This window comes from Amycolatopsis sp. WAC 01375 (assembly GCF_003947325.1).
Classification (GTDB): Bacteria; Actinomycetota; Actinomycetes; order Mycobacteriales; family Pseudonocardiaceae; genus Amycolatopsis.
In genome coordinates this window covers 1-57,671 of sequence record NZ_QHHW01000014.1, presented here as the reverse complement: position 1 = coordinate 57,671, position 57,671 = coordinate 1, and the positions used below count along the sequence as shown (strand labels likewise).

At 69.4% G+C, this 57,671-nt stretch carries 43 protein-coding genes (1 of these 43 running past the window's edge); 19 read left to right on the top strand and 24 right to left on the bottom strand.

The annotated features are described in order from the left end of the window. From murJ to DL991_RS05250, 3 genes are all read right to left on the bottom strand, one after another. Positions 1-1,237: the 5' portion of a murein biosynthesis integral membrane protein MurJ gene (murJ, locus tag DL991_RS05265; RefSeq protein ID WP_233598685.1), read on the bottom strand. It extends 500 nt beyond the left edge of the window; the window shows 1,237 of its 1,737 coding nt (coding positions 1-1,237); it begins with the start codon at positions 1,235-1,237; its stop codon lies beyond the left edge, outside the window. A 662-nt stretch (positions 1,238-1,899) separates the two neighbouring features. Then, complete coding sequence (locus tag DL991_RS05255; protein ID WP_125781515.1) at positions 1,900-4,047, bottom strand: DUF6049 family protein; 2,148 nt, start codon at positions 4,045-4,047, stop codon at positions 1,900-1,902. After that, a complete protein-coding gene (locus tag DL991_RS05250; protein WP_125781513.1) occupies positions 4,044-4,568 on the bottom strand; it encodes an NUDIX hydrolase in 525 nt (174 codons plus the stop codon). The genes DL991_RS05255 and DL991_RS05250 overlap by 4 nt, the downstream gene beginning before the upstream one ends. Before the next feature lie 148 nt (positions 4,569-4,716). Between DL991_RS05250 and DL991_RS05245 the strand changes: the two genes are divergently transcribed. From DL991_RS05245 to DL991_RS05235, 3 genes are all read left to right on the top strand, one after another. Then, positions 4,717-6,135, top strand: a complete 1,419-nt coding sequence (locus tag DL991_RS05245) for a CCA tRNA nucleotidyltransferase (protein WP_125781806.1) — start codon at positions 4,717-4,719, stop codon at positions 6,133-6,135. A 79-nt stretch (positions 6,136-6,214) separates the two neighbouring features. Continuing rightward, positions 6,215-7,522, top strand: coding sequence for a sensor histidine kinase (locus tag DL991_RS05240; RefSeq protein WP_125781511.1), 1,308 nt, complete (start codon positions 6,215-6,217; stop codon positions 7,520-7,522). A gap of 16 nt (positions 7,523-7,538) precedes the next feature. Continuing rightward, on the top strand, positions 7,539-8,390 hold the full coding sequence (locus DL991_RS05235) for a class I SAM-dependent methyltransferase (RefSeq protein ID WP_125781509.1): 852 nt from the start codon (positions 7,539-7,541) through the stop codon (positions 8,388-8,390). Positions 8,391-8,603: 213 nt separating this feature from the next. Here the strand turns inward: DL991_RS05235 and DL991_RS05230 are convergent, their stop codons facing one another. The 10 genes from DL991_RS05230 to DL991_RS05185 all read right to left on the bottom strand — a co-directional run bounded on the left by DL991_RS05230 (position 8,604) and on the right by DL991_RS05185 (position 27,430). Beyond that, entirely contained in the window at positions 8,604-10,532 is a 1,929-nt protein-coding gene (locus tag DL991_RS05230) for a TNT domain-containing protein (protein ID WP_125781507.1), read from the bottom strand. 40 nt (positions 10,533-10,572) lie between these two features. Then, positions 10,573-11,661 carry an ADP-ribosylglycohydrolase family protein gene (locus DL991_RS05225; protein WP_125781505.1) on the bottom strand — a complete coding sequence of 363 codons (1,089 nt, stop codon included), beginning with the start codon at positions 11,659-11,661 and terminating at the stop codon, positions 10,573-10,575. Positions 11,662-11,665: 4 nt separating this feature from the next. After that, positions 11,666-13,693, bottom strand: coding sequence for a YrhB domain-containing protein (locus tag DL991_RS05220; protein WP_233598678.1), 2,028 nt, complete (start codon positions 13,691-13,693; stop codon positions 11,666-11,668). 5 nt (positions 13,694-13,698) lie between these two features. Then, positions 13,699-15,945 (bottom strand): ADP-ribosylglycohydrolase family protein, encoded by a 2,247-nt coding sequence (locus DL991_RS05215; protein WP_125781503.1) that lies wholly within the window; start codon positions 15,943-15,945, stop codon positions 13,699-13,701. After that, a complete protein-coding gene (locus DL991_RS05210) occupies positions 15,946-17,415 on the bottom strand; it encodes a TNT domain-containing protein (protein WP_125781501.1) in 1,470 nt (489 codons plus the stop codon). Between the two features lie 37 nt (positions 17,416-17,452). Beyond that, complete coding sequence (locus tag DL991_RS05205; protein ID WP_125781499.1) at positions 17,453-17,920, bottom strand: hypothetical protein; 468 nt, start codon at positions 17,918-17,920, stop codon at positions 17,453-17,455. Next, the gene (locus DL991_RS05200) at positions 17,917-25,122 is read right to left on the bottom strand and encodes a toxin glutamine deamidase domain-containing protein (RefSeq protein ID WP_125781802.1); all 7,206 of its coding nucleotides are present in this window, start codon (positions 25,120-25,122) and stop codon (positions 17,917-17,919) included. The genes DL991_RS05205 and DL991_RS05200 overlap by 4 nt, the downstream gene beginning before the upstream one ends. A gap of 10 nt (positions 25,123-25,132) precedes the next feature. Continuing rightward, positions 25,133-25,450 carry a WXG100 family type VII secretion target gene (locus tag DL991_RS05195; RefSeq protein ID WP_125781497.1) on the bottom strand — a complete coding sequence of 106 codons (318 nt, stop codon included), beginning with the start codon at positions 25,448-25,450 and terminating at the stop codon, positions 25,133-25,135. Further along, entirely contained in the window at positions 25,450-26,061 is a 612-nt protein-coding gene (locus DL991_RS05190; protein ID WP_233598677.1) for a YbaB/EbfC family nucleoid-associated protein, read from the bottom strand. Before DL991_RS05190 ends, DL991_RS05195 begins: the two co-directional genes overlap by 1 nt. Positions 26,062-26,116: 55 nt before the next feature. Beyond that, the gene (locus tag DL991_RS05185; RefSeq protein ID WP_125781495.1) at positions 26,117-27,430 is read right to left on the bottom strand and encodes an MFS transporter; all 1,314 of its coding nucleotides are present in this window, start codon (positions 27,428-27,430) and stop codon (positions 26,117-26,119) included. Between the two features lie 272 nt (positions 27,431-27,702). Here DL991_RS05185 and DL991_RS05180 point away from each other — a divergent pair, with 272 nt between their 5' ends. After that, positions 27,703-28,284: a YqgE/AlgH family protein gene (locus tag DL991_RS05180; RefSeq protein ID WP_199746193.1), complete on the top strand. Its 582-nt coding sequence runs from the start codon at positions 27,703-27,705 to the stop codon at positions 28,282-28,284. Here DL991_RS05180 and DL991_RS05175 read toward each other — a convergent pair. Continuing rightward, on the bottom strand, positions 28,281-28,703 hold the full coding sequence (locus DL991_RS05175; protein ID WP_125781493.1) for an SdpI family protein: 423 nt from the start codon (positions 28,701-28,703) through the stop codon (positions 28,281-28,283). The two genes, DL991_RS05180 and DL991_RS05175, sit on opposite strands and share 4 nt — an antisense overlap. A 65-nt stretch (positions 28,704-28,768) precedes the next feature. On the opposite strand from DL991_RS05175, the gene DL991_RS05170 reads away from it, so the two are divergent. From DL991_RS05170 to DL991_RS05160, 3 genes are all read left to right on the top strand, one after another. Next, positions 28,769-29,920 carry an esterase-like activity of phytase family protein gene (locus DL991_RS05170; protein WP_125781491.1) on the top strand — a complete coding sequence of 384 codons (1,152 nt, stop codon included), beginning with the start codon at positions 28,769-28,771 and terminating at the stop codon, positions 29,918-29,920. 170 nt (positions 29,921-30,090) lie between these two features. Next, the gene (leuS, locus tag DL991_RS05165; RefSeq protein WP_125781490.1) at positions 30,091-32,937 is read left to right on the top strand and encodes a leucine--tRNA ligase; all 2,847 of its coding nucleotides are present in this window, start codon (positions 30,091-30,093) and stop codon (positions 32,935-32,937) included. 89 nt (positions 32,938-33,026) lie between these two features. Next, on the top strand, positions 33,027-33,764 hold the full coding sequence (locus tag DL991_RS05160) for a 3-oxoacyl-ACP reductase family protein (RefSeq protein ID WP_125781488.1): 738 nt from the start codon (positions 33,027-33,029) through the stop codon (positions 33,762-33,764). Between the two features lies 1 nt (position 33,765). Here the strand turns inward: DL991_RS05160 and DL991_RS05155 are convergent, their stop codons facing one another. Further along, complete coding sequence (locus DL991_RS05155; protein WP_125781486.1) at positions 33,766-34,482, bottom strand: TetR/AcrR family transcriptional regulator; 717 nt, start codon at positions 34,480-34,482, stop codon at positions 33,766-33,768. Between the two features lie 97 nt (positions 34,483-34,579). Here DL991_RS05155 and DL991_RS05150 point away from each other — a divergent pair, with 97 nt between their 5' ends. Next, the gene (locus DL991_RS05150) at positions 34,580-35,212 is read left to right on the top strand and encodes a hypothetical protein (RefSeq protein ID WP_125781484.1); all 633 of its coding nucleotides are present in this window, start codon (positions 34,580-34,582) and stop codon (positions 35,210-35,212) included. Here the strand turns inward: DL991_RS05150 and DL991_RS05145 are convergent. From DL991_RS05145 to DL991_RS05125, 5 genes are all read right to left on the bottom strand, one after another. Next, the gene (locus tag DL991_RS05145; RefSeq protein ID WP_233598676.1) at positions 35,196-35,837 is read right to left on the bottom strand and encodes a DUF3558 domain-containing protein; all 642 of its coding nucleotides are present in this window, start codon (positions 35,835-35,837) and stop codon (positions 35,196-35,198) included. The two genes, DL991_RS05150 and DL991_RS05145, sit on opposite strands and share 17 nt — an antisense overlap. Beyond that, the gene (locus tag DL991_RS05140) at positions 35,834-36,232 is read right to left on the bottom strand and encodes a hypothetical protein (protein ID WP_125781482.1); all 399 of its coding nucleotides are present in this window, start codon (positions 36,230-36,232) and stop codon (positions 35,834-35,836) included. Before DL991_RS05140 ends, DL991_RS05145 begins: the two co-directional genes overlap by 4 nt. Before the next feature lie 14 nt (positions 36,233-36,246). Beyond that, on the bottom strand, positions 36,247-37,002 hold the full coding sequence (locus DL991_RS05135; protein WP_125781480.1) for an ESX secretion-associated protein EspG: 756 nt from the start codon (positions 37,000-37,002) through the stop codon (positions 36,247-36,249). Positions 37,003-37,004: 2 nt separating this feature from the next. Then, on the bottom strand, positions 37,005-38,384 hold the full coding sequence (locus tag DL991_RS05130) for a hypothetical protein (protein ID WP_125781478.1): 1,380 nt from the start codon (positions 38,382-38,384) through the stop codon (positions 37,005-37,007). A 78-nt stretch (positions 38,385-38,462) separates the two neighbouring features. After that, entirely contained in the window at positions 38,463-38,834 is a 372-nt protein-coding gene (locus DL991_RS05125; protein WP_125781476.1) for a hypothetical protein, read from the bottom strand. A 191-nt stretch (positions 38,835-39,025) separates the two neighbouring features. Here DL991_RS05125 and DL991_RS05120 point away from each other — a divergent pair, with 191 nt between their 5' ends. The 8 genes from DL991_RS05120 (at position 39,026) to DL991_RS05085 (ending at position 47,684) form a co-directional block, all read left to right on the top strand. Next, positions 39,026-39,574 (top strand): YbaB/EbfC family nucleoid-associated protein, encoded by a 549-nt coding sequence (locus DL991_RS05120; protein WP_125781474.1) that lies wholly within the window; start codon positions 39,026-39,028, stop codon positions 39,572-39,574. A 23-nt stretch (positions 39,575-39,597) separates the two neighbouring features. Further along, positions 39,598-39,939 (top strand): hypothetical protein, encoded by a 342-nt coding sequence (locus DL991_RS05115; RefSeq protein ID WP_125781472.1) that lies wholly within the window; start codon positions 39,598-39,600, stop codon positions 39,937-39,939. Beyond that, positions 39,932-41,008: a WXG100 family type VII secretion target gene (locus DL991_RS05110; protein ID WP_125781470.1), complete on the top strand. Its 1,077-nt coding sequence runs from the start codon at positions 39,932-39,934 to the stop codon at positions 41,006-41,008. The genes DL991_RS05115 and DL991_RS05110 overlap by 8 nt, the downstream gene beginning before the upstream one ends. A 38-nt stretch (positions 41,009-41,046) precedes the next feature. Then, complete coding sequence (locus DL991_RS05105) at positions 41,047-42,705, top strand: DUF6346 domain-containing protein (protein WP_125781468.1); 1,659 nt, start codon at positions 41,047-41,049, stop codon at positions 42,703-42,705. Positions 42,706-43,024: 319 nt separating this feature from the next. Continuing rightward, positions 43,025-43,885 carry a ribokinase gene (locus DL991_RS05100; RefSeq protein ID WP_125781466.1) on the top strand — a complete coding sequence of 287 codons (861 nt, stop codon included), beginning with the start codon at positions 43,025-43,027 and terminating at the stop codon, positions 43,883-43,885. 68 nt (positions 43,886-43,953) lie between these two features. Next, on the top strand, positions 43,954-45,588 hold the full coding sequence (gene ptsP / locus DL991_RS05095) for a phosphoenolpyruvate--protein phosphotransferase (RefSeq protein ID WP_125781464.1): 1,635 nt from the start codon (positions 43,954-43,956) through the stop codon (positions 45,586-45,588). Positions 45,589-45,612: 24 nt separating this feature from the next. Continuing rightward, on the top strand, positions 45,613-46,182 hold the full coding sequence (locus DL991_RS05090) for a cadmium resistance transporter (RefSeq protein WP_199753838.1): 570 nt from the start codon (positions 45,613-45,615) through the stop codon (positions 46,180-46,182). An 83-nt stretch (positions 46,183-46,265) separates the two neighbouring features. Beyond that, on the top strand, positions 46,266-47,684 hold the full coding sequence (locus DL991_RS05085; RefSeq protein ID WP_125781459.1) for an MFS transporter: 1,419 nt from the start codon (positions 46,266-46,268) through the stop codon (positions 47,682-47,684). A gap of 19 nt (positions 47,685-47,703) precedes the next feature. Here DL991_RS05085 and DL991_RS05080 read toward each other — a convergent pair whose 3' ends face one another. After that, positions 47,704-48,366 carry a DUF1707 domain-containing protein gene (locus DL991_RS05080; RefSeq protein WP_125781457.1) on the bottom strand — a complete coding sequence of 221 codons (663 nt, stop codon included), beginning with the start codon at positions 48,364-48,366 and terminating at the stop codon, positions 47,704-47,706. Positions 48,367-48,555: 189 nt separating this feature from the next. Here DL991_RS05080 and DL991_RS05075 point away from each other — a divergent pair, with 189 nt between their 5' ends. After that, positions 48,556-49,482: a hypothetical protein gene (locus DL991_RS05075; RefSeq protein WP_125781456.1), complete on the top strand. Its 927-nt coding sequence runs from the start codon at positions 48,556-48,558 to the stop codon at positions 49,480-49,482. A 42-nt stretch (positions 49,483-49,524) separates the two neighbouring features. Here DL991_RS05075 and DL991_RS05070 read toward each other — a convergent pair whose 3' ends face one another. From DL991_RS05070 to DL991_RS05060, 3 genes are read right to left on the bottom strand one after another with little or no spacing between them, the layout of a single operon-like run. Then, complete coding sequence (locus DL991_RS05070; RefSeq protein WP_125781454.1) at positions 49,525-50,184, bottom strand: response regulator transcription factor; 660 nt, start codon at positions 50,182-50,184, stop codon at positions 49,525-49,527. Further along, a complete protein-coding gene (macS, locus tag DL991_RS05065; RefSeq protein ID WP_125781452.1) occupies positions 50,181-51,347 on the bottom strand; it encodes a MacS family sensor histidine kinase in 1,167 nt (388 codons plus the stop codon). The genes DL991_RS05070 and macS overlap by 4 nt, the downstream gene beginning before the upstream one ends. Beyond that, complete coding sequence (locus DL991_RS05060) at positions 51,344-52,540, bottom strand: AI-2E family transporter (protein ID WP_125781450.1); 1,197 nt, start codon at positions 52,538-52,540, stop codon at positions 51,344-51,346. The genes macS and DL991_RS05060 overlap by 4 nt, the downstream gene beginning before the upstream one ends. A gap of 272 nt (positions 52,541-52,812) precedes the next feature. Between DL991_RS05060 and DL991_RS05055 the strand changes: the two genes are divergently transcribed. After that, positions 52,813-53,829, top strand: coding sequence for a hypothetical protein (locus DL991_RS05055; protein WP_125781448.1), 1,017 nt, complete (start codon positions 52,813-52,815; stop codon positions 53,827-53,829). Between the two features lie 192 nt (positions 53,830-54,021). Then, entirely contained in the window at positions 54,022-57,306 is a 3,285-nt protein-coding gene (locus tag DL991_RS05050) for a PE-PGRS family protein (RefSeq protein ID WP_125781446.1), read from the top strand. The last annotated feature ends 365 nt before the right edge of the window (positions 57,307-57,671 follow it).

Below are 57,671 nucleotides of genomic sequence, written 5' to 3'. Positions count from 1 at the left end.
TGGCCAGTGCCTCGCCCAGTCGCGTCGCATCCTCGACCTTGCCCTTGCCCAAGGTGAACAGGGCGATACCGACCGAACCGCCCACCACGGTCATCACGGCGGAAATCGGCAGGAGCGTCACCGTCGAGATGCGGGAGGCGTAGGAGAGGTCGCCGATCAGCTTCTTGTGGTCGCCGTCGGCCGCCGCGCGGCTCATCCTCGGCATGATCGCGGTCAGCAGCGACACCCCGATGACGCCGTAGGGCAGCTGGAAGAGCAGCCACGCGTTGGCGTACGCGGTCACGCCGCCTTGCGAACCGCTGGTCAGCACGCGGGTCGTGATCGTGTAGCCGACCTGGCTGACGGCGACGTAGCCGACGGTCCACAGTGCGAGCCCGCCGAACTCCTTCATGCGCTTGTCGATGCCCCAGCGCCACTTGAACTTGAACCCCGACCGCAACAGCGGCGGGATCAGCAGCACCGACTGCGCCACGATGCCCGCGGTCACGCCGAGGCCCAGCGTCAGCACCTTCGGGTCGGTGATCGACACCGGATTGGTCGAGATGTCCCCCGGCATGACCCACACCACGAGGATCGTGAAGATGACGACCAGGTTGTTGATCACCGGCGCCCACGCCGTCGGACCGAAGATGTGCTTCGCGTTCAGAATCGCCGAGAGCAGGGCGAACACGCCGTAGAAGAAGATCTGCGGCAGCAGCAGATACGCGAACGCGGTGACCAGCGCCGGATTGGCGTCACCGTTGTCATCGACGTAGAGCTTGGTGATCAGTGGCGCCGCGAAGACCGCGATGGCCGTCCCGACGACGAGCAGCGTGCCCGCCACCGTGACCAGCCGCTGCGTGTACGCCTCGCCGCCGTCCTTGTCGTCCTGCGACCGCACGAGCAGCGGGACCACGAGGCTGGACAGCACCCCGCCCATCAGCAGCTCGAAGATGATGTTCGGCATCGTGTTGGCGACGTTGAACGAGTCGTTCTCGACCAGGGCGCCGATGGCCGCGACCAGCAGCAGCTTCCACGCGAAACCGGTGATCCGGCTGATCAGCGAGGCGATCGCCATCCGGCCGCTGGATTTCGCGAGTGACGGCGTCTTCGCGGGGGCGGCGACATCCTGCTCGCCTGTCTGCCCCGGCCGCGGTTTGACCAGCGGCGCGTCCTTGATCGCCGGCATGACCTGCGTGGCGAGCTGGTCGTACGGGCGGAGGACGTCGGGGTCGGCGACCGGCCAGCGCGATCCCATCGGGACGCCGGGGGTGCGCGGGATGAACCGCGTCGCGTCGGGCTCGTCGCGCCGGTCGACCTGCCACGGGCGGACCGGTGGCGGCTGGCGGCGCCCGCGATGCGGCGGGGGCGGTGTCTGGTTGAGCGCCTGCGGCGCCGTCGTCGGACGGCGCGGCGGCGGCTTCGGTGCCGACGGGGCAGGCTGCGGCAGCGGCGGCCCCTGCGGCGGCGGAACCGGCTGACGCCGGGTCGGCGGAGGCGGTGTCCCCTGCGCGGGGGGCACCTTCCGCGGCGGCACCTGCGCCGGCGGCGGGTTCTGGGGTGGCCTCAGCCGCCGTGTCTCGTCGTCGGGGCGGCCCGCGACCCGCTGACGCCTGCCGTCGGGCGGTGGCTGCTGGGGAGGGGGCGGCTGCTGCTGGGGAGGCGGCGGCACCGCCCGCCGCGGGCGCTCACCGCGTTCGGGCGGGAGCTGCTGCGGGGGCGGTGGACGACGTTCGGGACGTCGTGCCGGACCATCGGTGCGGCGGGGCGGGGGCGGAGTACCTTCGCGCCGGGGACGGCCTGCACGCTCGGGCGGTACACCCGGCTCTCTTTCCAACGCGTGCCCAATCCTCGGTGCTCGACTACCTGATGCCCGGTGGCATCGTTCGACCCAGGGTAATCGGCAACGCCCTGAAACACTTAAACCTGTGCGTCCTCGGTCACACGAGGGGTGGTTTCTCCGGCCGGATCGGCTCGCGAGTCCTTGATCCTCCGGTAGATCCGGCGGGACGAGAGCAGCAGCAACGCGCCGGCCGCGGTGATCGTGATGATGATGGTGATCGCGCCGTACTCCGTGGAGGTCAGCTCGAACCGCGCGTCGGTGCCGAGCCTGGTCCCGTCGGGCGTGGTCAGGGACACGTCGACGCTGAACCGGCCTGCCCGGAGCGCCTCGACCGGGAGCAGCTGGTTGACGGCGCCGTTGGCCGGGACGGTCCGCTCCGGGACCGCCTCGGTGGGACGCAGGCCGACGTTGTTCTTCAGCACGGTGCGGACGTTGACGCCGACCGGCAGGCCGTTGGTGATGTACGCGGGCAGCGGCGACGCGCCGGAAGCCAGCGCGATCGTCTGCTTCGGCCGCTCCACGGTGACCTGGCCGCGGATCGCGTCGAGATCACCGCGGGCGTTGCCGGTGACGGTCGCGGCGTCCGCGCCACGCCACGACGTCGAGGCTGCCCGGATGAGGGCGAGCCGGACCGGGGCGATCACGTCGGCCGGCTTCACCCGTTTGGTGGCATCCATCGTCATCGCCGACGACAGGCCCAGCGTCTCGTTGTCGATCTGGGACATCTTCGCGGTGACGTCGCCGCTGGTGGCGGCCGTCAGATCCTGCGGGTCGTAGTTGACCGACGCCGTCCCGGACGGGCTCTCGCCGAGCAGGTCGGGCAGTGGCGACGACTTGATGAGGCCCGCGGCGTAGAAGTCGCCCATCCGCTCCAGGAACGTGGTGAGTTCGGGGCCGGTCGCGGTCCAGTGCCGCGGCGGCGCGATCAGCAGCTGCGATCGCTCCTGCCCGGTCTGCCCGCCGAGCCCGGCACGGAAGGCGATGGCGCCGAGCCCGTTCTGGGTGGACTCCGAGCCGTTCAGCGCGGACGTGATCAGCGCGTCGATCGGCTGCGCGCGCAGGTCCGTGCCTTCGAGGGCGACAATGCCCGAAAGGGGTGAATCGGACTGGAGCTTGCCCGAATCGGTCAGCACGGTTTTGACACCGGCCTTGCCGATCGCTTCGACGGTCTGCGCGTCGAGTGCGCCGCCTGGCCAGAGCACGCCGTCCTGCGGCTGGATGCCGAGCAGGTTCTTGATCGCCGCCGCGCCGCCGACCGCACTGGCCAGGAGCGCGGTGTCGGTGGCGTCGCCGGCCCGGACCTTCGTCAGCGCGGTGAGGTCGGCGTCGGCGAACGGGAGGGTGACCACGCAGCGGCCCGCGACCAGCGCCTTCAGCTGGCCGAGCCAGTTCTTCGCGGTGTCGACGCCCTTGCCGGGGACGGGTCCGCCGCCGGTGGCGACCTGGTAGCCGCGGGTCATCCCGTCCACGGTCGCGACCAGGTCGGGGTCGATGGCCAGGCACAGCGACGACGAGACCTTCGTGTCCGCCTCGGCCGCGCGTGCCGCCGCGACCAGTGCGTCCAGCCGTCCGCCCGGGGCCAGTTCGTCCGCGAGCCGCTCGTCCGCCACGGTCAGCGGGCCGCCGAGCGGGGACGAGACGACGTGCACGGTGCTGTTCGCGATCGGCCACAGCAGGCTCGCCGACGGCGCCGAAAGCGGACGCGACGCGGGTGCCTTGCCGGGGATGCCGAGCACCGGCATCAGCAGGGTGACCGCCGCCAGCCGTTCCGGTCCGCCGAAATCGGGGGTGCCGTTGACGTTGACCAGCAGCGGGTACACGCCGGTCTTCGGGAACTGGAGCTTCGAGGACTGGCCGAGCGGGACGGCGAGGTTCAGCGCGGCGCTCTGGCCAGGCTCCAGAGTGTCCGGCACGAGGTCGACGAACTCCGTCGTCGCGAGGTCCTTGAACTTGTCGCCCGCGAGGACGTCACCGATCTGCTGCTCGGTCTGCAACCGGGTGCCGAGTTGCAGCCGGACGCCCAGCTTGCTGATCTTCCGGTCGCCGACGTTGGTGACGCGGCCGGTGACGGTGAGCGAAGTCGAGGTCGTGGAGACCACGCGGGGGTTCAACTCGTCGAGGTCCACACGCAGCCGGGGCTGTTCCTGGGCCTGCGCGACCGTGACGGGCAGCGCCGAGAAGGCCAGGAACAGGATCGACAGGACAGTGGCGGCAAGCCGCTTCACTCAGGTGCTCCCTCGGCGGTGTGCTGTTGCTGCGCGAAGAGTTCTTTGGCCTTCCGGACCAGCTTGCGCTCGTCGGAGTAGGCGAGTTTGGTTTCCAGCTCGGCGAGCGGCACCCAGGCGACTTCGGTCACCTCGACATCCTCGTCCGAAAGTTCGCCGCCGGTGGCTTCCAGGATGAAATGGTGCACTGTCTTGTGCACCCGCCGACGCTCGGCCACGAACCAGTAGTCGATGGTGCCGAGCGGCTGGAGGACCTGCGCGGAGATGCCGGTCTCCTCCTTCACCTCGCGCACAGCTGTCTGCTCCACCGTCTCACCGTCCTCGATGTGGCCCTTCGGCAGCGACCACAGCAGTCTGCCGTGCCGGTCGAGCCGCCCGATCAGCGCGGCGTTCGCCCGTTCGGCGTCGACGACGAGTCCGCCGGCCGAGGTTTCGTCGACCGTCGTCAGCCGCCTTCCCCGCCTGCGCCTCCGCCGGCGGCCCGGCTTCGAAGCGCCGGAGCGGCCGGCTGATCCAGACATGCTGCGATGCTAGAGCAAACGGCGGTACGGGTACGCTGGCTCACCGTGCCCGTGTTGGGCCCGGCCGTAGTAAGTACATCCAAATCGTGGTGGGATTGTCGTGAACAAGGTGGTCGCCGGGCAGGCGATTGCGGGGAAGAGCACTGCGATGCAGAACGCCGTGACCGAGCTGATGCGCATCTCCCCGTTGGCGGACGAGCTCGCGAAGCTCTTCGCGAAGGCGGGGCACAGCCTGTACCTCGTCGGCGGCAGCGTCCGCGACATGATGCTCCGCAGGCTGTCGAACGACCTCGACTTCACCACCGACGCCCGGCCGGACCAGGTGCTCAAGATCGTCAGCGCCTGGGGCGACGCGGTCTGGGACGTCGGTATCGCGTTCGGCACGGTCGGCGTGACCAAACAGGGCATGACGCTGGAGATCACCACGTTCCGCGCCGACAGCTACGACCGCGTCGGCCGCAACCCCGAGGTCACCTTCGGCGACAGCATCGAGGGAGATTTGCTTCGCCGTGACTTCACGGTCAACGCGATGGCGATCGACCTGGCGAGCAAGACCTTCGTCGACCCGTACGACGGGCTCCAGGCGCTCCAGGACCAGGTGCTCGACACGCCGGCGACCCCGCAGGAGTCCTTCGCCGACGACCCGCTGCGCATGCTGCGGGCCGCGCGGTTCGCCGCGCAGCTCGGGTTCACCGCGGCGCCGCGCGTGATCGACGCGATGACGTCGATGGCCGACGAGATCGACCGGATCACCGCCGAACGCGTCCAAGCCGAGCTGTCGAAGCTGCTGCTGGCGGACGACCCCCGGCCCGGAATCGAGCTGCTGGTCGACACCCGCCTCGCCGACCGGGTGCTGCCCGAGGTGCCCGGCATGCGGCTGGCGATCGACGAGCACCACCAGCACAAGGACGTCTACCAGCACTCGCTGACCGTGCTCGCGCAGGCGATCGACCTGGAGAAGACCCACGAGCCGACGTCGGAGCCGGATCTCATCCTGCGGCTCGCGGCGCTCCTGCACGACGTCGGCAAGCCCGCGACGCGCGAGTTCCAGCCCGGCGGCGGAGTGAGCTTCCACCATCACGAGGTCGTCGGCGCGAAGATGGCCCGCAAACGTTTGCGTGCCCTGAAGTTCTCGAAGGAGATCGTCCAGGACGTCAGCCAGCTCGTGTTCCTGCACCTGCGGTTCCACGGCTACGGCAAGGGCGAATGGACCGATTCGGCGGTGCGGCGCTACGTCACCGACGCCGGCGACCTGCTGCCCCGGCTGCACAAGCTGGTGCGCGCCGACTGCACCACGCGCAACCGCAAGAAGGCGGCCGCGTTGCAGGCGACCTACGACGACCTCGAGCGGCGGATCGAAACGATCCAGGCGCAGGAAGACCTCGACCGGGTCCGGCCGGACCTCAACGGCGAGGAGATCATGCGGATCCTCGGGCTCAAGCCGGGGCCGGACGTCGGCAAGGCGTGGAAGCACCTGAAGGAACTGCGGCTCGACCGCGGCCCGCTGGAGCACGACGAAGCGGTCGCCGAGTTGAAGAAATGGGCCGCCGAGAACGGCATCGGCTGAGATGACCCCCGTTGGCCTCTGGATCCGTCCGGCGTAAACGGAGATACTCCTGCCGGTGCTCCGGGCAGGGGGAAAATCCATGGCGAAGCGGCCGCCCAGTTTTCTGGTGACGTTGCTGCGTCGCGGCGCGCCCGCGCTGGCCACGGCGACGAGCGAGCTGTCCGACGAGGTCGGCGACCCGACACCGATGCGCGCGCTCCGGCGGATCCAGCAGATGTCCGGTCCGATCGACACGGCTCATCGCGACAACCTCTTGCTCAGGGCCGCCCGGTATGTCGCCCTCGTCCCGCTGGTCTACCGGCTCTTCGCGGTGCCCGGCGCGTTCGGCGTCTACGTCTCCACGCACGGCATGATCGGGATCGGCCCGGTCGGGCTGGTGGCACTCGGGTCGGCAGCGCTGTCGCTGTACGGGATCCGGTGGATGCTGCGCTCGGCGCCGTTCCGCCCGCAGCACGCCGTCCGCCTGCTGGCGCTCGACCTCGTGTTCACGCTGCTCGCGCCGCTCGCGGTGGGGGCACTGGTGCCGGCTTCGGTCTTCACCGAGGCGATGGCGGTGCCCGGCAAACACCTGCTCGGTGAGGTCGCGTTGCTGGCGCTGGCGCTGGGGATGCCCGCCGCCGTGGCACTCGCCCTCGTCAGCTTCCCGGTGCGGATGCTCGCGTCCCTGTTCGGCACCGGCCGCGCCGCGCCAGGCGACGCGATGGCCACCTTCCCGTCGATCCTCGGCGTGCTCTTCACCGCGAGCGGCGCCCTCGTCCTGATCGGGCTCGGCACCCGGCTCGCTCTCGCGTACGGCATCCGCAACGGCCGGATCGCCGAACGCGCCCGCCAGCACCGGATGCTGCACGACTCGGTGCTGCAGACCCTCGAAGCGATCGCGCTGGTCAACAAGGGCGACGCGGCCGCGCGGCTCGCGGAGGTGCAGCGGCTGGCGCGGGCGCAGTCGATGGAGCTGCGGCGGACGATCGAGAACGAGGCTTCGCAACGTTCGGAGGCCGGGTCGCGGCCGCTGGGCGAGAAGCTCGCGTCGCTGGCGGCGGAGATGGCGCGCGACGGCTTGCGCGCCCAGCTCGTGATCGCCGAACTCGACGACGACACGCTTTCGGAGGTCCGGCAGATCGCCATCCGCGACGCCGTCCGCGAGTCCCTGCGCAACACGCTCAAACACGCCGGGACGGACAAGGTCGTCGTGCGCGTCGAGGAGCGGGAAGGCGGCGTCACCGTGATCACCCGCGATCACGGTGCCGGGTTCAGCATCGACTCCCGGCCCGCCGGATTCGGGATCAGCGAGTCCATCACCGCCCGGCTGAACGAGGTCGGCGGGACCGCGAGGGTGGAGTCGGCTCCGGGCAATGGCACCAGAGTCACCCTTTGGGTGCCGTTCTGACGGTAAACAGGAGAACATGAAGAAAACGGACGTCCTGGCCGAAGCGCTCACCGCGTACCGCGACGGTGACCGGGCCAAGGCAGCGGACCTCGCCGAGCGCGCCGGATCCACGCTCGGCCGCGAACTGCACCGGTACCTGACCGAGGGCGGCGGCGGAGATGTGTACGACCAGCCCGCCGCGTTCACGGCGTTCATCCGCGGCGGCGGGAACGTCAAGCTCTACCGCGTGCTCAGCGCCATGCTCGCCCGGCGGTACGGCACCGTCGGCTCCCTGCTCGACCTCGGCTGCGGCGACGGGCTCGCCGTCGTCCCCGCCCTCGAACAGGCGGACCGGCAGCCGGGCCGCATCGACCTGGTCGAGCCGTCGAGCGCGTTGCTCGCGGAAACGCGCAAGCACCTCGGCGGCACCCATGGCCTGCACACCTGGGACGTCACCGCGCAGGAGTTCCTCGCCCGCGACGACGACAGGCACTGGCAGCTGACGCAGTCGACGTTCGCACTCCAGTCGATCCCGACCGCCGAGCGCACCGAGGTCCTCCGCGCGCTCCGGCCGCGCACCGGCTGCCTGGTGCTCGCCGAATTCGACGTGCCCGAGTACGACGAAGACTCCGCCGAGTACCTGCTCTCCCTGGTCGTCCGCTACGAACGGGGGATCTCGGAGTACGGCAAGGCCGCGTCGCTGGTGGCGCAGGGGTTCCTGCTGCCGATCCTGCTCGGCCTGGTCAAACCGGGGGCGGACCGCACGAACTGGGAGCAGCCCGCCACCGACTGGGCTTCGCAGCTGAAGGAAGCGGGCTTCACCGGCATCCGGATCGAGCCGCTGGCGGACTACTGGTGGTCGCCCGCGGTGCTCATCACCGCTTCCTGAACCGAATCACGCGAGTTACGCCTCCAGACACGCGAGTTACGCCTCCAAGCACGTGAGTTACGCCTCCAGTCACGTGTTCAGACGGACGGCTCGCCGTGGAACCCCGCCACCACGCGTGAGCGGAGCCGTAACTCGCGTGATCGAAGGCGTAACTCGCGTGATCGAAGCCGTAACTCGCGTGCCTGGGCGCGCGAGTCCGGGACCTCGGCGCGGCTACTGGACGCGGGAGAGCACGCCGGTTTCGAGATGCTGGGCGAGCGGCCGCGGCAGGACGTAGGCCACGGCTCCGCCCGGCGTCCCGTTCCACGGCGCGGTGATGCCGGTGACCACGCGCAGCGGCCGCAGGATGCGGTACAGGCGGCGCTCGCGTTCACGGTCCGCGGCCAGTGACGTCTCGATGAACCGCGCCGCTTCGGCGTGCACGAGGTTGCCGGTCTCGTTCCCGAACCGCTGCACCGTGGTGCCCGCCGGCAGGACGACGATCCGCTTGCGGCGGAAGAAGTTCAGCGGCGGTTCGCCGCGCAGCGGCAGGATCGGCCAGTCGGCCGGGTTGTCGGCCTCCTCGTTCGCGCCCACCGTTGCCCGTGCCGGGTACAGCAGCAGGGTGCCGAGGAAGAACCGCGCCGCCTCTTCGAGTTTGGCGAACGCCACCGGCTCGTCCGTCGGCGGACGTGAGACCTCCCAGCCGCTCTCGGTGCGGCGCAACGTCCACAGGCCCGGCTCCGGGACCGCGTTCGCACCGATCCGGTACGACGTCGGCGTGACGCCGTGTTCGGCCAGGCGCTGGTACAGGACGTCCAGCACCTCGACGGCCCTGATGTCGCGGGCGGGTTCGCCGTCGCGTTCGACGCGGGTTCGGATGCTCTCGTCCGGCAGGTCCGCGGCGGTCTGCGGCGGCCGCGGCTTGCCGACGATCTCCGCTTCGGCGGTCGCCCGCACCAGCTCGCCGACCAGCGGCGGCCGGAATCCGGCGGCCCGGATGTGCTCGACCAGCTCCGGCTCGGGCGGCACGCCGTACTTGCGCAGGTAGTGCGGCACGGCCGCGGGCCAGATCCAGACGCCGTCGGTGTGGAAGGCGTTCGGCACGTCCGGCGGGCCGTTCGGGGTGAAGATGTCCGGCTGCGGACCCGGCCGGGTCAGCGCCACCGGCGAGCGGAAGAGGTAGTCCAGTACGCCGCGCATCATTTCCGGCGGCACCGGCGGCCGGTTGACGACCGGCCGTTCGCCCTCGTTGTGCGCGTCGACGACCTTCGCGTGCCGGAACACCACGTCCAGCGGCAGGCCCGCCTTGGCGGAGAGCCAGGCCGGGACGTGGTTCTTGTCGCGCGGGAAGATCGCGAGTTCGGTCGCGTACGCGCGCGGCGACGGCTTGCCGCCCTCGTTCGGCGCCAGCCGCCACGTGGGTTCCTGCTCGGCGTCGAAGTCGAAGTCGAAATGCGATTCCGAGTCCAGCGTGAAGGTGCCCTGGAACCAGGTGCCGGTCTCGGGCTGGTTCATCGCCGCGCGCAACCGCGCGAACAGCGAACCGAGCTCCGGCGGGGCCGCGATCGACACCGACACCGGGCCGTTGCCCTCGTCGCCGACCGAGCGGACCTCGAGTTCGGAGTAGTCGCCGACCTGCCGGAACTGGGCGCCGACCCGCTGCCAGCCCGGCGGCAGCACCCGCAGCAGGGTCCGGCCGATGGCACGCAGCAGTGCGGCCTGATCACCCGTTCCGGGCTCCGGCCGGGCCTCCGGCGTCTCGACGAAGTCGTGCCTGGTCTGCCACAACGCCGTCAGCCGCGACGGCGCGGCCGTGGTCGAGAAGTCCGTCAGCCCCAGTTCGGCGGCGCGGGCAGCGTCCTCGCCCGCCCAGCGCAAGGTCAGGTCGCCGCCGCCGGTGTTCGGCGCGATCTGGAAGTGCTCGTCGTCGAACCGGCCGTACGACTGGAGACTGAAGGTCGAGCCTGCCTCGCCGTTCAGCACCACGCGGGCGGGCCGCCCGTTCCAGTCGCGATCGAACCCCTCCGGCGCCGCTTCCCCCGGCGGCGCGATGAGCAGCAGTGTGCCGTCTTCGGTCGACCGCTGAGCCGCGAAGACGGTGTCCCCCCAGACGGCGTACAGGCCATCCGGCCGCTCCGCCGCTTGTACCCGGTAACGCACGATGTGTCCCCTCCCCAAGTTCCCCAAACCGGAGGTAAATCTAGTGGGCCGGATAGCGGGCGTACCACCGGTCGTCACCCGGCGCGTTCCCACCGAACTCCGCGAGCGCGTCGTCCGCTAGCCCTCCGATCACTTCGCTCAGCTCCAGCTCCACGAGCCAGCTCGTCTCCAGCTCTTCCTCGCCGTACATCGCGCCGACGAGGTTCCCGCAGACCGATCCCGTCGAGTCGCTGTCACCGCTGTGGTTCACCGACGCGAGCAGCGCGACGTTCGGGTCCGTGGTGGTCAGCGCGACGTAGACCGACATGGAGAGCGCGGTTTCGCCGACGTTCCCCTGCCCGAGCGTCTCGAGCTTCTCCGGCGTCGGGGCCCCTTCCTTGGAAAGGGCGAGAGCCTGGTCCAGCGCGACGCTCTGCTCCTCGTGCCCCGGGTACTTCTCCAGTTCGGCACGGGCGGTCGCGAGGGCGTCGAGCAGCGGTTTCCCGCGCAGCAGTTCGTGCACGATCACCGCGAAAGCACCCGACGAGAGATACCCGCTCGGGTGACCGTGGGTCAGCGCCGCGCTTTCGGCACCGAGCCGGAACACCTCGGCGAGGTCGTCCGACCACAGCGCGACCGGGGCCGCGCGCATGATGCCGCCGCAGCCCTTCGAGTTGTTCACCGGCTTGGCCATACCGGCGCGCACTCCGGTCTTCCCGTACGCCTCCAGCTCGCTGAAGCAGGTGAGGCCGGGCGCGCGACGGCTGAACAGCTCGCGGTTCGTGATCAGCCAGCCGTCCGGTTCCGGGCTCGTGTTCTCCGGGCCGCGCGCCCGCTCCCACGAGACGCCCTGGGTGTGCAGCCAGCGCTGGTAGGCCAGCTGGAGCGACTGCTCGACCGGTTCGGTGCCGTGGTGGGCCCTGATCAGGCCTTCCAGGGTGAACAGCGTCATCTGGGTGTCGTCGGTGATCCGCCCGAGGCCGCCGTACGCGGGGATGAGGCCGGTGATGCCGGCCGGTCCGGCGATCTCCCGGATGCGGTCGATCGAGTCGAACTCGGTCTTCGCGCCGAGCGCGTCGCCGAGCGCCCCCGCGTACAGGCTGCCGCGCAGCCGCGACCTGGTCGCCGGATCTTGAAGCCACTCGCGCATGTCTCTACTGATCTCCTCGTGGGTACCGGTTCGCGTCCCAGCGCCGCCGCTCTTCGGGTTCGCGGGGCAGGCCGAAGCGGTTGAAGTAGTAATAGGCGTCGCCCGCCATGGCGTCGACGACGCCGAGGCCGGGATACGCGGCGAGCCAGGCCCCCGGCAGACCGGGCACGGTGAGCCTGGCGCCCACCATCGCCCCGGTCAGCGCGCCGGTCACCGTGCCGCCGCGAGCGGCCAGCGCGAGCGCCGCCTCGGGGTCGTGGCCCCGTTTGGCGGCGGCGAACAACGCCCTGCCGAGCACCGAAAGCGGCGTCCGGCCGTCTCCGATGCTGTCGAACTGCTCGACGTCATCGCCGTCGATGTCGTTCCGGAGGTCGAGCACGGTCTTGACCAGGTCGCCGACCTCGCCGCCGTACTCGTCGAAGCCTTCGAGGAAGTTCGCGACCGCCGGTTGGCCGTCGCGGGCCGCGAGCTGGGCGCGAAACAGGTTGACCAGCAGTTCGGCACCGTGGACGACTTCGTGGCCCGCCGCGGAACCGACCAGCTCACGGACCACCTTCATCGCGTAGAACGCATTGTCGGCGGGACCCTGCACGCCGCCGGTCACCGTCGCGGCGAGCGCGGTCGCCAGCATCGCCGAGAACTCGGCGGGGGGCGGGCCCGCGCCTTCGGTGGCCTTGGCGACCCAGCCGTCCGGCCGTCCACCCGCGGGCAGCGACGCCGGGATCTCGGGCTTGTCCGGAGTCGGGTCCAGGCCGCGGATCACCGATTCGGTGTGGAACAGCAGCTGCCGGGTCAGCCCACCGAGTGGCAGGCCGTCGGCGGGGTCCGCGCCCGAGCCGAGCGCGTCTCCGAGCGCGAAGCCGACGTACGCGCCGAGAAGCCGGGGGTACGCGAAGCTGCCGACGGGAAGCGTCGGGTTGTAGAACTTCCCGAACATCCACGCGGTCGGGCGAGGTTCGCCGTTGTCGTAGAAGTGCGTCACCAGGCCGTTGGCGAAGAGGTCTTCGGGCAGTTCCGGCAGCGGACGGCCGTCGTGCTTCGCCCGGGAGCGCTCGAACGACAGCGTCGCGGCCCGCGTGTAGCGGTCGAGCTCTTCGTTGCTCAAGGTGTAGCCGTTGTCGCGAGCCTGGTCGACGAGACTCCGGAGGTTCGCGACGGCGGCGCCGTCGTACTCCCCGCTGAAGTAGGCGGGGCGCCCGACCGACTCGGGGCGCTCGGTTCCCGCCGGGAGTTCGAGGTCGGCGACCTGCCGCAGCGTCTCCGGATAGACGTTGAACGTCTCCGGCCGCCCCGGGTTGACCAGCAGGCCGACGCCGGGGTTGTCCTTGGCCCGCCGCAGCAGTACGCGGGGCTGGACTCGCTGCCACATCGTGTACTCCGACGGCACCTGCGCCTCGGAGGTGTAGACGACGAACCGCACGCCGGCGTCGCCGAAATCGCGGACCTGCAGGTGGCCGTCCTTCGCCGGGGCCAGTACGTCCAGGTCGAGCATCCAGTGGACGAACTCCTCCGGCGTGATCCACTCGACGCGCAGATAGCCGAGGAGCGTCTCCACGGGGCTTTCCGGTGCCGGGCGGCCGGAGAACCGCGGCCCCGGCCGGTGATCCGGGTTCGCGCGGACCGCGCCGGTCGGCTCGCCGTAGAGCGTGTGCTGCTCCCAGCGCAGGATCGCCGCCTTCGGCACGGGCAGACCGGGGACCGCGTCCGGGTCGAATTCGGGATCGGCGACCTCGGCCCACCGGGTGAAGGCGTCGCTGTCGTCACCGCCTGCCGCCGAAACCGCCATCAGCTCCAGGTCGAGCCGGATCTCACCGCCGTCGTCCGGCACGAACGCGACCGGGCTGGGAAAGAGGCCCGTGCCGGGATCGGTGCCGTCGAGCCAGCCGACGGTGTTGTAGGTGACGTTCCAGCCGTCGGTCGCGCGCACGACGTAGTCGCGGCGCACCCGCAACGCGCCGGTGCCCTCCCCGCCGCGGCCCGCCAGCCATTCCTCGACCCGGCTGACGGCTTCCTCTTCGTTCATCGTCCCCATTTCGTTCACCAGCGGGGATACCGCTCGGCCCAGCCGTCGACCTCGTGCAGCGCCGAATGGCGGTCGAAATGCCAGAACACGTCGGTGGCGATGTTCTCCACCAGGTAGCGCAGCTCCAGCTGATCGACCCACTTCTGCGGCAGACCGGGGATGCCGGTGCGGGCGCCGAGCAGCGCACCGGCGATGGCGCCGGTCATCGCGCTGCGGCCCGAGTGGTTGACCGCCCGCAGCAGCGCCTGCTCCGGGTAGTTCTCGAAGCCGGACAGCGCCGCGAACGCGCGTCCCAGCACCGAAAGCGTGCCCTTGCCGTCGCCGATCAGCTCCGGGATCCGCAGATCGGGCAGACCGTGCTTGCCGAAGAACGGCACCGATTCCGCGACCATCGCCTTCAGATCCGTCCAGACCGGCCCCCGCTGGTGCGGGTTCTGGTCGCTGAACATCTCGCGGGAGATGTTCCAGACCGGGTAGCTGAACGCCTCCGAGGTCAGCGCGGGTTCGAACAGCCACGTCAGGTAGGTCGCCGCTTCGACGTCGACCTCACCCGGATGAGTGACCGAAACGAGGTCGCGCACCGCCTGGCGGACGCCGCCGCTCATGGCGGTCCCCGGTCCTGCCGCGGTCATCGCCGCCGGTAGCGCCGCGACCAGCGCGTCCGGCCCGCTCATCGGCATCGCTGTCGGGGAAATGGTCGCGAGCGCGTGGTAGGCGTTCAGTTCGGCGTCGTCGGGGGTGCGGCGGACGCGCAGTTCCGGCACCTTCACCAGCCAGCCGTCGGCGTTTTCCAGCGGCGCGCCCTGGGTGTGCAGCCAGCGCATCAGCGAGTTGCGGGCGACCGTCCCGAGCGCCTGTTCGGCGGAGCGGTTCTCCGGCTGCTCGCGATGCGGGCTGCGGATGACGGCCTCGGTGTAGAACAGCAGCCGCTGGGTGAGCGGCCCGATCCGGCCGGGCAGGTCGAACGCGACCGGCAGATCGGTGACGCCGTCCGGGCCGTAGGTGTTGTGGATCTCGTCGAGCCGCATCCGGTCGACTGCCGCCCCGAGCGCCTCGCCGAGCGCGAAGCCCACGTACGCGCCCGTGACGCGCTGCCAGCCGTAGCGCGAACTGGAGCGGTCTCGGTCGAAGTACTTCCCGAAGGTGTCCAGACGCGGCTGGATCTGCCCCTCGTTGTCGTAACCCGGCGCCAGCCCGTTCGCCCGCAGGTCGTTCGGGCGGGCGCGCGGCGGCTCCGGCTGCTTGAGCCGTGCCAGCCACGACTGGCCGAGGACGGTCTTCTGGCCTTCCTCGGCGCTCAGTTCGAACCCGCGGCGTCTCGCCCGTTCGGCGGCGGCCAGCGGCGGCTTCACCGGTTCGGACAGGCCCATCTTCGCCGCGGTCTCGGCGGCGAAGGTCTCCAGTTCCGGATCCGCTTCCGGGCAGCGCTCGTAGACGTCGACGCCCGGGCCCCGGCGCGGGAACCGCTGGGCGGTCTCGGCGAGTTCGGCGCCGCTGACGTCCTCGAACGTCGCCGGGCCGCCGTTGATCACGAGGTTCGGCGGGCTTTCGTACCCGGCGAGCGTGGCGATGTCGACCTTCCAATACCCGTGTTCGCGGGACGGGAGGTTCCTGGTCGAGCTGAACACCCGCAGCTCGGCGCGTTCTTCGTTGAAGTAGAACCGCTCCGTCTTGCCCGACGCCAGGTCCACCGGGACGTAGACCTCGCAGCGCAGCAGCCCGATGAGCAGCTGTTCCCTGGTCAGCCAGCCGACGCTGGCGAACGACAGCAGCGTTTCGAGCCTGTTCTCCGGCTTCGGGTAGCCGCGGCGGATCGGACCGGCCTTGTACTCGGGGTTCTCCCGCTCCTGCCCGGTCTGGACGCCGTCCGCGCCGACCTGGACCCAGCCCGCGACGACCGCGAGCGGAACGCCGAGGTCACCGAGTCCGGCCTTGGCGTACTCGGGGTCGACGACCTCGCGCCACGCCTCCTGGCCGGGGAACGCGACCGGGACGCTGAGCCCGCCGGGCTGCGGATGCGCCTGACGCAGTTCGCCGTCCGGTTCGCGGACGATCACCGACGGCGGCGGGAAGATCTCCTTCTCGGCATGACCCTCGTCGAGGAAGGCGATCGTGTTGTAGGGGACCGACCAGCCCTCGGGGATGCGCAGGACCTTCTCGTGGTTCACGCGCAGGCCGGCCCCGCCCGGTTCGGACACGTCCGGACCGTGGACCGCGCGCAGCCACTCTTCGACCTTGGCTACCGCTTCCGCCGATTCCACCTACTCGATCCTCTCCAGGCTGCCGTCGGACACGTGCTCGGCGATGGTCCTCGGGAGCACGTAGGCCACCGCCCCGCCGGGCATGTTCGCCCAAGGGACGGTGACACCGATGATCACGTGGAGCGGGCGTCGCAGCCGGTAGGTCCCACCGACACGCTCCCGTTCCAGCGGCAGGGACGTCGTGGCGAACCGTACCCCTCCGTGGTGAACCAGATTGCCGGTTTCCTCGCCGAACCGCAGTACGACCGTACCGGCGACCATCCGGCTGACGCGCTTGTTACGGAGCAAGGTGAGGGGAGGCTCACCCGGCGCCGCCTGCACCGGCCAATCGGCGAGTTCCTTCGCCGTCTCCAGAGGCGTCTCGTGGCCGGCGGTCATCCTCGCCGGATGCAGCAGGAGGGCGCCGAGAAGCTGGTGAGCCGCGTCTTCGAGCTTGTCGAAGTACTTCGGCGACACCGGGTCGCCGCCCGAGTAGGCCGCGACCTCCCAGCCCTTCTCGGTGAAGTTGAGGCACCAGGCGCCGTCCGCGCGGTCGCCGATGCGGTACGCCTCCGGCCAGACGCCGTGCTCGCCGAGCCTGCTGACCAGCACGACCAGGAGCTCTTCGTCGGTCAGGGCCGGGTTCGGCGACGTCTCCAGCTCCGCGGCGATGTCGCCTTCGGTCTTCTTGACGTCGGAGCGGCCCGGTTTCGGCCTCGGTTTGCCGAGCAGATCCGCTTCCGCGGTCCGCCGCACGAGGTGTTCGACGTACGGCGGCTGGAACCGCTGGCCGCGAATGTGCCTGACCAGCTCCTGCTCCGGCGGGATCCCGTATTTCCGCAGGTAGTGCGGCACGGACGCGTGCCAGATCCAGGTGCCGTCGGTGTGGTAACTCTCGGGGACGTCGCCGTCGGCTTCCGGATCGAAGATGTCCTTGCCGAGACCGCTGCCGGAGAGGATCGCCGGTTCACGTTCGAGGTACCGCGCGACCAGCGGCGCTTCGGATTCGTCGAGCTCCGGTCTGTCCACCACCGGTGGCTCGCCCTCGGTGTACGCGTCGACGATCCGGGCGTGCCGGAACTCGACGCGCAACGGCAGCTGCGCGCGCAACCGCCACCAGTCCGGGACGTGCTCGTCCTCGCGTGGGAACGCGGCCAGCTCGTCCGGGTACGCCGAAGTGGGCGGAGTCCTGGTCCACGCCGGTTCGTCGTCGAGGCTGAAGTCGAAGTCGAACGTGCCGTCGGGGTTGAGCGTGAACCGCGATTGGAGCCAGGCCCCGCGGCCGGTGGTGTACATGCCGGTGCGAAGCCTGCCGAAGAGGTCGTTCAGCTCGGGGGCGGGCACGACGTTGTGGCCCTCGAGTTCGGTGTGCTCCCCGGCCTGCCGGAAATCGGTGGCCGCCGGCCGCGCCGCGTCGGTGACACCTGCCCGGATGAGCTTGCCGATCTCGACCAGCAGCCCGCGTTGTTGTTCGGAAGTCAGTTGTTCCACGTGAATCATCGCGCCCGGTCCGGCCGGTGGAAGGAGATCACTGGCTGTCCCCTTCCTCCGGTGGTTTGTATTCGGGGAACCGTGGTTCCGCCCGGAACGTCGGCGGCTCCCCGGCGGCGCGGCGGGCCAGCTCGTCCTCCCACATCTTGAAGGTGCGCTTGCGCAGCGACCGGATCAACGCCGATTCCTGCGGTTCCACGCGCCGGTTTTCGCGCCTGGCCTGCTGGTAGAGCCCGTCGATGGTCTCGTACAGCGCGAAGACCGGACCACTGCCCTTGAGGTACCGCTCGCGGGCGCGCTCGGTTTCCTGGACGAACTTCTCTTCGGACACCTTGCTGATGTCCGAACTCGCCATCGCCCACATGACCTCGCGCACGTGCTCCGGTTTTTCGTCGAACTCGCCGGAGCGCAGGTTGAGGAGGTAACCCGTCAGGCCACCGTCAGGCGTCGACTCGATGCGGTAGGTCTTCCCGAAATACGTGTAAAAGGACGGCGTCTGGATCACGTGTTCTCCTCAGGCGGCAGGCCCTTGCGCAGACCTGCCATGAACTTCTCCCGGACCCGGTCCATCAGGGCGGCGTCCAGCAGGGCCTGTTCCGGCGACAACCTCTTCTTGTTGTTCTCGTCCAGTGTCAGGTTGTACGTCGGGAAGTCACGACGGACCTCGTACAAGGCGTGTTCGTAGGCCGAGACGGTGTCGATATGCGTCAGGTGCAGTCGTAGTTCGGCGACGTGCCCGTTCGGCAGCCGGACGTTCATCTGCAGATCGCGGTACCCGCTGTCCTGCGGCTTCGCGAACCGGTCGTCGAAGCTGACGATTTCGAGATCCGGGTCGGCGATCACCGCGTCCAGCGCGTGGTAGACATCGGCCAGGGTGTCGAACTGGATCTTCGCGCCCACCAGGTCCGTCAGCAGGGAAGCGTCACCCTCGTACTTGGCGATCTTCGCCCGGGCTCGATCGTCGTCCTTGGGACTCTGGCGGCTACCGGCCTGACCGTCGTTCTCGCTCGCGATACGTTCGGCGATCCGGTTGAGGTCACCCTGATTCTGCGGCCAGGCCGCTCGCTCGGAGGCGAGGAACTCGTCGATCCTCGCCGCGTCGCCGATGTGTTCCGGAGAGAAACCCGCGTGGACGCGATGGTCCGGGTCCGAATCGGCCGCGATCCGCGCCGCCGCGTCGGAGACTGCCCGCTGCTCGTCGGTCAGCGGAGTCGCGCCGGGGCCTGCCTCCTGGACGTCGTCGATCATCTGGAAACCGCGCTCCTCGACGTCGCGCAAGGCGTCTTCGAGGATCGGGATGGCTTCCGGGTGCAGCAGCAGGCTGCCGATGGTCATCGGGTTGTCGAGCAGCGAAGCCCGCAGATACGCGTTGTCCGGGTGCTCCATCAGCCGGACGAGTTCCGGATGCGCGGGCAGGTGTTCGCGGATGAAGTCCCGCATCGGCCCGACGTCGTGCTTGACCCCGTTTTCGTCCTCGTGAACGGCCCGCTTGTTGTCCGGGTCGAGTCCGTCCACCGCAGCCGCGACCTCGGGATCGTTCAGGAACCGCTCGCCATCGGCCCGGTTTCCCGGTGGCTGCTCGTCGTGCGCCATGCCGTAGCCCGCGTCCTGCGGCGGCGTCACGATCGGACGGCCGTCCGGCCCGATCCGCGACGGCTGCACGTCGGGCGTGTCCTCCCTGGCGAACGCGATCCGCGGGTCGACGGGCCGCGTCGGCGCGGTCTCCGTCCGCGTGGTGTGCGCGTCGGTGTGCTGCGCGGCCGGGCCATCCGGGACGCCGACGTGCATCAGCTTCATGCTCAGCGGCGGATGCGGCAGGTTCATCAGCGCACCGGACTGCGGGTCGAGGAACGCGACGCCGTCACGGGTGTTGGCCACCATGGCGACGTGCCCGCGCTCGACGCCGTTCTCGTCGAGGTACTTCACCGCGACGACCGCGTGGTGATCGGTCGGCATCCCCCGCATCTCGCGGATGACGGTGTCGTAGTCGGCGCGGTCGGAGAACTGCCCGCCGAACCGCTCCTCGACGTGTTCCAGCGTGCCGCGGCTGTCCATCTCGTGCACCAGCAGCGGATCGGCGGTCGAATCGATGCCGTTCAGCCGATCCATGTACGCGCCCGGTGTGCGGGTGCAGTTGGACCGGTAGCCGTTCGCCAGCGCGTCGGGGTCGTTGAAGTGCGGGTTGACCTCGCCCAGTCGCGGGTGCCGGTCCGCGAGGTACGCGGCCTGCTGCGCGGGGCTCGCCGAGCCGGCGTGGATCGCCGGTTCGCTCGGCGGGTTCGTCGCGACCGCCATCGACGAGTAGTCCCGCTCGGGGGCGGGCAGTTCGATCGTGTCGTCGGTGGCCGAGTGGTCCTGAGCGGGCTGGTCGCCGTACTCGGGCCCCTTGTCGGCGTCCGCGACCCCGTGCTGCGCCGGGTTCTCCGTGGTGAGGTGCGGGGTCTGCGGCTCGTCGAAGCCGCCGAGGCGCGCCATCGACTGTGCCTGGGCGAGCCGCGCGAGCTCCGGCGCCTCCGCGGCGTGCCGGGCCCGCCGCTCGTCCATCTTCTGCTTGGCGGTCTCGGGGTCGAGGTAGCGCGGGTCGCCGGGAACGACCTCTTCGGCGTGGATGACCCACTTCGGCCGGTCGACCAGCGGCGGGGTCTTGAACTCCTTGCTGTGCACGTAAAGCTGCGTGGCCGGCTTGTTGATGGCCTCGTTCTCGCGCGGGTTCTCGGCGAGTGACGAGACGTCCTTGCCCGTCTTCGAGACGATGTGGATCTCGACGTCTTCGCCGAACTTCGACTTCGTGTCCGGCGACGTCTTGATGGTGGAGCTGGTCATCGTCGGCTCGGGGACGGTCTGGCCGGGTTCGTAGTGCGCCGCCATGATCGCGGCGGCTTGCATGTCGCCCTTGGTGTCGATGCCGCGGATGGCCTCGCCGTGGAAGTCCGGCAGCTCGTTGAGCGCGCCGACGATCGCCCGGGTGCTGCGCTGGGCGTTCTCGAAGTCGGGGTGCGATTCACCCCGGCGGTTCGCGTCGTTGATCGCGTACGCGTGTTCGCGCGAGTACGAGTAGATCGCTTCCGCCGCTTCGGGCGAGACGCGGTCTTTCAGCGGGCTGGCTTCAAGCCGCTTGAGCGCCTTTTCGCGGGCTTGCTCGGCGTGGTCGGCGTTGTCGTAGCGGTCACGGAGGCTCTTGTGATCCTCCGGCGTGCCACGGAAGTCCTTGTCGCCGAGGTAGCTCTCGTCGATTCGCTTGGGTGCTTCTTCCGGGCCCTTGAGCCGGTCGGCGATGTCGGCTTCGGTCTTCGGCGCCTGCTCCTGAACCGGCGTTTCGGCCTCAGGGGCCTTGTCGGTGTGCGGCGCTTCCGGCGTGTGCGGGGCATCGCCGCCGCCCATCGGCATCGCCTTGATCGACGTCGGATCGTCGGGCAGCGTCGCGAGCCGTCCGGTCATCGGGTCGGCGAAGACCACGCCGTGCGGCGTGTGCACCGCGGCGACGATCCGCGTCTCGATCCGGTCCTTGGACCGCGGTGAACCCTCCGGCGCGTTCGGCTCGGCGGCGGCGTGGTGCTCGAACGCCACCGCCGTCCGCGCGCCGACCGGACGTTCACCCAGCTCACGGGCGACGTCGGCGAAGCCGTTCCGATCCGACCACTGCCCGCCGAGCCGGTCGCTGACGTGCTGCAACGGCGAACCACCGGTCGACGGCCCGGCGACCGAGTCGCCACCGTTCATCCGGTCCTCGAACGCGACCAGCGACTCGGCCGAGTTCGTCTGGTAGCCGTCCTTCCACGATTCGGGCGCGTAGTAGTTGCGGGTGTTGGCCTCGCCGATCGCCGGAATCTCGTCCATGAGCAGCCGCACCTGCTGGTGCGGTGTCTCGGCCGAACCCGCGTGGATGACCGGCGTCCCGCCCTCGTCGAGCGGCTTCGCCAGCTCGGACCAGCCGCCGTCGGGGACGTGCTCCCTCGGCTTGGGGATGTCGTGGACCGGGGCGTCGGTGGCGTCGACCCAGCCGCCCTTGCCGTCGGCCAGCTTGGTCTCGAGCCCTGCGAGGCCCTGGCCCTGGAACAGCTCCGGGTGGTCGCGGCGCAGCTGGGCTTCCTGCTCGGCCGCTTCCTGCGCCAGCCGCTCCTGCACGGCGTTGTTGTCCTCGCGCCGCTCGGCGACCTTCTGGTGGACCTCGTCCGGGCTCAGGTGGCCGTCTTCACCGGCGACGACCTCTTCGCATTCGACGATCCACTTCGGCAGGTCGTTGGGCGAGCCGTCGTCCAGCCGCTTCTTGTAGTCGGGGTGATCGGGATGCCCCGGGCCCATCTTGACGTCGGTGACACGCAGCTGCGTCGCCGACTTCATCAGCACTTCGCGTTCGTCCTTGATGGACGCGAGGTCCTCGATGTGGCGTCCGGTCTTCGACTGGATGCGCATCTCGACTTCGCCGGGGAAGTTGCTCCGCGGATGGTCGGGGGTGACCCGCGACGTGCTCAGCATCTGCGGGTCGACGATGACCTGACCCCTGGCGTGCGCTTCGAGGAAACTCCGGATCGCGCTTTCGTTGCCGTTAAATTTCACCCGCCGCGAGACGAGGCCCTCGTAGGCGGGCATCTCGTTGAGGCCGGAGGTGATCGCCTCGATATGCGGCCGGAGCGCGTCCAGCTCCGCGCCGCCGTGACGCTGGGCGTGCGTGATCCGCTCGGCCATGTCGGTACGCGTGTAGCTGTGGACCGCGTAGGCGCCCTGATCCGACATCGCCTTGACGCGTGGATCTTCGTGGGTGTCGCGTTTGGCGAGACCTTCGCGGCGGACCTGTTCGCTCCGCGCTTCCCCGGTCTCGGTGTCGAAACCGCGCTTGTCGATCTGCGTCTCGGCGAGCGCGCGGTAGGCGGCGGGGTCGTCCGTGTGGAAGTCCGGATCCGTCAGGTACGGCTCGTCGACGGTGGTACCGACGTCGTCGCTGGTCTTGTCGTCAGGCGTGACGTCCTGGGGTGCCTCGGTGTCCTTCGGAGCCTCGACGTCCTTCGGCGTCTCGGTGTTCTTGGGGGCGTCCGTGTCCTTGGGAGTCTCGACGTCTTTCGGGAGCTCTGTGTCCTTGGGCAGCCCGGTGTCCTGAGGTGCCTGCCGCGGCGCCTCCTCCACCGGTCGCATCGGGGGCTGCTGCTGCGGGGGACGCNGCGGCTGCTGGGTGCGGTCCTGGGGTCCCGCGTTCCCGTCGTGGCCGGGACGCGGTGCCGGGACCTGCGGCGGACGTTGCGGACCACCGAAGCGCGGCGGCTCGGCACCGGGCGGCATCGGCCTGCCGGGCTGCTGTCCGGGACGGCCCGGGTGACCTGGCTGACCCGGGTGATGGCCGGGCGGAGGCGGCGGCATGGGGCCGCGGTTGCCGGGGAACGGACCGTTGCCCGGATGCGGGGGCCGCGGCGGATGGCCTGCCGGACCGCGGTTGCCCGGCGGCGGGCCGGGCGGAGGCGTCTGCGGGCGCGGCGGGACCCCGCCGTTCGGGCCGGGACCCGGTCCCGGCCTGCCCTGATACCCCTGGGGCGGGCGCGGCGGACCCTGCGGTCCCGGCGGCTGTGGCGGTTGCTGAGGACGCTGTCGCGGCCCGCGGTCCTGCGGATATCCACCCTGACCGGGATGCTGCTGCGGCGGCTGTGGTCCAGTCGGACGTGGGCCCATCGGACCGGGCTGACCCTGCGGCCCGCGCGGCGGCATGGCGCCGGTCGGAGGCGGCGGCGGTGCGAAACCACCCGGAGGCGGCGGCTGCATCGGCTGCTGGCCCTGGAAGGGCATCGGGGCGGGCGGCTGGTCGAAACGCGGCTGCTGCGGCCCGCCGTTGCCGGTGAAGCCCGCGGCCTGGACGCCGTCGTTCGGCCGGCCGGGCCGCGACGGATCGTGGCCGGGAGGCGGGAAACCGCCGGGAGCCGGACCGTTGCCGGGCGGGTTGCCGCCGGGAGCCATGCCGTACCCGCCAGACGGAGCGGGCGAGCTCGAACCCGGGTTCGACGCCATGCCGTACCCGCCCGAACTCGACGGCGCACCCGAGGAAGAGGAGGCGGCGGGCGGCATCGCGCTGGACTGCGAAGGACTCGGCGAAGGACCGTGCGACGGGCTCGGTGCCGGACTGGACGCCGGTCCCTGTGCCGGGCTCGAAGCCGGTGTCTGGGCCGGGCTCGCCGCGGGCGCCTGCGACTGGGCGGCGGGTGCCTGCTGCTGATTACCCGCCGCGCCTTGCTGCTGACCGGAACCGTTGTCCGCGGCGGCCGCCGGAGCGTTCTGGTGGGTCTGCGGCGCACGCTGACCGTCACCGGTGTTCGCCGGGGCGTCGGCCGGACGTTCGGGGGCCTGCGTCGAGGACTGGCTGACCCGGTCGCCGTCCGCCGCCCGCTGCGGGCCGCTCTCGGAACGCGGCTGCGGATCAGCGGACCCGGAAGCGCTGTCCGAACCGCGGCTCGAAGCCGCCTGACTGTCCGAAGTGGACCGTGGCGCCGGGTCCGACGAAGAATCCGACCGCGAAGAAGAGCCGGAGTCCGTGGAGGAGCCGGAGTCCGCGGAGGAACGCGAGTCCGACGAAGAACCGGAGTCCGTGGAGGAACGCGAGTCCGCGGAGGAGCCGGAGTCCGTGGAAGAACCGGTATCCGAAGAAGAGCCGGAATCCGCGGAGGAGCCCGAGTCCGCGGAGGAACGCGAGTCCGACGAAGAACCGGAATCCCCGGAATCCACATCCGGTGTGGGAGGGCCGTCGCCCGCCGAGGCGCCGGGCGTGTTCGCGGCCTTGATGTCGCCGATCTGGCTCTTCGCCCCGTCGACACCGCCACCCACGGCTCCGCCGGAAGCGCCCATCAGGACGTCCTTGGCCGAAAGCTTGTCCAGGTCGCCGGTGACGGCGGCCTGCCCGACCGTGCTGGCGACACCTTCGGCCGCGCCGCGTACGGCACCGCGCGCCGCGCTGTCGACGATCTGGCCGCCGACGCTGTCGGAAAGTCCCTTGGTCGCGCCCTTGCCGATACTGCTGCTGCCCGCGCCGACCACGCCGTCGACGGCACCGCTGATCGCGGAGTCCTTGGTCTTGCTGAAGTCCCAGCTGTCGCGGTCGCCCTTGGCCATCTGGAGGCCCTGGATACCCGCGTCCATGGCGAGGTTCATCGCCGTGTTCTGCAGGACCTCCTTGCCGATCTTCTTCAGGCCCTCCTTGAGGAGTTTCTCGAGGAGTTCCTTCGCGACCTTCTTGAAGCCTTCCTGCGCGAGCTTCTGCATCAGCTGCCGGAAGATCATCTGGACGGTCATGCGGGTGGCGATCTGCGCCGGCGCGATCCCGGCCGTCGAACCACCGAAGGTCACCGCCGCGGCCGCGATCATCGCGACGATCTGCGCGGCGAGGATCACCAGCGAGATGATGATCATGTACTTCGTGTACTCGACGTCCAGCGCGGTCGCGTTGCACGAGTCGCCGAGCGCCTTCGACGAGTCGGCGAGCGACTTGAAGTACGCCTCGTCACCCTCGACGAACTTCTTCCAGGCCTCGGCGAACTTCTCCGCGCCTTCACCGGTCCAGCCGCCGAGGACCTCGGTGGCGCCCTTGGTCGCGGTGTCGGCGATCGGCTGGACGGCCTTCGAGGCGTTGTGCCAGGCGTCGCGCAGTTCGCGGAGTTTGTCCTCGTCGCCTTCGGGCCAGCTTTCCCCGACGACGATCGGCAGGAGCCACTTGACCGCGTCGGGCATCTCCATACCCACGGCGCTAGACCTTCTTGTCCAGCGTCGTCTTGATCTCTTCCTCGGCGTTCGTGAACGCGGTCATCGATCGTTCGACGTTGTGCTGCATGCCCCGCAGCGCCTCGACGATGTTCGCGAACCCTTCGGACGAACCCTGCGCGCCCGGCTCGTAGTCCTTCGCGAACTCCTTGCCGGCGTCGTCGTTGCCCCAGCATTGGCCGAGCGAATTCATCGCGGCCAGCAGTTCCTTGCCCGCGTCGTCCAGCTGATCCGCGGCAAGGCCCAGTTTGGCCGCGGCCGTCTTCACCGCGTCCGGATCCGCGGTGAACCCACCGTTCGGCATCAGACTCCCCTGGTCAACCAGCTCGAAGGCGGTTCGTCCTCATCGTCGTCCTGTTGGCGCACCCGCTTCGGAACCGGTTTCGGTGCCGGCGGCGCGGGCGGGGCCGGAGGAGCCGGCGGCGGTGTGTCGTCCTTGATCATGAGCGGGGCGTCGAAGTCTTCGTCGGACTTCGCCGGCGCCTCTTCTTCTTCCGCGAGGAAGTCCGGGATCGACGGCACCAGCCCTTGCAGCGAAGGCGCGCCTTCGATGAGGTCCGAGAGGTCCGGAAGCCCTTCGGTGATCGGGGCCATGAGGTCGGCGACCTGCTGCTTGACCTGCAGCGATCCCTGACGCACCAAGGTCAGCACGGTGTTGGCGAGCTGCGCGGGAGTGGTGCGCTCGAAGGCGTTCGGCTGGATCTCCAGTTTGGCGAGCGTGCCGGTCGCGTCGATGGTGGCGCGGACGAGGCCGTCCTGCGAGACCACCGTCGCCGACGTCTGCGAAGCGGCTTCCTGCGCGTCCCGGAGCTGGGCCGTCTGGCGCTCGAACTGCTCGAGCAGCGTGTCGACCTGGTCCTTCATGGCGGCATTGCGCGCTTCGAGGCGTGCGCTGTCGTCGCCGGCCGTCGTCACTTGAGCCCCCGCAAGTACTTGATCCCGGGCATACGCCACCCGGTGTCGGTAAGCGTCACCCTAATGCCATGGGCGGAGCCGTATCAGTGGTTCTCCCTTTTCGCACCGCGAGCAGGTAGGCGGCGGCGCCTGCCAGGTAGAGGACGGCGGCCGCGATCAGCAGCCCCGGCGAGCGTCCGTCGGCCGGGATCACCGTCGCGGCCAGGGAAACGGCGGCGACCTGGGTGATGTTGAAAAGCGTGTCGTAGAGCGCGAAGACCCGCCCTCGCGCCTCGTCGGCGACGTCGAGCTGAACCGACGAATCGACGCAGAGTTTCAGCACCTGTCCGGCCCCGGTCACCAGGAACGCCGCGACCAACGCGGCGGGCACCACCATCGGCAGGCCGAGCGCGGACTGCGCGACCGCCGCCAGAATCAGCGCACCCACCACGACGCGGACCCTGCCCAGCAGCCGGATCAGCCGGGCGGTCAGCAGTCCGGCGACCAGGATCCCCGCCCCGGCGAACGCGGCCATCTGCCCCAGCCCCGCCATCCCGGCGCGGAAGATCCCGGCGTCGGTGAAGTGGTTGCGCATCAGCAGCACGGTCACCAGCAGCGAGATCCCGTACGACGCTCGATGGGCGAACAGCGCGACGAAACCGGCCGTGACGCTGGGCGTGCGCCAAGCCGCCTTCGCGCCGTCGGAGAGGCCGCGGGCGACGGCGAGGGCCGGATTCGACGGCTCGTCGACCGTCGACGGCCCGAGCAGCCCGCGCGTGAACCCCGAGGCGAGGACGGCGGCGCCGATCCCGCCGAGCGCGGCGACGGCGGTGACCCATGCGGAACCGGCGTCGTCGGCGCCGGTCAGCGCCCGGAGGCCGATCGCGCAGCCGCCGCCGACGACGGCGAGCACGGAACCCCACGTCGCCGCGAAGGCGTTCGCGGCGACCACGGATTTCTCTTCGACCACGTGCGGAAGCGACGCGGACAGACCCGAGCCGATGAACCGGGAGATGCCCTCCGACGCCAGCGCCAGGGAGAACAGCCCGATCCCCGCCGCTCCCGTGCCCACCGCGACGGCCGTCGCGAGGATGGTGAGGGACCGCAGGAGGCTCGCGAAGATCAGGACCTTCCGGCGATCCCAACGGTCGAGCAGCGCGCCCGCGAACGGCCCGACGAGCGAATAGGGCAACAGCAACGCCGCGAAACCGCCCGCCATGGCGAGCGCGTCGGCGGCGCGTTCGGGGTTGAAGAGGACGGCGCCGGCCAGCCCGGCCTGGTACATGCCGTTGCCCCAGTGCGCGGAGAACCGCGTGAACAGCAGACGGCGGAAGTCACGGTCGCGAACGAACGCCCTCGAACGGACTCGCTCGGGTGCGCAGGTCGTCACGGCGGAAGCCTAGTGAGAGGTGCGGCGACGCCGCACCCGTGTCGTCCACCCCGTCACGGAGACGAACGACCGGAGTTCAAGGCGGTCGGTGCGCTTTAGGGTCGCCTCTCGGCGGCTATGCGCAGTGTGGCTCCAGCCGGACGGTATTCCACAAAGGCGGTTCTTCAGTGAGCCCGGGGGACACGGAAAGCGCACCGACCGTTGTGTCCAACGGTGCTCGTGATGCTGTTGTTCCCAGTGCCGGACGATTTGTCCTCACTCGAAGTGGGATCATGGCGGACGTGCCAGCGGACGCCGAGGTCGAACCGGGAACGCTCCTGGTCGCCGCCCCCACGATGTTCGATCCCAACTTCAGGCGGACCGTCGTGTTCGTCATCGATCACCGGGACGAGGGAACGCTCGGGGTCGTGCTCAACCGGCCGAGTGACGTCCCGGTGTACGACGTGCTCCCCAACTGGGGCGGGCACGTCGCCGAACCGCAGTCGGTGTTCGTCGGCGGTCCGGTGGAGAAGAAGACGGCGTTGTGCCTGGCCGCGCTGCGGACCGGTGAGACGGCGTCCAGCGTGCCGGGGGTGATCGCCGTCCGCGGTCCGGTCGCGCTGGTCGATCTCGACACCGATCCCGAGATCCTGGTCCCGAAGGTCCGCGGCGTGCGGGTGTTCGCCGGGTACGCGGGCTGGGACTCCGGCCAGCTGGCGAACGAGATCGAACGCGACGACTGGGTGATCGTCCCGGCGTTGCCCAGCGACGTCCTCGCCTCGCCGAACCACGATCTCTGGGGCCAGGTGCTGCGGCGTCAGGGCATCCCGCTGGCGCTGCTGGCCACCCACCCGGGAGACCTCCAGCGCAATTAAGCGGTGGCGGTGTCGGCCTTCTTGAAGACGCCGCAGGTTCCGCAGGCGCAGCCACTGCACCCGGCGGGCCGCTCCGGTTCGGGCTCGGGGACCGTCGCGGCGGCGCGGTTGCCGAGCACTCCCCCGGCCGCGATCAGCGCGATCAACCCGATCACGCCCACGATCGAGGCCAGTACGAGGCCGGACGTCGTCGGCATGATCAGCCCGGCGGCCCCCGCGAGCACGGCGATCACGCCACCGGCCAGCGTCGGGAGCCCGGCGACCTTGTTGCCGAGGCGGAAGGCCTCTTCGCTGCGCATCGTGGCGGCGGTGCGCACGCCGGCGCCGCGGTCACGCGGCAGCTTCTCGCGCAGGCCGAGGAACCCACCCCAGCCGACGAGGACACCCAGCACGATCGGGACCAGCGCTATGACGAACACTCCACGAGGATAAGCGTGACGTTCCGGCAACCTGCCGGATACCCTGATCGACTGTGCTACAGGCCATGTCACGCCGAGCCTTTGCCCTCGCCCTGATCGGGGCCGTCCCCCTCACCCTGATGGCGGCACCAGCCGCCGAAGCGGGTCACCGTCCGCTTCGCCTGATCGGGGAACAGATCGTCCCGAACGCCCTGCCCTACGAGGGCACGGTCGTCGGCGGTCTCTCCAGCATCGACTTCGACCCCCGCACCGGCGAGTACGCGCTGATCTGCGACGACCGGTCCGCGATCAACCCGGCCCGGTTCTACACGGCGAAGTTCTCCCTGGACGCCGACGGACTCGGCCCGGTCACCTTCACCGGCACCAAGCCGCTCCTGCGTCCCGACGGCACGCCGTACCCGCCGCTCGCGAAGAACGACCCCGCGCAGCCGCCGAACATGCGGACCATCGATCCCGAAGAGCTGCGCGTCGACCCCTGGACCGGCCGGTACGTCTGGTCGCAGGAGGGTGAGCGGTCGGCGGCGGCGCGGATCGATCCGTCGATCCGCGAGGCGAAGCGCGACGGCGCCTACGTCCGTGACCTGCCGATTCCCGCCAACGAGACGATGGCGGAGACGACTGGGCCGCGGCAGAACCTCGCCCTCGAAGGCCTCACGTTCGCGGGCTTCGGATCGCTCGTCGCCAGCTCGGTCGAGGGGCCGTTGCTACAGGACGGACCGGAAGCGAACACCACGTCAGGCGCCCTTTCGCGCATCACGCTTCAGTCGCGGTTCGGGCCGGTCCTCGCGCAGTACGCGTACCCGCAGGAGAAGGTCTTCGCGTCGCCGAATCCGCCCGGCGCCTTCGCGACGACGGGCATCTCGTCGCTGCTGGCCGTCGACCAGGCCGATCCGACGCGCTACCTGGTGATGGAGCGTTCGTTCGTCACCGGTGTCGGCAACAAGGTCCGCATCTACGAGATCGACACCAAGGGCGCCACGAACATCCTGGAAACTCCCTCGCTGGGCGACGCGGAGAAGGTCAAACCGGTCAAGAAGCGCCTGCTGGCGGACCTCGCGGACTTCAAGTTGTCCACTGTGGACAACGTCGAGGGGATGACCTGGGGCCCGCGCCTGCGAGGTGGCGAGCGCAGTCTGGTGCTCGTCAGCGACAACAACTTCTCGCCGACGCAGGTGACCCAGTTCATCGCTCTGGCGGTCCCCTCGGAACGGCTTTGACCAGCGCGTTAAACTGGCCATATGGACACGGCTCGGCTGCTCCTTAGCCTGCCGCGCTGAACTCGGCCCCACGGCCGGGACCAGCGCGGCGACCCCTCATGCCCTCCGGGCTGAGGGGTCGAGTTGTTTCTGGAGTGGCTTGACGTGGATGAGCACGGAGGATTTCGGCGATGAACCAGGCGAGCGAAGGCGCCGACGCGGCCCCTCAGCACCGCTACACCGCGGAGCTGGCAGGCCAGATCGAGCAGCGTTGGCAGGACTACTGGTCCGACCACGGCACCTACCACGCGCCGAACCCGGTCGGCCCGCTCGCGGACGAGAGCGGAGAGGTCCCGTCGGACAAGCTGTTCGTCCAGGACATGTTCCCGTACCCGTCGGGCGCCGGCCTGCACGTCGGGCACCCGCTGGGCTTCATCGCGACGGACGTCTTCGCGCGGTACCACCGCATGATCGGCCGCAACGTGTTGCACACGATGGGCTTCGACGCCTTCGGCCTGCCCGCCGAGCAGTACGCGGTGCAGACGGGGCAGCACCCGCGCAAGACGACCGAAGAGAACATGGAGACCTACCTGCGCCAGATCCGGCGCCTGGGCCTTGGTCACGACGAGCGTCGCCGGATCTCGACGATCGATCCGGACTACTACAAGTGGACCCAGTGGATCTTCCTGCAGATCTACAACTCCTGGTACGACGAGAAGGCGGGCAAGGCCCGGCCGATCGTCGACCTGGAGACCGAGTACGCGCAGGACAAACGCCGTACGCCGGACGGCCGCAACTGGTGCGAGCTGACCCGCGCCGAGCAGCTGAAGGTCATCGACTCGCATCGCCTGGTCTACCTGTCCGAGGCGCCGGTGAACTGGTGCCCCGGCCTTGGCACGGTGCTGTCGAACGAAGAGGTCACCTCCGACGGCCGCAGCGAACGCGGCAACTTCCCGGTGTTCCGCCGCAATCTGCGTCAGTGGATGATGCGCATCACCTCCTACGCCGACCGCCTGGTCGACGACCTGGACCTGCTGGACTGGCCCGAGAAGGTCAAGTCCATGCAGCGCAACTGGATCGGCCGCTCGCACGGTGCGCGCGTGTCGTTCGAGGCGGGCGAGCGGAAGATCGAGGTCTTCACCACCCGCCCCGACACCCTGTTCGGCGCCACGTATCTCGTGGTCGCGCCCGAGCACCCGCTGGTCGACGAACTGACCGCCGCCACCTGGCCGGAAGGCGTCGACGCCCGCTGGACCGGTGACGCGGCGACGCCCGCCGAAGCGATCGCCGCCTACCGTGCGGCGGCGACGCGGAAGTCCGAATTGGACCGTCAGGAGAACAAGGAGAAGACCGGCGTCTTCACCGGCTCCTACGCGGTGAACCCGGCCGACGGCAAGGAGATCCCGGTCTTCGTCGCCGACTACGTCCTGATGGGTTACGGCACCGGCGCGATCATGGCGGTCCCCGGCCAGGACACTCGCGACTGGGAGTTCGCCGAGAAGTTCGGCCTGGAGATCATCCGCACCGTCCAGCCGACGGACGGCTTCGACGGCAAGGCGTTCACCGGCGACGGACCCGCGATCAACTCCGGGTTCTTGGACGGCATGGGCGTCGACGAGGCCAAGAAGACGATGATCGGCTGGCTGGAGGAGCACGGCCACGGCCGCGGCACCGTCCAGTACAAGCTGCGTGACTGGCTGTTCTCGCGCCAGCGCTACTGGGGCGAGCCGTTCCCGGTCGTCTACGACGAGGACGGCCAGGTCCACCCGCTGCCGGACAGCATGCTGCCGGTCGAACTGCCCGAGGTCGCCGACTACTCGCCGGTGACCTTCGACCCGGAGGACAGGGACAGCACGCCGTCCTCGCCGCTGGCGCGCGCCACCGAGTGGGTCGAGGTCGAGCTGGACCTGGGCGACGGCAAGAAGACCTACCGCCGCGACATCAACACCATGCCGAACTGGGCGGGCTCCTGCTGGTACCAGCTGCGGTACCTGGACCCGACCAACCCGGACGTGTTCGTCGCGCCGGAGAACGAGTCCTACTGGGTCGGCCCGCGTCCCGCCGAACACGGCGTCGACGACCCCGGCGGTACGGACCTGTACGTCGGCGGTGTCGAGCACGCGGTGCTGCACCTGCTGTACTCGCGGTTCTGGCACAAGGTGCTGTTCGACCTGGGCCACGTGTCGTCCAAGGAGCCGTACCGGAAGCTGTTCAACCAGGGCTACGTCCAGGCGTACGCCTACACGGACGCACGCGGCGTCTACGTCCAGGCCGACCAGGTCGAGGAGCGGGACGGCAAGTTCTTCTTCGGCGACGAAGAGGTCAAGCAGGAATACGGCAAGATGGGCAAGAGCCTGAAGAATGTCGTGACGCCTGACCAGATGTCCACCGATTACGGCGCCGACACCTTCCGCTTCTACGAGATGTCGATGGGCCCGCTGGACGTCTCGCGGCCTTGGGCGACCAAGGATGTCGTGGGCGCGCAACGGTTCCTGCAGCGGCTGTGGCGCCTGGTCGTCGACGAGGAGACCGGCGAACTGCGAGTGTCCAATGTGGACGCGACCGACGAGGATCGCAAGCAGCTGCACAAGACGGTCGCGGGGGTCCGCGAGGATTACGCGGAGATGCGGTTCAACACGGCCGGCGCGAAGCTGATCGAGCTGAACAACTACGTCACCAAGACCTACGGTTCGGCCGAAGCCACGCCGCGGGAACTGGTGGAGCCGCTGGTGCTGATGCTGGCGCCGCTGGCCCCGCATCTGGCCGAGGAGCTGTGGAAGCGCCTGGGCCACGCGGATTCGCTGGTGCACGGGCCGTTCCCGGTCGTCGACGAGAAGTACCTGGTCGAGGACTCCGTGGAGTACCCGATCCAGGTCAACGGCAAGGTGCGCTCGCGTGTCACCGTGCCCGCCGACGCGGACAAGGACGCCGTGCAGGCGGCCGCGCTGGCCGACGAGAAGGTCGCCGCACTGGTCGGCGACGGCACGCCGCGCAAGGTGATCGTCGTCCCGGGACGGCTGGTCAACATCGTGCTGTAGTGCCGTGGCCGAAAGACGCCAGCGTCGAGGGTCGTGAAGCGATTCGATGGAGTTGTTCAAGGACAACGAAATCGAACGGAGAACACCCCATGACCCTCGACGGCAAGGTGGCTTTGGTGACCGGCGGCAGCCGCGGGATCGGTGCCGCCACGGCGATCCGGCTCGCCCAGGACGGCGCCGACGTCGCACTCACCTATCAGCACAACGCCGCGCTCGCGGCCGGTGTCGTGGACGAGATCAAGGCACTCGGCCGCCGGGCGCTGGCGATCCAGGCCGACAGCGCCGACGCCGCGGCTCTGGTTTCCGCGGTCGACACGACGGTCGCCGAGTTCGGCAGGCTCGACGTGCTGGTCAACAACGCGGGCGTCGGCTTCGTCGGACCGCTCGACCAGACGAGCCTGGAGGACATCGACCGCGTGCTCGCGGTCAACGTCCGCGGTGTCTACGTGGCCACGCAGGCCGCGGCCCGGCACCTCGGCGACGGCGGGCGTGTGGTCACCATCGGCAGCTGCGTCTCGGACCGCGTTCCCGGCCCCGGGATGTCGCTGTACGCGGTGAGCAAGACCGCGATGCTGGGCATGACCAAGGGCCTCGCCAGGGAACTCGGGCCGCGCGGCATCACCGTGAACCTGGTCCACCCCGGCCCGACCGACACCGACATGAACCCGGCCGACGGCCCGTACGCCGCCGACCAGCGGAGCCTGACGGCGTTCGACCGCTACGGTTCGCCGTCGGAGGTCGCCGCCACCGTGTCGTTCCTGGCCCGGCCGGAAAGCAAGTACGTGACCGCGGCGACCGTCTCGGTCGACGGCGGGCACGCGGCGTAGCTCACTCCGCGGTGAGGCCGATCTCGCGCGCGAGATCGGCCAGCATCGCATCGAAGAGGACGTCCGGTTTCGAGAACGGGATCGGATAGTTGCCGAAGACCTCGAGCGTGACGTGCCCGTAGAGCCGGGCCCAGAACTGGATCATCAGGTACGTCACGCCGAGGTCGAGCTTCTCCAGCGGGAACGTCGCGCCGGACTCCTTCAACACGGCGAGCAGTTCCTCTTGGAAGGACGTGAGATCGTCGCGCAGCTCGACGGGCACCACGTCGTTCGACGGCGTCACCAGGTCGTGCATCGCGAGCACCCGGCCCGCCGCCGCGAGGAAGATGCGCCCGAACGGCTCGTCCAGCCGGTTTCCCGCGTCCGAAGACGGCGACGCGAAGACCAGCGTGAACTCCTTGGTGTGCGCGAGCGCCCAGCGCCGGAATCCCTTGCAGATGGCGAAAAGCTGAAGCGCGCCCTCGTCCGGAAGCTGCGCGATGTCCTCGGCGAGCCCGGCCGCGAGATCCGCGACGACGTCCGCACGCAGGTGCTCGACCAGATCGTCCCGGGAGCCGTAGTAGCGGTACAACGCCGGCGCCGTGATGCCGAGCTCGCGTGCGATCGCCCGCAGGGTCACGGCCTCCGGCCCCTGCTCGACCAGGAGCGCCCGCGCCGTCCGGCGGATGTCCTGATCGGTCGCGGCGCGCTCGCGACCCCTGCGGCCGGTGTTGGTCATCCGCGCATTCTAGGTGGTCAGTGCGGGGATGGAGCCGCATGGCCTCACGCTGTCGCGGGCTGGCTTCCGCTTCCGCAACTCGTAGCGTTCCATCTTGATGAGACGCCTACTTCTGCTGATCGTGCCCGCTTTGCTCTGCGCCGCCTGCGTTCCCCGGCCCGATCCCGAAGCCGCCTTGACCACGCTGCTCGACGGCATCCGCCGGAACGTCGCCCAAGGGCCGCGGTCCATGCCGGTACACAGCTACCCCGCGCCTTACGACCTCGTCGCCGACCCGTGCGCGGCGTTTCCCGCGGAGGTCTTCACCACGATCACGGAACGGCCGACCGATGGTTTGCAGCGGGATCTGTTCAGTTTGAGCGAAACCCCCGGCTCGAAGCACAACAGTGTCGAGATGCGCTGTGACCGCGCCGGCCAGGTGGCGCTCTCGGAGGGAATCGCACCGAGCGTCACCGTCAGCCAGACCGTGCTGTCCGTGCCGGACCCCGCCGCCGCCATCGCCAGTGTTCGCGAGCAATGTGACTTCAGCCAGGGCGAGCCGCTGTCCCGGCCGATCGGCGAGGCCAGTTGCGGCGATTTCGGCGCCGACGGCGGGCAGGTCCTCTTCCAGAGCGGTCGCGCGATGGTGCGGATCAGCCTCATCGCCGCGAAGACCGACCCGGCCACCACTCGCGAAAACCTGCTCAAAGGCGCCGAGGCCGTCTATGCCCGGCTTACGCCCTCCCCTTGAGGTTCTTCAGGACTTCAGCCGCCACACTGCGTCCTGCAATGCAGGAGTCCTTACCTTCTCGATACGCCTTGTCTCCGAGGCCGAGTGAAACCGAATAGGCAAGCTGATCTGAGACGCCTACCACGACGACGCAGAACTTCTTGTCGTCTTTCGAAACGCCCACGTTGTTGGCATAGCCGATCGTCGGGTAGCCGTCGATCGGGTCAAGTTCGAGCCAGCGGGCTGTTTTCGGTTTTACGCTTTGATAGGGGAGGCTGATTCCTTGGTCGGACTTGGTTTGGTAGCTGATCGAGAAGCCCGCGCCGGTTCCCGATGCGGAACTCCAGTCGCACGCGGCGCCGAGGGCGTCGGTTCCGGGCTTGCCAGGACGCGGTTCACCGATGAAGGATTCGAGTTGCTGGGTGGTGAGGGCGCTGTCGCAGGGGCTCCCGTCGAGCACCTTGGCCGGTAACGGATTCTGCACGGCGGGTGCTCCGCTGTTCGGGACACCCGCCACGCTCGACGATGCGGCAGGTGTTCCTGGTGTGGGGGTGCCGGGGGTGGTGCGGTCGCCATTGCAGGCTGCCAGGAGCAGGATGCCGTTGGCCAGCAAAGCGAAGGCGGCCAGTTGGTTTCGTGAGGTCAATCGATTGTCCCGCTTTTCTTGGTCGCGTCGGCTGCTTGCCGGTCGGCTTCCTCGGTCAGTCCCAGTGATTTTTCCAGTCGGAGGATGAGTTCGGTGAAGTACTCGTCCTGGAATCGTAGATGTCCTTCATAGAATCGCCCGGTTTCGTTGACGCCGTTCGGGCCGTCTACCGCATGCTTGCTTGCTGGTTCATCGCCCGGTGGTACGACCTGTGACAACCGGGCCGCAGCGTAAAACTGGTTGCGGATGAAGTCTCGTTGATCTTGGCACTTCTTGAGCAGGGCACGCATCTCGTCACCGTTCATGGTGAAGCCCTGGCCGCTCGCCGGTGCTGCTCCACCGCCCACGACGTCGTCGCTGTTCTGGAACCAGACATCTCCGAAGAACGAAGTCATCGAGATCTCCCCCTTTACTTCAGTCCGTGCAGGGTCGCGTAGAGGACGTCGACCAGGACGTCCCTGCTCCCCGGTTCGAAGCTGACCAGCGGTTCGCCGTCCTCGCCCGGCAGCACGTAGGTGAGGACGCGTCCGGCGTGGGCGGTGTCGACCACGGTGAGCGGAGTGCTCCTGGTGCCGTTGTTGACCGCATAGAGCTGGTGCACTCCGGTGCGTTTCGCCGCCATCAGTTCCCGCGCCGAGGGCAGCGGGTCGTAGGCAGGCTCCTCGGTCGGGTCCTCGAGGTCGTAGGAATCCTCGTAGACCGGCTGGCCGGAGAAGCGTGATTTCGGGATCTTGACCGGATTGATCCGAGCCGGTGCGACCGGGGGCAACATGTCGACCAGGGATTCGGCGCCGTAGCCGGGGTCGATGACGTCGATGCGGATCTTCTCGTCCTGGCGGATCACTCGGACCGCGTCCGGGCCGGACGCCGACACGAGGATGTTCCCGGTCTCGTCCGACTCGATGTCGCCGAGCCAGGCGGTGAACCGCAGCGGGCCGGTGGCCAGCACCCGGAGGAGGTCGCGGAACTCCCTGGTCAGGGTGCCTCCGGAGGCCAGTTTCAGCTCGGTGAGGGTGTCGAGCACCGCGTCGTCGAGATTCTTCTTGGTGTCTTCGGCGAGCCACAGGTGGTCCGGGCCGAGCGCCGCGGGCGGAGTGCCGTGGCGCTCCCATTCCCACGCGGTGAGCAGGACGGTCTTCGGCAGGTACAGAGGTGCTTCGAACACGGTCAAAGCCCGATCACCGGCGGGACCGGCTTCGTGTCAGTGCCGCCGAAGACGCTCTCGGGGTCGGCTTCCTGCAGGTACGAGGCACGCTGGTGCTCCTCGTCCTCGCCGCCCTTGCCTTTGCCCGCGCCGGCGCCCATCGGGCCCATCCCGGGCGCGCCGGGCCTGCCCGCGCCCCCGGCGGGACCACCGGGCATTCCGGGACGCGCCACCTGGCCGGGTTGACCGGGAGCCATCGCCCCACTGCCGCGACCGGCTCCGGGCGTGGCGGCGCCACTGCCCGGCCCACCGGAAGAACCCGAGCCAGGTCCGAAACCGCCGCCGCTGCCTGGACCGAATCCAGGGCCGAAACCAACTCCGCTGCCACCACCTGGGCCGAAGTTGGTGCCACCACCGGTGCCGGGGCCGAAGGACGGCGGCTGGTAACCCGGATACGACGAAGGCTGCGGAGGCGTGTAGCCCGCCGCCCGCGTGCCGTCGTCGTACTGACCTGGGCGGAAGCCCGGATCCGAAGGCTGGTGAGGACGGGGAGGTTCATACGGCCGCGGGCTCGGGGTTTCGTGGCCGGGTGGCGGCCCCGTCGGTGGCGGTGGCTGCACCCCGCCCGGAGGCGGCCGGTACCCACCGTCGCCGGGATCCGAGCGCCCGTCGAATCCCCGCACCTTGCCGTCGTCACCAGGGCCGGGACCGGGACTGCTGTCGTCGACCTTGAAATCGCCGCCGTCGAACGCGCCGAGCTGCCCGTAGTCGATGGTCCGGCCCGTGGTGTTCGAGCTCGACTGGTCGTTATAGGCGTTGTAGCGATCGAGGTTCGCTTGCGCCTTCTGGTTGTACTGGTTGACCTTGTCTTCGGTGTCGGTGTCCCACGGAGTCGCGTCGTCGTAGGTGCCCGTGGTCGGTGGGTCCGCGGCGACCTCACGGTCCAGTGAGTTCTTCAGTGACACGAACTGGTCCAGTTGCGTCTGCGTCAACCCCGAATTGCGCTCAAGGCTCGATGAGGCGGAAGTGGACGAGTCGGCGAGCGGTTGAAGCTTCGCGCGCGCCGCGTCGGCGGCGCCACCGGTCCAGGCGGACTCCAGCGCCGTCATCACGCCGCGGGTCCCGTCATGCAACTGGGTCTGGTTTCGGGCTTGTTCGCCGCCGACCCTGCGCGCCTCTTCCAACGAGCCGGTGCCAGGGCCGTTCAGGACGGCTTCGAGCAGCTGCTTGGGCGTCATTCCGCCCTGATTGACCGCTCCGGAGCCGTCGCTCACGTTCGACCCGACGATTCCGCCGACGATCGCACCGACCGGCCCGCCCACGACGAAACCGGCCGCCGCACCGGCGCCCGTCTTGCCGAGCAGCCCCGCGGCCGCCTCCCATACGTCCCCGAACAAACCCATCGAAGCCCTCCCCGGCCCAATCGGTTGATGTCTTGCGCTCACGCACAATACCGTGCCGATTACACCAGGTGGGCGGATTCAACCCAGAAGGCGAGCTTGCAGCCGGGTGATCGGCCGGAGCGCCAGGAAGATCGGAATGGCCATTCCGAGCGCGACGAAGAAATGCACGATCCAAGCCCCCGCCAGCGTCGGCCCGCCCCACGTGCCCTCCGGGTCGTTCCCGGTCCAGAAGAACCCGTAGGTCGCGATGCGCCCGACAAGATAGAAGAGCAGCAAAGCGAGCAGGAACGCGATCACACTCGGACCGAAGGCCGCCAAGAATCGCGGCCGTGCCCCGCTTCCCTGCCCGAGCCAGCGCCGAGAGAGCCCACGCTGGACCTTCGCGCCACCGAGGTAACCCGGAAGAACGAGCAGTGCGTAGATCGCGCGTTTCCAGTCCGAAATCGTCATACCCGGCACGCTATGAGCTTCTGACCTGTGCTGATACCGGGCTGACCGCCGACCCAGGGTAGGGAAAACCGGGGATCGTTGTGGTGATCCACACGACCGGGGTGTGGATGCGCGCGAAACGTTCCCCGCCGTCAGACGGGTATGCAACACTCGGTCGCCGAATGGCTACGACGTGAACAGGGGAGGTTCGCGTGTCGAACCCTGAGCAGCTCTTCGCTGATTTCGAGGCCAAGCTGGCCGACGCCCAGCGAAAGGCGAATCAGATGCGCACCGAGATCGAAGGCGTCTCGGTGTCCGAACGCAGCAAGGACGGCCAGATCTCGGTCAAGGTCAACCACGCGGGAAACCTCGTGGGCCTGGAGATCGGTCCGTCCGTGCGGGACAACCCGGCGCTCGCGCAGGAGATCCTCCGCGTCGTCCAGAGCGCACAGAGCAAACTCGCCGGCGCGATGCAGGTCGGCGTCCCGTCCATCGCGGGCACCGAGACGATGAACGAGCTGGTCAACCAGCTGCAGAGCGAGTACCCGGAACCCGAGCCGACAGGCTACGTCGAGGGCGGTCACCAAACGGTGGACGAGGACGCCCGCTTCGTCGCCGAAGACGAACTCGACGCGCCCCCGCCCCCTCCCGCCCCGAAGCCGCCCGCCCCTCCGGCCACACCCGCGCCACCGCGCGCCGCGCGACGGCCGCAGACGGACCACGAGGACGACTACTTCACCGGCGGCGACTTCCTGCGCTGAGCGGGTTCTTGAGGGAGGGAATCATGGGACAGCCACAAGGCAAACAGGGCTTCAATGTCGACCCGGTGCGGATCGACGAGCACGCCAAGCAGGTCGAGAAGACTTTGGAACTGCTTCAGACAGCATTGAGCGCTGACCAGACGAACCGGATCAAGTCCGAGGACTTCGGTCTGATCGGTGATCTCGTCCAGCTCGACGCATGGTGCAACACCGCCGCAGACAAGGCGGTCGAAGCTCTCAAGGCGGCTGTCGATGCCGGGAATTACCACGTGGACACGGTCCGAGCGTGGGCTCAGGCGCGCCGGGTCGACGATGAATCCGCCAAGGATCTGGTCAACCGTGCGGGGCAGGTGAAGCATGGCTGAGCCGGGCTCGAACCAGATCATCCAAGACGCCACGAAGGAAACGGACTCGGAGAAGTACGTCGTCGACAGTGCCCTGGAAGGCGCGGGCGCGATCCAGGACACCATCGGCGGCATCGAAAAGCTCGTCCACGGTGACTGGACGGAAGGCCTGCTCAGTCTGGGTAGCGCGGGCGTCGACATCGGCATGATCGCCGCTGGGGGCAACCCGTTCGAGTCTCTTCTGAGCTGGGGGCTCGGGTGGGTCATCGAGCATGTCGACTTCCTGAAGGAACCGCTCGATTACGTCACCGGCGATCAGGACGCGCTGGATCTCGAAGCGCAGAAGTGGACCACCATCAGCAAAGACGTCCAGAAGATGGCGGAAGAACTTACGGACGAGGTCCGTAAGAACACCATGGACTGGACCGGTCAGGTGGCCGACCGGTACCGCGAGTACGTTCAGGAACAACTGGACACCTATCGTGCGCTTTCCGATGCCGCGAGCAATGCGGGCGCCGTCGTGGAGATCTGTAAGACGATCCTCGACGTCGTCCGCACGCTCATCCGGGACCTCATCACCGATACCCTCGCCAAGATCATCTTCATCCTGCTCAGGTACCCCCCGCCCGGCTACCCCGGAGCCCTTGCGGGTGAAGGTGTTCCGTTCGCCGTGAAGCAGGCACGGAAGGCGATGGGGCAGGTTCAGCGTCTGATGAAGGCCTTCTCGAATGCCAAGGGCATCCTCAAACTCCTGGGCGAGGCGCTGGAATCCATCGCGAAGGGGTTCGGCAAGTACGCGAAGGGTGTTGGCCAGGGGCTCAGCCACATGGCCAAGGAAGTTGTCCCGGGCCTTGGTGGCGCGGCGATCAAGGAAGCCGTGAAAGGCGTTCTCGACGTCGGTGTCGGCAGCGACAACAACCAGAGCGATCTGGACAAACAGCGTGACAAGACGAACACCACCATCGAGCCCAAGGACAGTGGAGTGGTCGGCAGCGGTGGCGGAAGGACGGCTGCATCGTCGGTTCGCAAGGACGGCGTCGAGCCGGTATTCGACCAGCCTGGCGAGCAGCGGATCTCCGGTTCGTTGTAATGAAGGGCGCAAGCCGGACTAAGGCGACCGGTGCAGGTGTGCTCGCCGCGGCGGTGACGGTCGCATTGGTGATCGGGCCTTTACTTTTCTTCGTTTGCCTGACGATGTTCCGCTTGGCGGGGGCGCCGGAGATCAACACCGGACAGACAGCGGTCGGCGACGCTTCGGCAGTGATCAAGACCTGTGAGCGCCGTGGCCCCGTTTCCTCCGAGGGCTTCGGTTACTTCTGGGAGTGTGATGCCGAGGTCACGGTGAACGGCCACTCGCTCGGCGCCATCAGGTTCGATCCAGATGAGCTGACGCCGGCCGATGGAACGAATGTCGTCGGCGTTCAGCGAAGTGGCGATCACTGGCAGCGCGACGTCGCACATCCCTATCGCCTGCTGCACGTGGCCGGGCTCGTGATCCTGATGATCGACTTCTTCGCGGTGTTGGCGGCTTTGATACCGCTGCTCGTCTCCGTCCTGTGGGTGTTCGCTCAGCTCTGGCGTCGAAAAACTCCCGAAACCGTTGCCTCCGGGGAAGAGGAGCAGCAAGTCGCCATTCGGATCAAGGCCCCTCCGAAGCCGAAGCGACGCTCGCCTACCGGAGCCACCGTGCTCGGCTTCAGCGGTCTTTTCTCACTGGTAATCGGCGTGTGGATGTTCTACCTCCACAGCCGGCTGAGCGGCGATCTTTGGGGATTCGCCGCAGCCCTGTCGATCGTGTTGCTCGGAATCGGGTTTTCGGCCGCTGCGGCTTGGTGGGCTTTCGCGCCGGAGAAACCCGGTGAGGTAAAGACGATCGAACTCACGGAAGCGGGGATGAGGCAGCAGGACGATTCGTCGGAGGCGTTGGTGTTGCCGTGGGATGACGTTCGATCTGTGGTGTTCGATGAACGCGGGCGACCAGGGCGGATCAGTGTCCACTTGACCTTGGCCGACGAGGCGTCGAGGGAGAAGCTTCTCGAGGAATACAGACAGCCCTCGAAGTACGGAGTCCTCCTGACTCCCGAAATCGCGATGGAAGAGGCGGAGTCGGCGTCGGAAGCGATCGAAGATTTTCGCCCTGGCTTGGTGCATTGGCGCTCGCGCGAACTCTCGCGCGGTGGTTTCGGGCCCGGCAGGAACTCCGGACCGCGTCTGGTGAGATGGAAGGACGGGGCATCCGCCGCACAGCGGGTGGATGCGGAAGCCATGCGAGCGGACGAGCCGGTCAGGATCCGGTCCGGCCGGATGCCAGGAGCGAGAATCCTCGGTTTCGCCGGGCTTTATGCGCTGATCGTTTTGCTGTTCGTCCTTCGGCAGTCCGCTGATTCCGTGCCTTTGTGGTGGTCACCGGTAGTCGTGCTCGCGACGGTGACGTGGGGCGTGGTGCTCCACAAGACGCGATTCCGCGGAACGCCCGGCGTTTTCGAAGTGGACGAAGACTCCTTGACCTGGTTCGAGCGCGACACGCCCCAGAGGCATGTCGTACCACGCGAAATTCCACCGGTCGATGTGCTGCTCACGGACCTCCAGCAGCTCCAGTTCGAGCGCGTTCCACCGGAGCACGGCCGGAAGTACGTCAGGCTTTCGGTACGCAACGATGGTGTCCGGTCGGTTCTCGCGGAGAAGATCACGGCAGCCGCCGCATCGCGTCTGACCGAGACGCTGAAAGCACGATCCGCCTTCGCGGGCGATGTGGTGCTCAAGCAACCAGGGCGAACACCGGCCTGAGCAGCGGCGCCCGCGAACCGGGGCGCCGCCGGCGCCGATCACTCGGGGGGCTACGTGATCGACGCCGGCGACCCGATGCCCCACTCCCGGCAAGCCGGAATCGGGGCAACGTCACCGCGTGGACGCGGCAACGCATCTCAAGAGCGGGCGTGATCGCCGAAGTGACGTCCGGGGGAAGGTTATCCCCCGAAAGAGTGACGGCGTTCCGCTGCTCGCCTGATTGTCGCACTACGCGCCGAGAAAGTTACAAAGTTCTTCACATCTTCGCCGGGAGAAGGGTCATGACCGGACAACTGCTGGTCATGGCATCGTTTCCTCCATGACTTCTCAGGTGCTGGTCATCGGGTCCGCCAATGCCGATCTCGTCGTCCCGGTCGACCGGCGACCCGGGGGTGGCGAAACCGTACTCGGTGGCGACACGGTCTTGTCGCCGGGTGGCAAGGGCGCCAACACGGCGGTCGCCGCGGCGAGGCTCGGTGCCGACGTCGCGTTGCTCGGGGCGGTCGGTGACGATCCGTACGGCGAGTTGCTCAAGCGGTCGCTGGCCGAGTCCGGGGTGAACACGGGCTCGTTGCGCACGAGTGAGCGTCCGACGGGGATCGCGTACATCACGGTCACGCCCGACGGCGAGAACTCGATCCTCGTCTCGCCAGGCGCCAATTCCGGGCTGCGCCCCGAGGACATCGATCTCGACGGCGCCGAGATCGTGGTGTTGTCGTTGGAGATCCCGCTCGAGACCGTCGAGCACGCCGTCGCGAAGGCTGTCGAGAATGGCGTGAAGACCTTGTTGAACCTGTCCCCGGCGGCCGAGCTTTCCGCGAAGACGCTTCAGGGGCTCGACGTCCTGCTGGTCAACGAGCACGAGGCTGCCTTCCTGCTCGGTGGTGAGGCTGACTTCCCCAAGTTGCTCGATCTCGGTCCGAAGGCCGCTGTCGTGACGCTCGGCGCGAAGGGGGCGGCGGTGGTGACCGCGGACGGCGTGACGGAGGTGTCGTCGCCGAAGGTCGAGGCCGTCGACACCACGGGCGCCGGTGACGCTTTCGCGGGCGCGCTCGCCACGTCGCTCGCGAAGGGCGAGGGGCTGGCCGACGCGGCGCGCAGGGCGGTGAAGGTGGCGGCGATCACCGTGACCCGTCAGGGCGCGCAGCCGTCGTATCCGACGACGTCCGAACTGGAATGATGTGTGCTTCTGTGTTGTGCTGTCGGCTATGAGTCAGGTCACGCCGCCCATGAGATATGGTCTAGACCATGCCGTCTGAGTCTTTGACCGGGGTCGCCGTCAGTCCCGGCCGCGCGAGCGGTCCTGTCGTCCGGGTCGCCGAACCGCTCGGCGAACCCGCGAGCACGCCGGCCCCGGCCGATCCCGCCGCCGAGGCCGCCCGGATCGCCCCGGCCGCGCAGATCGTGGCCGGACGCCTCGAGAAGCTGGCCGAGACCGCGACCGGTGAGGCCGCGACGATTCTCATCACCACGGCGGCGATGGCGGCCGACCCGGCGCTCGTCTCGTCGGCGGAGCAGCTGGTCAAGGGCCAGAATCTGCCCGCGCCGCGTGCGGTGCACCAGGCGGCGGGCAAGTTCGCCGACGCGCTCGCGGCCGCCGGCGGCTACATGGCCGAGCGCGCTCGCGACGTCCTCGACGTGCGCGACAGGCTTGTCGCCGAGCTGCTCGGCATCGCGCCTCCCGGCGTTCCCGACCTCGAGTCGCCGAGTGTGCTCGTCGCCCGTGACCTCGCGCCCGCCGACACCGCGGGTCTCGATCCGGAGAAGGTGCTCGCGCTCGTCACCGAAGAGGGCGGCCCCACCAGTCACACCGCGATCCTCGCCCGCGCGCTCGGCATTCCCGCCGTCGTCGCGGTCCGCGGCGTCCTCGCGCTCGACGCGCAAGCGCTTGCGGTGGACGGTGACACCGGGGTCGTCGAGGTCGCGGACCCGAACGCCGACGTCGTCACGGCCGCCAAGACCGGCGCGATCGAGTGGAACGGCACCGGCGCGACCGCCGACGGCCACCGCGTGAAGGTGCTCGGCAACGTCGGTTCCGCCACCGACGCCCAGGCCGCCGCCGAGGCGGGCGCCGAGGGCGTCGGTCTCTTCCGCACCGAGTTCTGCTACCTCGACGCGTCCTCCGAGCCGAGCGTCGAAGAGCAGCGCAAGGCCTACACCGCCGTGCTCACACCGTTCCGCGGCAAGCCGGTCATCGTCCGCACCCTCGACGCGGGCGCCGACAAACCGCTCGCCTTCCTGGAGCCCGAGGTCGAGCCCAACCCGGCGCTCGGCGTACGCGGGCTTCGCGTCGCTTTCGACCGGCCCGAGATCCTCGACCGCCAGCTGGAGGCCATCGCGGGTGCCGCGCAGGACTCCGGCGCCGAGGTTTCGGTGATGGCCCCGATGGTCGCCACCGCCGCCGAGGCCGCCTGGTTCGCCGAGCGCGCCCGCGCCGCCGGAATCGCCCGCGCGGGCGTGATGATCGAGATCCCGGCCGCCGCGTTGACCGCCCGCGAGATCCTCGACGTGGTCGACTTCGTCTCCGTCGGCACCAACGACCTCGCGCAGTACACCTTCGCCGCGGATCGCCAGCTCGGCGCGGTCGCCAAGCTCAACGACCCGTGGCAGCCGGGGCTGCTGCGCCTGCTCAAGGTCATCGGCCAGGCCGCGAAGGACACCGGCAAACCCGCCGGTGTCTGCGGTGAGGCCGCCGGCGACCCGCGGCTCGCGCTGGTACTGGCCGGGCTCGGCCTGACCAGCCTCTCGATGAACGCGCCCGCCGTGCGCGCGGTCGGCGCGAGCCTTGCCGCGACCACGCTGGCCGAATGCGAGGCGCTCGCCGACGCGGTCTTGGCCACGGCGAACCCGGTCGAGGCCCGCACGGCGGCCGCGAAGCGATAGCAAAGGTCCCTTGCTCCCGCCGTGGTGGACTTCGGCCTGATCGGCCAGGCCGCGGGCATGTTCGCGGCGACCAACGTCGACGACCTCGTGCTGCTCGCGCTCTTCTTCGCCAACGCCGCCGGCCGGCGCGGTGCCCTGCGAGTGGTGGCCGGGCAATACCTCGGGTTCGCCGGCATCCTCGCCGTTTCGATCGTCGGGGCGCTCGGTGCGGGACTGCTGCCGGACGCCGTCCTGCCCTGGCTCGGGCTGGTGCCGCTCCTGCTCGGTCTGCGTGCGGCGTGGCGCGTCTGGCGTGAGCGCGGCACGGAGACCGAAGAGCCCGAGGCCGGTCCCGGTGTGCTCGCCGTGGCGGGGGTGACCTTCGCCAACGGCGGCGACAACATCGGCGTCTACGTTCCCGTGTTCGCCAACACCGGCACCGGCGGGCTGATCGTGTACGCCGTCGTATTCCTCGCGCTCGTCGCGGTCTGGTGCCTGGCGGGCCGGTTCTTCGCGACCCGCCCGGCGATCGCCCGCGCCCTGGCCCGCTGGGGCCATTTGCTGCTTCCGGTCGTCCTCATCGCCATCGGCCTGCTGATCCTCCTGCACGGCTGAAAAAGATCGGGCGGCATGTCGAAATCCGGTCCACCGCTTCGACGCCTGGGTGAAGACACCGAAGCGACGAAAGGACGCCGACCATGACGACCACCATGACCCCGACGCGGGCGGGACGCCGGGAATGGGTCGGGCTGGCCGTACTGGCCCTGCCCACCTTCCTGGTCTCCCTCGACCTGTTCGTGCTGATCCTCGCGTTGCCGAAGCTCAGCCAGAGCCTCGGCGCCGACAGCGTCCAGCAGCTGTGGATCATGGACGTCTACGGCTTCATGATCGCCGGGTTCATGGTCACGATGGGCACCCTCGGCGACCGCATCGGCCGCCGGAAACTGCTGCTCATCGGCGCCACGGCGTTCGGGCTGGCCTCCGTGCTGGCGGCGTTCTCGACCAGCGCGCTGATGCTCATCGTCGCCCGTGCGCTCCTCGGTATCGCCGGTGCGACGCTGGCGCCGTCGACGCTCGCCCTGATCAGCAACCTGTTCCTCGACAGCCGCCAGCGCTCCCTCGCGATCGGCATCTGGGCAGGCTGCTTCACCGTCGGCGCGATCGTCGGGCCGATGGTCGGCGGTGTGCTGCTGGAGCACTTCTGGTGGGGTTCGGTGTTCCTGCTCGGCGTCCCGGCGATGGTCTTGCTGCTCGTGGTCGGCCCGAAGCTGCTGCCCGAGTACCGCAACGAGAACGCCGGCCGCGTCGACCTGCCGAGTGTCGTGCTTTCGCTGGTCACGATCCTGCCCGCGGTCTACGGCATCAAGGAACTCGCCCGCGACGGCGTCCACGCGGTCCCGGCGGCCTCGCTCCTGATCGGTCTCGGCTTCGGGGTGGTGTTCGTGCGACGCCAGCGAATCCTCCAGGATCCGCTGATCGACCTGACGCTGTTCCGGGCCCGCGCGTTCACGACGGCGATCGGCGGGATGTGCGCGTTCACCATGCTGGGTGGCACGACCATGCTCTTCGTCGCGCAGTTCTTCCAGATCGTGCTCGAGCTTTCGCCGGTCGGCGCCGCGCTGGCGTTGCTGCCGGGCATGCTCGCCTCGACCGTCAGCTTCCTCGGCGCGCCGATCCTGGCCCGCCGCGTCCGTCCCGCCACGCTGATCGCCACGGGGCTGGCGGGCGCTGTCTGCGGGTTCCTGCTGCTGACGCAGGTCGAGGCGGGCGCGGGTCCGGTGATCCCGTCGATCGCCTTCGCCATCACCTGCCTGTGCGGCGGTCCGCTGGTCACCCTTGGCACGGATCTGGTCGTCGGCTCCGTGCCGCCGGAGAAGGCCGGTTCGGCGGCCTCGCTTTCGCAGACCGGCAACGAATTCGGCTACGCGCTGGGCATCGCGACCGTCGGCACGCTGGGCAACGCCGTCACGCGGTCCCGGCTCGCCGACGCGGTCCCCGCGCACGACGCGTTCGCCAGCGGGATGCACGCGGTGTCCGGGCTGGCCGCGCTGGTGCTGGCCGCGGTGGCGTACTTCGTGCTCCGGCACCTCCGCCACGTGCGCCCGGTCGGCGCCTAGGCCGTGTCCGGTAAGTCACCTAGCCGAAGAAGCCCCGCCGCGGGTACTTGATGATCAGCGACCCCCCGTGCACGCGCCCGGTGATGACGAACCGGGGCGTGCCGGGGCGGCCGTTCGAACGCGTCCGGTCGTCGAGGTTGCCGAACTTGATGTCGGTGATCGAGTTGGTGTCGACGGCGCCGTTCTCGGGGATGGTGATCTCCACCGGACCCCATTTGGCCTGCAGTTCGATGTGCACGACCGGATGCCGGATCTCGGCCTGGGAGAAGTCCAGTTTCGTGGCGCCGTACTTGTTCCGGATCACCATCGACTCGGGGACCAGCCAGTTCCCGTCGCGCTGCAACGCCGAGTACTTGCCGTTGAGCTCCATGACCTGCCCGGACGACTGCGCGTAGGCGTGCTGCCTCGGCGGCGACCACGGGTTCTGTTGCTGTCGAGGCACCATTCCCGCCTCGGGATGCACCAGACCTGGCAGATCCGTGAGCACCGCGTTCAGCTCGCCGCGGGTCTTCGAAGCGAGGGCGCGGTCGGTCCGTTCGGTGAATTCGTCGAGGTTCAGCATCCCGAGGCCGATCGCCTTCTGCAGGACTTCGATGACGTGTTCGCGTTCCGCGTCGGAGACCCGGATGTCCCGTCCGGTCAACGGCTTGGTTTCGGTCGCCGGCTGCTCTTCCTCGCCCATGCCTTGAATGGTAGAACCGGATCTCACGCGCGAGATCGGGGAAATACCCTGAACAGACCCGCATTTCTTCCCTGTGCCGCTCTGCTGGCGGCGTTCCTCCTGCTGGCCGGTTGCACCGTCGAAGCAGACCCGCCGGAGGCCGTTCCGACGCCGACGGCCCCACCAGCGTCGAAACTCGAAGGCGAACCGGTGGACTACAGCGGTTTCCGGCTCGTCATGTCGACTTCGCCGCCTTCGATGCTCGATCCCGCCACCGGCGTCACCACCCCGCTTCCGGGCGCTCCGGCCGGGGACCGGGTCAACGACGTCCTCCGCGTCGGCAAGTTCCCGGTCGTGCTGTCGGCCGCGCGCTGCGGGCCGTCCTGCCTGGAGCCGTCCGAAGTACTCGTCTACGGCGATCCCGGGAACCAGCCGTGGAAGCTGGGCAAGGCCCGCAGCGTCGCCCCGGCCGCCGACGAGAGCGGCGTCTGGCTGATCCGTGACGACGGCGACGACCTCTGCCGCCTCCAATACGTCTCCCTGCTCGGTGCGGAGCGCGATCGCGGCCGTCCGGCGAGCTGCACGACAGCCGTTCGCCAAGAGGTACCGAAGGGTCTGCTGATCACGGTGAACAGCGGGACGGCCAGTGCCGAGGACGTGCTGATCGACCCCGCGACGGGCCGCGCCCTGCACCAGTTCCCCCGGGTACTGGCGGTCACCAAGGAACGGATGCTGCTGGCCGAGCTGACCAAGTTCTCCGTGCTCGACCTGCGCAACGATCAACGGATGCCGGTCGAGCGGCCGGTGGCCAACGGCATGCCCGGCATGGTGGTGCCGAGTCGCGACGGTTACCAGGTCGCCGTGCTCTTCGGTGACCCCGCCTGGGCCGGGACCGCGACGCAGACCGCGGACGTCTGGGTGCTCGCACTCGACACCCTGACCTGGACGCACGCGCCCTCGACGCCGATCGCGACCCCGCTCAAGCAGGTCGCGATCGAATGGACCGAGGACGGCAGCCTGGTGATCGCCACCGACGTCGTCGCGAACTGGCGCCTCGATCGGCCGCGGTGGACGGTCGTCAAGACACCCTTGCCCGCCGAGCGGAACCAGCGGGTGGTGGCCATCGCCCAGGGCTGAGCCTTCGCAAATCCGAGGCCTCCGGCCGAAAAGGCACGCGCGCTATTCCACGTCCAGTCCGTGTTCGATGGCGTAGCGGGCCAGTTCGACACGGTTGTGCAGCTGGAGTTTCCGCAGCGTGGACTGGACGTGGTTCTCCACCGTCCGATGCGACAGCACGAGCTTCTCGGCGATCTGCCGCGCCGTCATCCCCTTCGCGACCAGGCGCAGGACGTCGGTCTCGCGTTCGGTCAGCCGCGGCGGCGCGGGCCCGTCGTCCGGGGCGTCGGCCATGCGGCGGTACTCGCCGAGCACGAGACCGGCGAGGCCGGCGGTGAACACCGGGTCGCCCGCCGCGGTCCGCTTGACCGCGTCCACGAGCTCGGTCGCCGAAGCCGATTTGACCAGGTACCCGGAGGCGCCGGCCTTCACCGCCTCGAGGACGTCGCTGTGCTCGCCGCTCGCGGACAGCACCAGCACCTTCGTCGACGGCAGTTCCGTGGTGATCTCGCGGGTGGCGTCGACCCCCGACGTCTCGCCGAGGTTGAGGTCCATCAGGACGACGTCCGGCCGGACCGTCCGCGCGATCCGCACCGCGGCCGGCGCGTCCGGCGCGGTGGCGCGCACGTCGAATCCGTGTTCGGCCAGGTCGCGCGCGACCCCGTCCCGCCACATCGGATGATCGTCGACCACCATCACCGAGACCTGAGCCTCACCGGTCATCGCTTTCCCCTCGCCGCGACTGGAACCTTGACTTCCCATTCCGTGCCCTGGCCGGGCGCGGTGTCGAGGGCGGCGCTTCCGCCCAGATCCCGCACCCGTCCCTTGATGGACTCCGCGATACCTAGATGTCCCTCGGCCGCCGCTCGTTCCAAAACGCCGGGCGCGATTCCGGGGCCGTCGTCGCGGACGCTGACCACGACCTCGGTGCCCAGGTCCTCCAGCAGCACCCAGGCGTGCGCGTCTTCACCCGCGTGTTTCTCGACGTTCGCCAGCGCCTCGCGCGCCACGGCCACCAGTTCCGCGGTCACGTGCTCGGGTAATTGGACCTCGCCCGCGGGGGTCGACACCTGCACGGACGGCGTCGCGAGCAGTTGCAGCGCGGCCCGGAGGTCGGTCGTCCCGTTCTCGCTCGAACGCGTCGGTTCGGTAGTGACCAGTGCCCGCAGCGCGATCTCCTGCTCGCCTGCCAGTTTCGCCAGTTCGGCGGCCTCCCCGCCGAATTCGGCGCCGCGTTTGCGCACCCGCGCGAGTACCTGCAGGACGCTGTCGTGGATCGAGCGGGCGAGCCGCTCCCGTTCGGCCGTCGCCGCCTCCATGCGCAACGCCCTGGTCAGCGCGTCGGCGGACCGGCGGGCCATGGTCGCGGCGAGACCGATCACGAACCCGCTCGCGGTCAGCAGGAAGCCGTCCCGCGCGACGTCGACGTCGAACCGCCAGCGCACCAGCCCGGTGACCACCGAGACCACCAGTCCGGCGAGCACGCCGCCGACGGCGCCGAACCGCGTCCCGGCGGCCGCGGGCGGGACGGCCGCCCACACCGTCGTGATGAGCGGGGTGTTGGCGTCGAACTGCCCGGTGGTCAGGATCCACGCCGACGTGAACATGAGGACGGCGGTCACCACGAGGTCGACGCCGACCAGCCACGGCCAGCGGCTCGACGGCCGCGCGTAGAACACGCTGCTCAGCACCGTCCACACGGTCATCGCGCCGAACGCGGTCCACGCGAGCCACTTATTCGCGTAGCCGTCGTAGTGGACGATGAACGAGCCCAGTGCGAAGAGCAGCGTCGTCACCCGAAGCACGATCACCCCGCGCCACAACGGGGTGACCGGGTCCCGCGTGCCGAGCGCCGAGACGGCGCGCCAGAGCGGGGTCTCGGTCATGACTCGGCTTCAGCCGCTGTCCCGGCATCGTTGGGTTGCGCCGCCTGATCCTTCAGCACATCGATCTCGGCCGGATCGGGATCGTGTTCGTGCAGCAGCGACCGGATCCCCGCGTTGAGCACCGCGAGCAGCGGCACCGAAAGCAGCGCTCCGGCGATCCCGGCGGTGACCAGACCGGCGGTGATCGCGAGCACCACGGCGAGCGGGTGCAGCTTCACCGCGCGGCCGAGCAGGATCGGCTGCAGCACGTGGCTTTCCAGCTGCATGACACCGATGACGATGGCCAGCACGATCAGCGCGCCGACGACCCCCTTCGTCACCAGCGCGATCAGCACCGCGACCGCGCCCGCGATCACGGCACCGATGATCGGGATGAAGGCGCCGAGGAACACCAGCGTCGCCAGCGGGATCACCAGCGGCACGCCGACGATCGCCAGCCCGACGCCGATGCCGACCGCGTCGACCACGGCCACCGCCGCCGTCGCGCGCACGTAGCTGACCAGCGACGCGAACCCGCGCCGCCCGGCGACGTCGACCCGGTCGCGCACGCGCCCCGGCACGCCACGCACGAGGAACTTCCAGATCTGGTCGCCACCGGAAAGGAAGAAGATGAGGATGAACAGCGTCAGGATGAAGCCGGTGACGATCTCGCCGACCGTGCCCGCGGTGGTGAGCGCGGTGGTGGTGATCGACGCCTGGTTGTTCTGCAGGAAGCTGATCGCCTGGTTGATGAACTCCTGGATCTGCTCCTGCCGCAGGTGCAGTGGTCCGTCGATGAGCCAGACCTTGATCTGGTTGAGGCTCTCCGTCAGCTGCTTCTGCAGTTCCGGCAGGCCGGAGGAGAACTGCGCGACGACGAACGTCAGCAGCCCGCCGAGTACCGCGAGCCCGGCGATCAGCACTATCCCGGCCGCGAGCCCGCGAGGGAACTTCAGCGTCGTCAGCTTGGAGACCGCCGGCGCGAGCAGCGCGGCCAGCAGCAACGCGATCGACAGCGGGATCACGACGACCGACAGATAGCCGATCAGGAACACGATGACGTAGAGCGCGGCGATCACCACGATGAAGCGCCATGACAACGCCGCGCCGATCCGCAGGCCGCGGGGCACGAGGTTGGTGACGTCTTCGGTGGACTCCGAAAGGAACGGGTTCGCCGGGTCGAATTCCGGCTGTTTGCGCTGGGGCTCGCTCACGGGCACACCGTATCGGTCCGAGCCGACGTTTCTTGAACATTCCGGGCAACGCGCACGACGCGAATTCGCCCGATGCGACGCTTGACACACCGGCCGGGGATCAACTCTGGAGTAACCCGGTGCCGCCAGCGCCGATCACGCATCGTGATTTCGGGCTACACCCTGTGTTCTTCACACGATCGTGCCATCAAGGTGGTTCAAAGTCGCGCCGGGCTTCCGCACTTTGCTTATGTCGGTCCCGCAACGACCGACCGAGGCGAGAAGGAGACCGAGTGACGAACGCGGCGAAGAACGAGGGGCGGGGCGCGGCGCGCTTCGGCCGTCTCGCTTCGCGTGCGCTGTTCGTCATCGGCGGCGCCGTCGCCGGTTCGGCCGCCGCGTGGGCTGTTTCCGGCGCCTCCGCTTCGGCCGACGTCGTCCCGTCCGCCCCGGTGATCTCCACTCCCGGGACGAGCGTCACCCCGGTCACCGACGCCACCGCGGCGGGCTTGACCGACGTTTCCCGCGGTACCTCGAAGTTCGCGGGCGACGTCGCCGGTGCGATGTGCGGCGACAGCCACCAGGACGCCACCACGTGGTCGATGCCGGGCGAGAACGGATCCGCTTCCGCGAAGCACCACTGCGGCGACATCCGCGCCGACGAGCACGAAGTCTCCACCCGCGTCAGCGACGCGGTCACCGACTTCGCGGACAACTCGGTCGTCACTCCGGTCAAGCGCACTCTCGGCGCCGTCGAGCACATCGTGCGCAAGCCGCAGGACACCCGCCAGGTGCTGGACGAGACCTTCGCCCCGTCACCCGACTTCGGCCGCAAGGTCTGGGACCTCCTCGACCCGAACGGACACGGCGACCTCGTCCCGGAGCTCCCGGTCGGCGGCGGTCCGGTCGACCCGGACTCACCGCTGGACACCATCGGCGCCGGTGACCAGGTCACCGACTTCGCGCAGCTGGCGACGACGCAGTTCCCCGCTTCCTCCGAGACCGTCCTCCCGATGCCGGCCTTCGTGCAGCAGCACGGTGCCTTCGATCAGGTCGAGGACGCTCCGGCGCGTGACGGTCACCGCGGTGACTTCCCGCGTCCGTTCACCCCGGCGCCGCTTCCCGCCGCGCCTTCCTTCCCGACTGTCCCCGGCGGCTCCGCCCCCGGTGGTCACCTCGACGGCCTGACCCACGGCGTCCCCGCCTGGGTCGTCGCCGCCGTCGAGCGTTCCCTGACCGGCTACTCGCTGGCAGGCACGCGGTACATGCCGCTCACCCCGGGCTCGCAGCCCGGCGTCACTCCCGACTGAACACCTCCCTCCGCGGGGTAGCCGACGCGCCTCACGCCTCCCGATTCCGGGCTTGGCTTCGCGTCCGCTCCTGATCCCCGCGAAACGGCGGTGCGCTTTTGTGCGCCCGCATTCGCTCCATCCCCCTGGTGCCTCTCCAGAAGGCGCCTCCTCGAACCCGAAAGGGAACCCGAAATGAAGGAGAAAAACCCCATGCAATCCTGGGCAAAGCGCGGACTCCAGACCGCGTTGGTCACGGGTGGGTTGTTGATGCTGGGCACCGGCATCGCCTCGGCTGACGAACACGTCAACCCCGACACCCCGGCCTCCCCGCTCGACGCGAACGTCACCGTTCCGGTCGAGATCGACAACAACGCCGTTGGCACGCCCCTCGGCCAGGCCGACCTCCCCGGCTACAAGGGCGAGGTCAGCACCAAGGCCGTCACCAAGCCCGTCTCGGACGCGCTGGACTCGGCTTCCTCGCCGGGCAGCAGCACCGATGGCGTCGGCGGAGGGCTTCCGTCCCTCCCGACCACCGGCGCCGTTCCCGCGCCGCTGGCCGCCAAGGACTCGGCCCGCCAGGTCAGCGGCGGGGTGACCGACGGTGGCTTCACCACCACGGACGACATCCTCAAGGGCAACAAGGTCGTCGGTGACGTCGTCGTCCCGATCCAGATCGTCGACAACGCCATCGGCGTGATCGGCGACGCCGAGGTCGAGGGTGGCACCCACGACCAGACCTGGTCGCACAACCAGGACATCGAGACCACCGGTGAGGACTCCAGCCTCGCCGGGAACGTCGTGTCCCTCGACTGGGCGCTGCCCGTGCAGATCGCGGGCAACGGCGGCGGGCTCGCCGGCGGCACCGGCCGCGTGGTCGGCGGTTCCGCCAGCCAGAGCACCACCGAGACCGGCAACATCACCACCGACGGCGAGGGCTCCGCCCTGTCCGGCAACGTGCTGGCCGGACAGTTCGCCACCCCGGTCCAGGTCACCGGCAACGCCGCGTCCTGGATCATCGGCAACGCCAACAGCTCCGGCTACGAGGCCGAGACCGAGGCCACCTCCGGCGGCTGGGTCGAGACCGACGGTGACGACTCCGCCCTCGGCGGCAACGTCGGCGCGGTGCCGATCGCCCTCCCGGTGAAGGTCAACGACAACGCGGCCGCCGCGTGGGGTTCGCTCGCGAACTCCAACAGCAGCTCGTCGGCGGACGCCACCGCCGGTGACACCACCCCGGGCTGGAGCAACGTCCCCAGCTACGTGCAGACCTCCGGCGAGGACTCGGCCGTCGCGGGTAACGCGATCGTGCCGCAGACCGCGGACGTCGCGAACGTCGGCGGCGTGGCCGCCAGCTGGATCGGGCTCGCGAACACCGGCACCGAAGGCGGGACCAGCCAGTCCAGCACCGTCGACGCCGGTGGCTTCGTCAGCAGCGAGGGCGAAGGCTCCGCCGGTGGCGGCAACATCGTCGACCCGGCCGTTGCCGCTCCCGTCGAGGTGACCTGCATCGCGGGCACCTACATCGGCAGCGCCAACGTCGCCTCGTGCGAGAACACCGTCGACGCGAACGCCGGCAACGGCAGCCACACCACGGGTGACGACTCCACCCTCGCGGGCAACATCGTCAACACCCAGGCCGCGCTGGCCCCCGAGGTGTTCGGCGTCGCCGGCTCGCACATCGGACAGGCGACCGCCGAGGCGTCCGAGACGAAGACCGTGACCGCCGGTGCGTACGACGGCACCACGGGCAACGACTCGTCCGGCTCGGGCAACATCGTCCAGGTCCCGGCCGCCGTCCCGGCCGAGATCTTCGGCGTCGGTGGCTCGTTCATCGGCCAGAGCACTGCCTCGGCCGAGGAGACCAAGGTCGTCTCCGGTGGCGGCGGCGGGAACACCGCCGACGACAACGGCTTCCTCAGCTCCAACCTGGCGACCACGCCGGTTTCGCTGCCGCTGCAGGCGTTCGGGATCGGTGGCGCGTTCATCGGCCAGGGCCACGGTGCCGCCGACGGCGACACCACGTCCAACGCGGGTGGCGACGTCCACGCGACCGGTGACGGTGGCGCGGGCTCGGGCAACCTGGTCTACGGCCCGGTCTCCCTGCCGGTCCAGGCGCACAACTTCGCCGCTGTGCTCGGCGGGATCGCCTCGGGCACCGGCTCGAACCTGACCGACTCCAACGCGGGCGGCGACGCCATCGCCACCGGGGAGAACGGCGCGCTGGCAGGCAACATCGTCCAGTCGCCGATCGGTGGCGCCGTCCCGATCACGGGTCACGGCGTGGCCGGTGCGGGTATCGCCGAGGGCACCAGCGTCAACGACGTCGTGTCGTCCGCCGGTGGCGACGCCACCACCAACGGTGACAACGGCGCGGTCGCGGGCAACATCGTCGGTCCGCAGCTGCTGCCGTTGGTGCCGTTCGCGCACGACGCGGTTTCGGTCGCGGGCATCGGCACCGCTCAGGGCACCGACACCATCGACGCCGCTTCGGGCGGGGACGTCGAGACCTCGGGCCTCGACGGATCGCTCTCGGGCAACATCCTCGACCTGCCGACCGCCGTGGACACCAAGCTGTTCGGCAACGCGATCGCCGCGCTCGGTGGCGTTTCGAAGACCACGTCGGACAACGTCACCCTCGGCCAGGTCGGCGGCGACAGCGTCACGGACGGCAGTGGAGAGGCCCTTTCCGGGTTCAACTTCCACCACCCGTTCATCTTCGTGATCCCGCTGGACAGCCACGAGATCCCGGTGCTGGCCATCGCGGAGTCGACCACCACGGACCTCACCGAGATCAACGGTGAGGACCACAGCCGCGCCTTCACCGACGCGGTCGGTTCGGAGATGCCGATCGACGCGCTGCCCACGCTGCCCTTCGGTGCGGCGGCTCTGCCCGCGGCCCCGGCGGCTCCCGCGGTTCCGTCGTTGAACGGTGCCGGCACCCTGCCGACCACCCCGGCGATCGGTGGCGCCCGCGCCGACGGTCCCCAGGTGGCCACCCTGCCCGTGCAGGTGGCAGGCCTGACCGCGCTGAAGCAGCTGACCGCCGTCCCGACGGCGCTGCCGAAGTCGGAACTGCCCGAGCTGCCCGGCACCCCGGCGCTGCCCGGTGTCCCGGCCCTGCCGAAGGCCCCGGGTCTGCCCGGTGACGCCGCTCGTGCGGACGCCCCCAAGCTCGCCCAGCTGCCTGCCCTGAACGGGCTGCCCACCGCCGGCAAGCTGCCGGTCCAGCTGCCCACCGCCGGCAACCTGCCGGCCGCCGGCAACCTGCCGGCCGCCGGCAACCTGCCGGTGCAGCTCCCCACCGCCGGTGCGCTGCCGGCCGCGGGCGAACTGCCGGTGCAGCTGCCCACCGCGGGCACCCTGCCCGTCGTGAGCAACACCCCGGCGATGCCGACCGCGCAGGTCCCGGCTCTGGCGGGCGTCGACTCGTCGCCGCTGAGCATGTTCCAGCGTTTCATCGGCACCCTGACCGGCAAGAAGTTCCACACCATGTGAACCTGCCAGTCGGCTAGCGCCACTGAATGAACCGAAGCGGGCCCGGGAGACACTCCCGGGCCCGCTTTGTTTTGTTCGCGGCCAACGGGGCAAGGCGAATATGGCGTGGTCGAGTCGGTGGTGGGAGTGGGGTCACCAAGGAGCTTGGCGCGCTCTTGACCGTCCACAAGGGACGCCAGCCAGGGCAACGGTGTCCATTCGGGACTTTGCGTGGGGGTCGTGAGGTGAAGGGCCCCTTCCCTACTCTCAGGGTAGGGAAGGAGTCCTTCACGGACCTGCGATCCCGATCCACCCGCCGTACGCACCCTCCGGCGTCGAACTCTCATGTCGTGAAGGGCCCCTTTGAGACCTTCACCGTCTCAAAG

Excerpts from the sequence above, each read along its gene's own strand:
- DL991_RS05250 (WP_125781513.1), bottom strand. The coding sequence starts at position 4,568 with ATGTCTGGATCAGCCGGCCGCTCCGGCGCTTCGAAGCCGGGCCGCCGG.
- DL991_RS05245 (WP_125781806.1), top strand. The coding sequence starts at position 4,717 with ATGCAGAACGCCGTGACCGAGCTGATGCGCATCTCCCCGTTGGCGGAC.
- DL991_RS05240 (WP_125781511.1), top strand. The coding sequence starts at position 6,215 with ATGGCGAAGCGGCCGCCCAGTTTTCTGGTGACGTTGCTGCGTCGCGGC.
- DL991_RS05235 (WP_125781509.1), top strand. The coding sequence starts at position 7,539 with ATGAAGAAAACGGACGTCCTGGCCGAAGCGCTCACCGCGTACCGCGAC.
- DL991_RS05225 (WP_125781505.1), bottom strand. The coding sequence starts at position 11,661 with ATGCGCGAGTGGCTTCAAGATCCGGCGACCAGGTCGCGGCTGCGCGGC.
- DL991_RS05220 (WP_233598678.1), bottom strand. The coding sequence starts at position 13,693 with ATGGGGACGATGAACGAAGAGGAAGCCGTCAGCCGGGTCGAGGAATGG.
- DL991_RS05195 (WP_125781497.1), bottom strand. The coding sequence starts at position 25,450 with ATGCCGAACGGTGGGTTCACCGCGGATCCGGACGCGGTGAAGACGGCC.
- DL991_RS05180 (WP_199746193.1), top strand. The coding sequence starts at position 27,703 with ATGGCGGACGTGCCAGCGGACGCCGAGGTCGAACCGGGAACGCTCCTG.
- DL991_RS05170 (WP_125781491.1), top strand. The coding sequence starts at position 28,769 with ATGTCACGCCGAGCCTTTGCCCTCGCCCTGATCGGGGCCGTCCCCCTC.
- leuS (WP_125781490.1), top strand. The coding sequence starts at position 30,091 with ATGAACCAGGCGAGCGAAGGCGCCGACGCGGCCCCTCAGCACCGCTAC.
- DL991_RS05160 (WP_125781488.1), top strand. The coding sequence starts at position 33,027 with ATGACCCTCGACGGCAAGGTGGCTTTGGTGACCGGCGGCAGCCGCGGG.
- DL991_RS05155 (WP_125781486.1), bottom strand. The coding sequence starts at position 34,482 with ATGACCAACACCGGCCGCAGGGGTCGCGAGCGCGCCGCGACCGATCAG.
- DL991_RS05150 (WP_125781484.1), top strand. The coding sequence starts at position 34,580 with ATGAGACGCCTACTTCTGCTGATCGTGCCCGCTTTGCTCTGCGCCGCC.
- DL991_RS05140 (WP_125781482.1), bottom strand. The coding sequence starts at position 36,232 with ATGACTTCGTTCTTCGGAGATGTCTGGTTCCAGAACAGCGACGACGTC.
- DL991_RS05130 (WP_125781478.1), bottom strand. The coding sequence starts at position 38,384 with ATGGGTTTGTTCGGGGACGTATGGGAGGCGGCCGCGGGGCTGCTCGGC.
- DL991_RS05125 (WP_125781476.1), bottom strand. The coding sequence starts at position 38,834 with ATGACGATTTCGGACTGGAAACGCGCGATCTACGCACTGCTCGTTCTT.
- DL991_RS05115 (WP_125781472.1), top strand. The coding sequence starts at position 39,598 with ATGGGACAGCCACAAGGCAAACAGGGCTTCAATGTCGACCCGGTGCGG.
- DL991_RS05110 (WP_125781470.1), top strand. The coding sequence starts at position 39,932 with ATGGCTGAGCCGGGCTCGAACCAGATCATCCAAGACGCCACGAAGGAA.
- DL991_RS05100 (WP_125781466.1), top strand. The coding sequence starts at position 43,025 with ATGACTTCTCAGGTGCTGGTCATCGGGTCCGCCAATGCCGATCTCGTC.
- ptsP (WP_125781464.1), top strand. The coding sequence starts at position 43,954 with ATGCCGTCTGAGTCTTTGACCGGGGTCGCCGTCAGTCCCGGCCGCGCG.
- DL991_RS05085 (WP_125781459.1), top strand. The coding sequence starts at position 46,266 with ATGACGACCACCATGACCCCGACGCGGGCGGGACGCCGGGAATGGGTC.
- DL991_RS05080 (WP_125781457.1), bottom strand. The coding sequence starts at position 48,366 with ATGGGCGAGGAAGAGCAGCCGGCGACCGAAACCAAGCCGTTGACCGGA.
- DL991_RS05070 (WP_125781454.1), bottom strand. The coding sequence starts at position 50,184 with ATGACCGGTGAGGCTCAGGTCTCGGTGATGGTGGTCGACGATCATCCG.
- macS (WP_125781452.1), bottom strand. The coding sequence starts at position 51,347 with ATGACCGAGACCCCGCTCTGGCGCGCCGTCTCGGCGCTCGGCACGCGG.
- DL991_RS05050 (WP_125781446.1), top strand. The coding sequence starts at position 54,022 with ATGCAATCCTGGGCAAAGCGCGGACTCCAGACCGCGTTGGTCACGGGT.